The organism is Buttiauxella brennerae ATCC 51605 (assembly GCF_001654925.1).
Classification (GTDB): Bacteria; Pseudomonadota; Gammaproteobacteria; order Enterobacterales; family Enterobacteriaceae; genus Buttiauxella; species Buttiauxella brennerae.
Genome location: NZ_LXER01000015.1, coordinates 1 through 57,671, shown reverse-complemented (window position 1 = coordinate 57,671; position 57,671 = coordinate 1). Strand labels below are relative to the sequence as shown.

Below are 57,671 nucleotides of genomic sequence, written 5' to 3'. Positions count from 1 at the left end.
CCATCTTCACTCATCAGGTATTCCACTGCCGGAATTGCCTGCTGATTGGGTGCCGCACCGGTATAAAACACGTTTGGCGACATCTCTTCACCTTCGTACTGCACCGGGTAGAACAGCAGCCCGTTCAGCTCTTCAAATACCGGCAACACCGATTTGCGCGATACCGACGTCCAACAGCCGAACACCACCGCCGCTTTATCCTGGCTTAACAGTTGGCGCGCTTTTTCTGCAAACAGCGGCCAGTTTGACGCCGGATCGACCACCACCGGTTCAAGCTGTTTCCCGAGCACACCGCCTTTGGCGTTAATGTCAGCGATGGTCATCAGCGCCACATCTTTTAATGGCGTTTCAGAAATCGCCATGGTGCCGGAGAGCGAGTGCATGATGCCGACTTTGATGGTGTCGGCGGCCTGAGCACTAAAGGCCAAACCCATGCTGATAACGGACGCGGAGAGCGCAAAGGCTTTAATAAAGGTGCGACGCTGCATAATGTTTCACTCCAAAAGTATTAAGGTAAAACCCCATGCTTCGCCTGATGAAGCATATGGAGAGTAATTTGACGGACCTCTTTCTGACTTGCGGCTATATGGTCGTGTAAGCGGGTTTGCGCCTCCTGAAGTTGACGGTTCAAAATGGCGAGCAAAATCTGCCCATGCTCGAGATACGTGGCACTGACGCGGGGGCGTTTGGTGAAGTCGAGCCGCCGCACAATGCGAATTTTTTCGGTGATTTCGCGGTGTACCCGCGCCATTTCCGGGTTTCCAACCGCCTCCACCAATGTCATATGGAAAACTTCATCGTGGCTGGCCACTTCCGCACCATTGGGCAGTTGCGGTGCATCAATCCAGAACTGCTTTAGTGCCTGGAGCGGCATTGGGCGCACTTCTTCGGGTAAGGAGCACAACCGTTTTACCGCCTCGAGTTCCAGCACAATGCGCAGATCGTAGAGCGACTCGAGATGATCGAAATCTACCGCTTTGATCTGCCAGCCACTGCGCGGTTGCACATCGACATAGCCTTCCTGTTCCAGGGCATACAGTGCCTGGCGCACCGGTGTGCGGCTCGCCGCCATGCGCCGTGCAATATCGTTTTCACTAAAACGGTCGCCGGGCAGTAGCTGGAAATCGAAGATTTCCTGTTTCAGCTGGCGATAGATGCGTTCGGCAGCGCCTTCTGGTTTTTTCATGCCCTCACCAAACTTCACACCGCATCCAGCCACAACAACGCATCACCCGGCCCTACCTGGCGACCCTGCTGGCAACTGATACGAATAACGGTTCCATCACAAGGTGCGGCCACCATCAGCTCCATTTTCATCGCTTCCACCACAATCAGCGGCTCGCCCTGCTTCACCACCTGCCCCGGTTCGACGAGGATCTTCCAGATATTGCCGTTCAGATCCGCGCTCACCAGTTGGCCTGGCTGATCTTCAACCAGCTCTTCTTGCGCAAGCATCGCGCTCTCGACCGCAGCACTTTCTTGCTCTTTCCAGTGTGCGACTTCGCTGACAAAGGCCCGTTGCTGGCGGGTGCGGAAATCAGTAATGTCATCGGCGTTGTCGACAAGGAACGCGGTGTAAGCGGCAAAATCAAACTCAACCTGTTCAACACGAACCTCGGCACGACCTTCGCGGAATGCACTACGAAATTCGGTCAATTCGTCTTCTGAAACCGGATAGAAACGCACCTGGTCGAAGAACTTCAGCAGCCAGGGCTCGTCGCCAAACTGTTCGTTCTTAAGGAATTTGTTCCAGATGGGCAGCGTACGCCCCACCAACTGGTAGCCACCCGGCGAATCCATGCCGTAGATGCACATATACATGCCGCCAATACCAACGGTGCCTTCGGCAGTCCAGGTGCGGGCCGGGTTGTATTTCGAACTCAACAAGCGGTGGCGCGGGTCGAGAGGCACCGCGCAAGGGGCGCCGAGATACACATCCCCCAAACCCAGAATCAAATAACTGGCGTTAAAGATGATGTCCCGCACTTCGTCACGGTGCGCCAGGCCATTGGTGCGCTGAATGAAATCAACGTTATTGGGCAGCCACGGCGCATCAGCCCGCACGGTTTCTTGGTAGCGTTCAACGGCGGCAAGCGTCGCGCTGTCTTCAAAAGCCATCGGGAGATGGACAATGCGCGACGGGATTTTGAGCTTCGTGACATCGCCGAGCTGTTTCTCAAGCCCAAGCAATAACGTCAGCAGTTGCGACTGGGAAATATGCTGGCTGTCGTAACGCACCTGAAGCGAACGCACACCCGGAGAAAGCTCTTCAATGCCAGAAACTCCGGCCTGTTTAATGGCTTTCATCAGCAGATAAATACGCAGGCGCAGTGCCAGGTCCAGCACGTTATCGCCATATTCGATAAGCACGTAGTTATCACCCGCCTGGCGGTAAACCACAGCAGGCAGGCAATCTTGTGCCGCTAATTCTGCGAGGATTGCCGCACTTGAAGTGGTGGTCGGCGTAATCGACGGGTGCAAATCTGGCAGCGTGAGCACATGCAGTAAATTAGTCACCGCCACGTCCTGGGCGATTTCCAGCGACTGAGCGTGTTCAAAGGTGATCGCGTGGAAACGAATACGGTCGCCTGGTTTCACCTGCCCGACTTTCCACAGTTCTGCTTTGGCAATGGTGACCGGGCAGACAAACCCGCCCAGGCTTGGACCGTCACGCGTCAGGATCACCGGGAAGTCGCCGGTAAAGTTCACCGCGCCAATCGCATATTCACAGTCATGAACGTTGGAAGGATGCAGGCCCGCCTCGCCGCCATCAGCTCGCGTCCATTCAGGTTTAGGGCCGACTAAACGCACGCCGAGGCGGTTCGAGTTGTAGTGAACCTGCCACTCGGCTTCAAAGAACGTTTGCATGGATTCCGGCGTGAAGAAATCAGGCGCACCATGCGGCCCGTACAACACGCCAATTTCCCAGACATCGCTGTATTGCGGGATAACTGCCGGTTCCGGGGTTTGTGGCAATGAAATCGGTGCGGGCGTAGTGCACGCCGGTAAGCACGGTTGGGAAATCGCCAGCACATCTGCCACGCGCAAAGTACGCCCGGCATGACCGCCAAACTGTCCGAGAGCAAATGTCGAACGACTACCAAGATAAACCGGCACGTCGAAACCATTGCGTACCGCCAGATAAGTGCGACAACCCGAGGTTGCACGCCCCAGTTTTAACGTCTGCCCCGCCTTGACGATCACCGGCTGCCAGTATGGGATAGCTTCATCATCCAGTGTTGCCGGGCAATCAGCGCCAGTTAGCGCGATAGTGGCGGCGCTATGGAAACGCAGCGTTGGCCCTTGCAGGGTAAATTCAAGACCTGCGGCCGACGGATGATTACCCACAATGCGGTTTGCGAGGCGGAACGCAAAATCATCCATTGGGCCGGATGGCGGCACGCCAATGTCCCAGTAACCCAGGCGGCCAGGGCTATCCTGCACGCTGCTCCAGGTGCCGGGTTCCAGCACTTCAATGGCGTGAGCCTGGTAAACCACGTCATCCAGCAGGCGAGTCCACATCACTCCGGCTTTAAATTCTGCCAGTTGCACAATTTGACGCAGGTAATCGAGGTTGGTCGCAATACCGTGTAAACGCGTGGCGGCCAGCGCCGTGTTCAGTTTACTTAACGCCTGCTGGCGATCGTCGCCGTAAACGATCACTTTAGCGATCATCGGATCGTAAAACGCACTGACTTCACTGCCGGTACTGACCCAACCATCTACCCGCACATCCTGCGGGAAGTGAACGTCAGTCAATACGCCAGGACTTGGCTGGAAGTTTTTCAACGCATCTTCGGCGTAAATACGCACTTCTATGGCGGCCCCTTTCGGCGACTGCGCCATGCGTTGCCAGTCAAGCGTGACGCCTGCAGCGACGTTAATCATGCATTCAATCAGATCTAATCCGGTGACCATTTCCGTCACCGGATGCTCGACCTGCAAGCGGGTGTTCACCTCAAGGAAATAGAACGCATCACGGGCGGCGTCGTAGATAAATTCCACGGTGCCTGCGCTGCAGTAATTGACTGACTCACCGAGTGCTACGGCTGCGGCATGAATCGCTTCACGCGTGGCTTGCGGCAAGTTGGGTGCCGGGGTTTCTTCTACCACTTTCTGGTTGCGACGTTGCAGCGAACAATCACGTTCGCCCAGCGCCACTACTTTGCCTTTGCCGTCGCCAAAAATCTGCACTTCAAGGTGGCGCGCACGGTCGACAAAACGCTCGATAAACACACCATCGTCGCTGAAAAACTGCTGGCCCATGCGTTTCACGCTCGACCAGGCATCAATCAGGCTCGCTTCATCTTCGCAGCGCGTCAGGCCAATCCCCCCGCCGCCAGCGGTGGTTTTCAGCATTACCGGGTAACCAATTTCAGCCGCCGCCAGTTGCGCTTCTTTCAGGGTCAACAACAGGCCCGTTCCCGGCGTCATCGGCACATCAGCTTTAAATGCCAGTTCTCGAGCGCGGTGTTTCAGGCCGAAATCACGAATTTGTTCGGCGGTTGGGCCGATAAACACCAGCCCGTTATCATCGCAGGCCTGGGCAAATTCAGCGCGTTCCGACAAAAAACCGTAACCTGGGAAAATCGCCTGCGCACCGCTCGCTTTTGCGGCGGCAATGATTTTGTCGATATCAAGGTAACTGTCTGCCGCTTTTTCACCACCCAGCGCGATGGCTACGTCAGCATCCATCACATGCTGTGCGTTGGCATCAGGTTCGGAGTAAACCGCCACGCTGCCGATACCCATTTTCTTGAGCGTTTTAATCGCCCGAACGGCAATTTCGCCACGGTTGGCAATCAATACAGAGCTAAAAAGCATAGACCCTCCTCCTCAAGCGCTGTGGTGACGGGCAAGCCAGGCTTTCCAGCCGCCCCACGCGGTAATATCCGTGGCATCCGCCAGTGCTGCGGGCTCGCAAATAAACCCTTTCACGCTGCGGCCGTCTTCCAGCGTTAATGTGCCAATCCCCAGTGGTGCTGTGATCTCCGCCACAAACTCGCCAAACCGCGCCAGTGGGATATCCCACAGCTCAACCACAATCGGCAGCCCTTCCTGGCTGCGGGCCAGGCCTGGTTTTGGCGGCTGAGTGTTGGCCAGCGCGTAAAGGCGGTAATTGGCAGCGGTGTACGATTCTTCGATAAACACTGCATTGCGCGTGGTGAGCTGGTGGTTGAGCGGCATTCCGCGCAGATGTGCGCCCACCACAGCAACGCGAACGTGGTTTGCAGAAGTTTTTGCGGCCATGCTCGCAGGAAGTGCTTTTTCAGTTGCCCCCAGCGGCAGGTTCAGCGCCTGCTGCCAGTTTTTCCCGAAGTGGCTCAAGGCCTGGTCGTGCCATGCGGGCGCGATAATCGTGATGCCCGCAGGCAAACCGTCTTCACGGAAATCCCCAGGCAGCGCCAGCGCGCAGAGGTCGGCCAGATTAGTGAAGTTGGTGTAAGTGCCAAATTGCGAGTTGTAACGCACCGGCTCCTGCGCCATTTCAGCGAGGGTATGAATGGTCGGTGACGTTGGCACCACCAGCGCGTCAAACTCGCTGAGCTGTGCGTTAATTTTTTGCGCCAGTTCCGCGCGGGTATATTCCGCCTGCCAGGCGTCACATGCCGTGTAGTTCAGGCCGTTGGCCACAATCCCGCGCACGGTGGGGTCCATGGCTTCAGGCTTGTTTTTGAAAATATCGCCCACTGCAACGGTGCGCTCAGCTACCCATGCGCCGTAATAAAGTTGCTCGGCTAACTGGTTAAAGGCGCTGAAATTAATCGGCACCAGTTCCGCGCCCTGCTGCTGCAAACGCGCCAGGGTTTTGGCAAATGCGGTTTCGCTTAAGCGGTCGCCAAAAAATTCCAGCGTGTCGGGAATGGCGAAACGTAGCTTCTCGCTAAAACGTGCCGGTGCGGTCTGCGGGTTTGAACGAGAGTACGGATCTTGTGGATCGTAGCCGCCCGCCACGGCGGCGACAGTTTCAGCATCTTCAACCGTTAATGCGAACACCGAAACGCAGTCATTCAGGCGGCATGCGGGAACCACGCCTGCGGTAGAAATCCAGCCTTTGGTGGGTTTCAGGCCAACAATATTGTTAAACCCCGCCGGGACGCGCCCGGAGCCTGCGGTATCGGTTCCCAGCGAGAAGCACACCAGCCCGCGAGCCACCACGGATGCCGAGCCAGAGCTTGAGCCACCGCTGACATAGTCTGGATTAAAGGTATTTTTTACCGCACCAAATGGGGAGCGCGTACCGACTAACCCGGTAGCAAACTGGTCGAGGTTGGTTTTGCCAACAACAATCGCCCCTGCGCTTTTCAGGCGGGCAATCACCGTTGCGTCTTTTTCAGGAACGTAAGTAAACTCAGGACAAGCGGCAGTGGTCGGCATTCCGGCTACATCAATATTATCTTTCGCAGCAAAAGGAACCCCTAATAATGGGAAGTCACCTGTTTGTTTTTCGCCAGAATTAATTACCTGAAAAATTGTGGTTAATTGCGCATAGATTTCGTCATGCGATGCAATATATATCCAGGCATTATCATCGCGAGATAAATCTGCATCTAATTGTTGATATGCCGCCACAAGCTGTTGCGGGTGCTGGCGGTAACTCGCTACCCATTCAGACAAAGTCGCTACTGACATAAACTGGAATCCCATCTGGTATACAAGATGGAATGAATAAAGCATTTAGCGTGCCAAAGTTTTAATTATTATCACATTCAGTTAATTAGAGGCCATCAGAGGTGAAGTGGAATATTTCCCCGCACTCTTTTAGAGCGTGCAATGAAATTATTTATCCAGGAAGGTGCAGATATTCGCCGTCATACTATTTACTTATACTTTTTTAATTCCTAATAATTCATTAAAAATAAGGCGGGAAATTCCCGCCCATCGTTAAACAATAGTGCCGCCTTTCGTTAAGGCTTCGCGGCGCTCTTCAGACTCCGCTTTATGGTGATGGCCTTTCTGCGCAATGGCGATACGCAAGCGCTGTTGCTGCGCATAACGGTCTTCGCGGGTTAACTCAGCATCATCGCTCAGTTCAATCAGCAACTCATTCATATGCTCAATCACATTTTCAGTTACCGCTGCGTCTACGCGGGCAATTACGTCTTCAAGGTGCGCCATAACAATCTCCTTAATTTTTGTACCGACACCCTAACCTTTTCAGGTGAGGAATCAATAAATTTATCTCTATCGCTATGACTCGGCAGCAATTTTTCAAGCATAAGTATCACCGTCATGACCATTCACTCATGCATTTTGCAGAATGTATCCAGAGCATGGGACAACGCAGACGGATTTTCCCACGACATTGAATGCCCGCAGTCTGGTAATACTGTAGTCGTGATTTTCAGGGTTTGAACTTTAGTGAAATCGCTATCAGGCAAGGAGCTTTCACCGAATATTAGGCTTTTGGGTTTCTTCAGATGCGCGAACATCTCAAACCAGTTATTCCCGGTTATCAGACTATCGGCTCCTCGCCAAACAGCCCAAGGTGCGGCAACAGATAAACTTCCTGCCCAGGGGCCCGTTTCGTCGGCGACCAAAGATGTATGGATGCGTGCGACATAATTATCTTCTGTATAGCTGCATATTTGTTTGCTGAAAAACCCACCTCCTGGATGGAAGTTGGGTTCAGAAACAATCAACGCGCACAGACATTCAGCTAATCGTTGAGAAGCCTCAATACAAATACTGCCTCCCATACTGTGGCCATAGAGAAAGAACTTTTTCAAACAGAGATGGGAAATCAGTTCGGCAACGACTGCAGACTGCTCGGTAATTGTATAACTGAAATCTTTGGGTTTCTCGCTATATCCGTAACCCGGAAGGTCGATAAGAATCGCCCTTCGTCCAGCAAAATTTTTATCAGCAACGACGCGAGGATATTCATAAGATGAGGCGCAACCAAGGCCATGAACAAAAACTAATGGCGTCCCTGTTCCGGGTAAGTCCAGCCAGCGAACGCGGCATTTTGCTACAGCGGAGAAAAACGATTCCATACCATTAATCTTCAGAAGCAGGATGGGAAGAAACACCCAATATTTTGTTCATATTGATACCGGTGACAGCAAAACCGTTAGTTTCATAGACCTGTCTGGCTCTGCGGTTATCTCCAGCCACCCGAAGTTTGATCTGGTTATAGCCTTGCTGAATTAGCCGCTCTTCCAGACTTTTCATCGCCTCACTACCCAGCCCCAGGCCACGAAACTGAGGAAAGAGATAAAAGTCGTTGATGTAAACAGATTTTAGTTCTGAGTCCGGCTTATACCATAGATAGCCAATATGCTGTTCTTCACCCAAATGGGTTTGTGTAATGCATAACACGACCTGCCCGGCACTCTTTTCACCGTCCGGGAAACTTGCCTCTGTCTCACGTCGCGCCTGTAATAAAGCATCCGCTTCGGATAGTCGATAACTACTGGCTATCTCACTTGCATAATCCACAACGAAGTAATCAACAAAGGCGAGAAAATCATGGCGTAACATAGGTCTGAACGTAACCATTTTTCATCCTTGTTTGTGTATTTACCGAGTCCAAAATATGACGCTTCCCATATCAGGAAGCGTCCGTCGAGATTAATTCAATTTGGCTTTCGAGAAATCGCTACCGTTCAGGCTTACGCTGTAACCTGTCACATTGCTGCGGGTCGCGTAGAAGGTTTTACCGTTCGCGAGTGGGATCCACGGAGCTTGCTGGTAGAACACTTCCTGCGCCTGTTCGTACAATTTGGCACGAGCAGCCGGGTCGCTGGTCAGCTTCGCTTTCTTCGTCAACGCGTCGTAATCTTTATCGCACCAGCGCGCGACGTTAGAGCCGCTTTTAATGCTGCCGCAACCCAGCAGTGTGTCCGCGAAATTATCCGGGTCACCGTTGTCGCTCATCCAGCCAAACAGCGCGGAAGAGTGCTCGCCTTTACGCATGCCTGCAAGATATTCGCCCCACTCAAAGGTGACGATTTTCGCGTTCACACCGACTTTCGCCCAGTCATGCTGGATCATCTCAGCGATACGGCGTGAGTTCGGGTTGTACGGGCGTTGCACCGGCATTGACCACAAATCGGTATCGAAACCTTTCTCTAATCCCGCTTGCTTCAACAACGCTTTTGCTTTGGCTGGGTTGTAGGAACGATCGTTAAGTGTTTTATCATAACCTAACATCGCAGGTGGAATTGGCGATTTGGCAATAGTGCCTGAGCCCATAAACACCGCATTAATAATGGCTTGCTTATCGACGGCGTAGTTCAGTGCCTGGCGGACCAGCACGTTATCAAACGGTTTTTTAGTGGTATTGAACGCCAGATAACCCACGTTCAAACCATCGACGGTATGCAACTCGAGGTTCTTGTCAGATTTAATGGCTTCAAACTGAACCGGTGCCGGTGCGGGGATAATCTGGCACTCGTTCTTCTGCAATTTCGCCATACGTGTCTGCACATTTGGCGTGATTGAGAAGATCAGGTGTTTGGTCGGCACTTCGCCATTCCAGTAATTCGGGTTCGCGATATAACGAATCAACGAATCCACTTTGTATTCCTGTAACGCGTACGGGCCGGTGCCGATTGGCGCGGTATCCACTTTTTCTGGCGTGCCCGCTTTTAGCATGGCATCAGCATATTCAGCCGATAGAATCGAAGCAAAGTCCATGCCCCAGTCGGCAAGGAACGCCGCATTTGGCTCGCTCAACGTGAACTGGACGTGATTGTCATCAATCTTCTTCACGTCGGTAATCAGCTTATCGAGCCCGACATCATTAAAGTATTCGTAAGTCGCCTGCGATACATTGTGGTACGGGTTTTTCGGGTCTTTCTGGCGCATCACCGAGAAAACCACGTCGTCGGCGTTAAAGTCACGCGTCGGCTTAAATTCTTTATTGCTGTTTAATTTCACGCCCTTACGCAAGGTAAAGGTATAGGTTTTACCGTCCGGGCTGATTTCCCACGCGGTCGCCAGTGATGGCACCGGCAGGTTATCGCTGGTACGGAACTCGACCAGGCGGTTATACAGCGTTTGCGAGCTGGCAACGAAAGTTGGGCCGGAGCTGGCGATTTGTGGGTTGAAGGATTCTGGAGAGGCTTCGGAACAGTAAACCAGCGTACTGTTATTTGCGGCGGCGAACGCCGCAGATGCCGGTAACAGACTGCTTAACAGCAGCGCGAGTAGTGTTTTCCCTGTCGACATATTTTTGCCTTTTAGATGCTTGCCAAAGTGATGTGTGAACTTATTATTTTAAGTATTAATCACACCATAACCCTGCGTCGCTGACAAATAACAAAAGGCTCTCACGTTATTCAATAACAGCGATATTCGTGCATTTTTACGTCAGACGCAGCACAAAATACCGCTAATGGTTTTTACAATGATGCAACAAACCGTTGCAGGATCGCTCGCGAGAACGGCGTGTCATTCACCGCAGCCAATAATGCATCACGGTCTTTGCCTTTCATCGCCACCCTTTCACTGCGACTTGTGATGATTTTATTCATCACAGGGGCGCTAAATTCTGGATGGAATTGCACTGAAAAAGCGCTGGGTGAATAACGGATTATCTGGTGCGGATCATGATGTGATGCGCCCAGAACCACGGCACCTGGAGGCAGTTCAAGGACGCTCTGCTCATGGCTTAAAAACGTATCGAATGTCTTCGGCAATCCGTTAAGCAACGGATCATCAGGTGCCACATCATTCAGCGTGACGGCAATTTGCCCGACTTCGCTGCCCTTAGGGTGATAATCCACCACGCCACCTAGCGCATAGGCCATCAACTGGTGCCCATAACAGACGCCCAACACGGGTATGCCTGTCTGAATAATCTCCCGCAGCCACTCGGCGGTGCGCTCGCTCCACGCTTCGTGTTCCGTCACCATCGCCCACGAACCAGAAATCACCGCACCACTAAACGTTCCCACTGCGGGCAACGGCTCCCCTTCAAATGGGCACACCACGCTGATCGGGCCAACATCACCCAACGCAGCGCTAAACCAGGCCGGTTGCTCACCAACGGCTTTACGAATATCTAACGGCGGATGGCCCATTTGAACCAATAATAGCGGCAAGTTTTGTGTCATGGATTGAAGGCCCTTTTAGCTTTTGGGGAAGAATAATCAGTAGCACAAAAACGCAGGGTCACCCAATGACTTAAGTGCAATCGCCCGAGAATTAGAAAAAAGTGCCGCCTATTGGGCCGTTTGCCTGCGCCGGAAATCCGTAAAATGGAAAGTGTGAAGATGGCTCAAGTTGAGCTGAAAACAGCGGGATTGATGACGTGGCAAAAACATTATTGCGCAGCGGATGCCTTGATGACTTTCTTTCGCTTGGCGAAAACGGGCAGACGGTGTTTGACTCAGCGCTACAAATTCGCGAGACATTGCGCTTACGCAAACAGCAAGCGGTGGTCGATAGCCTGGCGATCCCTCAGCCAAATGATGAAGGCGACCGGGTGGACTGGTACGCACCCTGCGAGGGGTCTGTCATCAGTTGGGCGGCGGCCAGTGACGAGCAACGCAAGAAAGCCCTGCGTTACCTGGATAACTGCCAGACCAATGTCGCCTCGCTCATTCAACGCTGCCAGCAAGCTGAAAAAACCGCCATCCAGCTGTTTGGTTCATTGCTGGCAAATGCAATGCAGTTTCCGGGCAGCCAGCATGTGTACTTGATAGACGGCAAACCGGTACTGACATTCTGGGGTTTTGTGAACCTCAACAGCAGCGCCCGCACCGACGCACTGGATTGCCTGCGCGTGAGCGAAGAACAAGAGCCTGTTATCGAGTTCCTTCCTGAGCCACCACCAGCCGCGCCACCGGTTATCGTCATCAGCGAACCTGATGAACCGCTCTATTCCATGGCCGCGCAAGCCTACACCGCGCCGCACGTCGAAACAGCACCGGAGCAAACCGCCGCTCCAGAAGCAATACCAGAAGTGATTGCCGCGAAGAAACCAAAACGCTGGTTACTGCCCGTTGCCGCCGCCATTGTTGCCAGCATTGCCGCCCCGCTCTCTTATTATCTGGTATCGGCGCCCCATGCCGAACCTTTAGCCAAAGTTGCTGTTGAAGTTAAACCAAAGGCCATTGCCCCGGCACAAATTCAGGCCGAACCGGTTGCCCATGTTTCCACGCTGCCGGTTGCGCAAGCGGCAGTTGTTGAGCCTGCGGCACCGGAACCTGCGCCGCAAACTGAACCCGATGCTGTTGCCTCAACCGCCCCTGTCGATATCCCCAAAGGCGCGTTAGTTTTACCGCCTGATTCATTAAAAATCGGCTCCACCAAGTTCCTGAATGGCAACTGGCGTGTGGCTATCAATGTCAAAGATTCGATAACCGGCAAGCCGCCCACGCTGCGTTACCAAATCACCAATAACAAAGGCACTGTGCGCCTGGTGCACGGCGACAACATTGTCTGCAAAGCGGAAACGTTCTCCGGCCTGATGCAGTCCGGCACGTTAATGATCAAAACCCGTGGCAATGCACGTTGCAGCGATGGTTCGCGCTATCCGCTGCCGGAAATATCCTGCAAGCCTGGTGAGAACGATGTGGCCGAATGCAGTGGCAAATACGCGGGTGACACCGTGGTTCCCGTGACGTTTAAAAAAGTGGGTGATTAATCGATGTTTGCCACTCTGTATCCCTATAAGCCGAGCGTGACGCTCATCAAAGACAGCGGTATTCAGTTTCTGGACTTCGGCCTTGCGCCGCAGCCAAATGCCCCGCATACCGGGCGCTTTGTGCGTAAAACGGCAAACGGTCCGCTGCTGCGCCTGGATTATGATGTCATTCCGGGAAAATTTACCCTGCCGGGTACGTCGGGTTCCGCGCCTGAAGTCGTGAAACCAGAAAGCACCATTACACTTGGCCATTCGTTAAAACTGCTGGATAAAACCTGGCTGCCGCTGCCGTTCCTGCGCTTTAACCCGCCGCGCACGTTTGTTGGTGGCCCGGAAAACTGGGCGCGGGTGCAGATCCGCTGCCTTGAAACGCCTGACTCCGCCGGGAATACCGTGCGCATCACTATTGCTCTGGACACCAAAATCCTCGCCGACGACAACCCGGCGGCGCATCTGGCCCCGACGCAAAATGATGTGCGAAACGGTGCGCGCTTCGCGCTTGCCTGGCACAACGAAGAAATTAACGATTTTATCGACCAGACCTGGGTCGATGGCTGGCTGCGTGAAGTGTTCACGCAGTTTGTCTCGCGCCATGAAACACGCACCGAGCGTGAAATCAGCAACGCGCTGAAAACCTTCGAGTATCAGGCGCATTACCTCAATATTATTGAAATGCTTGGCGCACAGCTTGCCGTGCCGGAAGTGAAAATCGTCACCGCCACGCTGCAATCGCCAGCGATCCCGGTCGATCTGGTGCTCGATGTCGGCAACACCCACACCTGCGGCGTGTTGATTGAAGACCATGGCGAAGCAAACGATGGCCTACGCCAGACCGCCGAGCTGCAAATTCGCTCGCTCAGCGAGCCGCAAACCATCAACGAAGCGATGTTCACCAGCCGCCTCGAGTTCTCGGAAGCGAAATTCGGCAAACAGCATTTCTCGGTAGAAAGTGGCCGCGACGATGCGTTTATCTGGCCATCGATTGCCCGTGTCGGCGATGAGGCCCGCAGTATGGCCTCTGCCCGTTTAGGCACCGACGGTGCAAGCGGCATCTCCAGCCCGCGCCGCTACCTGTGGGATGAAACCCCAGCCAACCAGGACTGGCGCTTTAGCCAGATGGGGGTGAAAACCCAACGCGAACCGCTGGCAACCGCTTATCCCTTAATGAACCTGATGAACGATGACGGGCAACCGCTCTATTCCCTGCCGTTAGAAGACCGCCTCCCGGTGTTCTCACCGCAATACAGCCGCAGTTCGTTGATGACATTAATGCTGTGCGAATTACTGGCGCAGGCGCTGATGCAAATCAACAGCGTTGGTTCGCGCCAGAGCATGGGCCACCTTAATGCACCTCGCCAGTTACGCCACCTGATCCTGACCTTACCCTCGGCGATGCCAAAACAAGAGCGTGAAATCTTCCGCCAGCGGATGCAGGAAGCGGTTGGCCTGGTGTGGAAAGCGATGGAGTGGCACCCGACTGACGAAGGTTTCACCAGCGAGCGCGATTTTCAGAAAAGTGTGGTGCCGGTACCGGATGTGCAGATGGAGTGGGATGAAGCCACTTGCGGGCAACTGGTGTGGTTATATAACGAAGCACTGGTTAACTATGCCGGGCAGACGGGCAATTTCTTCCAGAGCCTTGCCCGCCCGGACCGCAAATTAGCCGCCGATGAACTGCCGGGTAAAACCCTGCGCGTGGCCTCGATTGATATTGGTGGTGGCACGACCGACATGGCTATCACGCAGTATCAGCTCGATGACGGCGTGGGCAGCAATGTGAAAATCGCCCCGCGTCTGCTGTTCCGCGAAGGCTTCAAAGTCGCGGGCGATGACATTCTGCTGGATGTTATCCAGCGCTGCGTGCTCCCGGCACTTCAGGCACAAATTCACCATGCGGGTGTGGTCGACACCACCGGATTGATGACCACGCTGTTTGGTGAGTCCGGGCGCATGGACACCCGTGGCACACTGCGCCAACAAACCGCGCTACAACTGTTTATTCCGCTCGGCCACGCGGTGCTGTCGTGCTGGGAAAATAGTGACCCTGACGACAGCCATGCCACACTTGAAGCCACCTTTGGCGAGCTGTTAACCCAGCGCCCGACCGATAATGTGATCAACTATGTTCAACAAGCGGTGCAGCACGCACTGCCAGCCGATGCGCCGCCGTTTGATCTGTTCAGCGTGCCATTACACGTTGAACTGGCATCGCTGCAAGAGGCGTTGCTTGCCGGGCAATTTACGCTCACCGCCCCATTACAGGCGCTGTGTGAAGTGATAAGCCACTACTGCTGTGATGTGCTGCTGGTCACCGGTCGCCCCGGCTGTTTGCCTGGCGTGCAGGCACTGCTGCGCTACCAACAACCGGTGCCGGTGAACCGCATCGTCTGGCTGGATAACTATCAGACTCATGAATGGTATCCGTTCAGTCAGCAAGGGCGTATTGGCAACCCGAAATCGACCGCCGCCGTGGGGGCGATGTTGTGCAGTCTGGCGATGGACTTGCGCTTGCCCGGATTTAACTTCAAAGCGTCGGACATTCAGGCTTACTCCACCGTGCGTTATCTCGGCATGCTCGACGGTAACAACACCCTGGTGGATAAAAACGTCTGGTATCGCGATATCGATCTCGATGACCCCCGATCGACACTCGATACCCGCCTGCATTTCCCACTGCGCGGCAACGCTTGTCTCGGGTTCCGCCAGCTTGATGACGCCCGCTGGCCTGCAACGCCGCTGTATACCCTCGCGATTAACTCGCCGCAGTTGGCGAAATCCATTGCGGGCGAAGGTGTGCTGAACGTGCGTTTACAACAAACCCGCGAAGCTGACGCCTTTGTGCTGGCAGAAGCCTGGTTGCAGGACGGCAGCAAAGTGCCGCTCAACCAGCTGAGTTTTAAATTGAATACCCTGGCAGGAAGCTACAGCGGTGCCAGCCATTACTGGATTGACAGCGGGAGCGTGTATCAAAAATGAAACCAACAAACTCAACGCTTCACCCTTTAGTGAACTGGATCCAACAGACGCGTGAATCTGTGCCGTTGGTAGAAAACGAAGCCGATAGCTTGCTGCAAAAGCTGGCTGTTTTACAGCAGCGCCAGCAACAACTCGACTTACAGGCGGAGCAACCACTAACAATTGGTTTATATGGCCACTCCGTTGCGGGTAAACATCACCTGTTGACGACGCTGCTGGGTGATAACCTGGATCGCATCGAAATTTCGCTCGGCGGGAAAGTGCTGGATTACCTGACGCACATTAACCCAGGGCATGCGCCCAGCGTTGCCGTGCGTTTTACGCGCCGTGAGTTGCCGGTAGCGGAACATTACCCGCTGCTGCTGACGCTGTTCCATACCCTCACCCTGGCCCAACGCATGATTCGCCAGTATCACGCCCAGGATGCGACACGCTTCGCACAGCCAGAAGTGATTGCTGCAAAACTTAAAGAACTTCAGGCGAAGCGCCAGGCACAAAGCATGCAGGGACTTACGCCAGCACAGGTGTCTGATATCGCGCAGACTTACCATCAGGTTGTGCGCCGCCAGCACCATCTGGATAGTGCTTTGTGGCAGCAAATGGCGGAACTGCTGCCGTGGCTGAGCTGTGCAGATCAGGCATCCCTGCTGGCCCCGCTATGGGGCGATAACGCGGCTATCACTTCACACTGGCAGCAGCTTGCCGAAACGCTGAATCATTTGGGTAACGCTCACCAGGTTTTGGCTCCAGCCAGTTTGCTGGTGGATACCTTCCTGCTGCCGGTCGAAGGCTTCCTGATCCCGACCACCCCTGACGAGCCTGAAATCAGTGCCGACGTGATGGTTTGCCCTCTGTTCGGCGTTGATGTCGGCACTCAAGTCAGCCTTGCCCAGCAGGATTTACAGCAACTTTGCGCTGAAATTACCTTAACACTCAACCACTCGCCAAAACTTACACAGGTGGATGTGGTCGATATCCCGCTGCAACAACTCGACGATTACGCGCACTATTTGCAGCCCGACAAACTGGTGGTGTGCAACGCGGCAGCCGAGCGCAGAGAAGTTAACGCCGCAGGTAAAATGCTGGCTCGTTGGGTCGATAAAACTCAGGCCAGCAACGCCACCACGCCGGGGCTGATTTGGGCAATTACGCCGCGCGATGCCCGTTTCAGCGGTGTCAATCTCGATGAGGGCGTGCAGCGTGTCATTGGACTGCCGGGTAAACGCTGGGGAACGCTGCAAGCGCTGGACAGCCGTAACATGCACCGCCTGCTGGAATGGCTGGCCGATGCGCTGGTTCCGGCACAACGCACGTTGCGCATGGAGATGTTACAGGCGGCGCTGAGTGACGAGATCAACGCCCTTTTCAGCCATATTCTTGAAGACCAAAACCTCGCGCCGGAACGCGCCCGCGCTCAGGCCGAAGAGCTGGTCCGTGCGCTGCAATCCCATGCCACTCAGCATGGTGAACTGCTTGCCAGCCTGCTTCCGGCACGCCATGTGTTGCAGCAACGCTGGTTGAGTCACCAACAAATGCGTAACCAGCAACCCGCTGGCTTTAGTCTGGATATCGACCTGTTTGCCGACACCGACCATAACGAAACGCTGACGCGCGGCCCGGACAGTTTTGCAAACGTGGTCCATTTACTCTGGGTGAACCATTTGCGTGAGCTTGCCACTCGCCGGGACATCGCCCACCTTTCGGGGATGGACAATACCCAACTACAGGCTCTGTGTCAGTTACTGGTCGTCGCCAGTTACCGGCTGAAATTACCGGAACAGCTTGAAGCGGCGCTGCGCCACGGCGACGGCAGCATGGCGCAGGAAATCACCTGTGTGAGCGCGGTGCTGGGGGATTTTGTCAGCTGGTTGGGATACGCCCATGTTGAACCGTCTTTGCGCCCGGCAAGCCGTGTGAATAAAGGCTCGCCTGTTTTCGCGCCGCTTAAGCAAGCCACTGCCAGCACACGTCTGGTGCGTTTAGGCGATCAGCCGGCACGAGGCAACACACTGTATGTTTACGACTGGCTGGTGGCGTTATATTCGCGTGCCGTGGAAAACATCGGTTATCGCCATCCGCTGGAAGTGAGCGAGCAACAACGCCAGCAGTTGCGCGAGCTACTGGTGTAGCCCGGCGTTATGGCGGATGTCGCTGGTGCCAGCGACATCCATTCTTCTCACTTAAAGCCCGAAAGAGTGCCCCTCGCCCTGCCAGCCCGTGGTGTGTAAGAACTGCTCCCACGTTAATGCATTCGGGTTTATCTGGCGGCTCCACTGTAAATCGCGCTCTTGCTGATAATAACCGTACTCAACGGCGTATTCGGCCATCCCGATGACTTCTTCCACTAACCCGCCCATTTGTGCAAACGCCGGGAAATGGTTCAGCAATTCTTCACGCGTCACCGCCGAGCTATAAACCGCCTTTTTACCCGTCACGCGGTTAAAGGTTTCGACCATTTCAGCAGGTGTGAGCATCTCGCCTATTACCGGCAATGTGCGGCCTGTGTATTTATTCTGGTTATCAAAAATCTCCAGCACAGCTGGGCCTGTTGCCGTGAGCGGGTCAACAAACGGCGCGCGAAAATCTTCAGGTAAATAGATTGGGAAAATTAATGCGTCGTCGGCCTGACGCGGCTGGTAATACTCAAGCAGGTTGGTATAGAAAAACGCCATCATAATAAATGAGCTGGCGATGGGCAGCGTACGGATGTACTCCTCAATCTGGCCTTTATCAGTAAAGTGCGGCACCCATTTTTTGCCCTCGGTGATGTGCCCAACGTTTTCCAGGCTGCTGAAAACCAGGTGCTGTACGCCTGCTTCAACCGCCGCATCAGCAATTTCTTTGCCTAACGCGGCTTCATGGGTCTGCGCGTTAACCGCTTCAGGGGTGATGCCGGGCGTCAGCATAAACACACCATGTGCGCCATTAAAAGCCTGAATTAATTCTTCTTTGTGCCCTAACTCCAGCGGCACATTAATGAGCTCAGCCCCTAAATGTGCGAGCTCCTGCGCTTGCGGGGAATCCACTCGCCGGGTTAATGCCCGCACCTGGTAACGCTGACTTTCCAGCAGCGAACGCACAACGCTGCGCCCTTGTTTACTCAATGCGCCGACAACGGTGATCAGTGGTTTGTGATTTGCTGACATAGTTCTGCTCCTGATGATTTTTACGTTTCTGGCTTGAATTATCGGGAGCGCTGAGGGATAAGAGAAATCGTATATTTTATATTAAGGAATCCACCAGATGGATACCACACGCATTGACTTAAACTTGCTGCTGACACTCGAAGCATTACTTGCCGAACAGAATGTGACCAAAGCGGCGGTACGACTCCATCTCAGCCAGCCTGCGGTCAGCGCACAACTTAACCGCCTGCGCGATTTATTCGATGACCCATTACTGATCCCCGCCAGGCGAGGAATGACGCCAACGGTAAAGGCGCTTGAGTTGATTATTCCGGTGCGCGAATCCCTGGAAAAATTGCGGCACACGCTGCAATCCCACAAAGATTTTCACCCTGAGCGTGCGAAACTGACCGTCGCCATTAGCTGCACCGACTACACCCAGGCCGCCATCGTAATGCCGCTGGTGTTAGCGCTGCGGAAACAAGCGCCAGGCGTGCGTATTGCCGTGCGCCCCTACCATCCGGTGCTGTTTGAACAGCAACTGGCGAGCGGCGAAGTTGATATCGCCATTGCGTCACAAGATGCTTCAAAAGCACACCTGCGCAGCCGCCATTTGTTTGATGAAACTTACGTGTTGATTGGGCGGCGTGACCATCCGGCACTCAAAGAAAACCTCACCATCGAAGAGTTTGTTCAGCTCGAGCATGTGATTGTTTCACCCACTGGCGGCAGCTTTACCACCCCCATTGACGACGCGCTGGCCACCTTCGGACACAAGCGAAATGTGGTGATGTCGGCGGCAACTTTTATGTTCGTGCCACAAATCGTCTCGGTGAGCGACATGGTCGCGTTGGTTCCGCGCCGCTTATTACTGGCACAACCGCAGCAACTGACGGTCACGGAATTACCCTGGCTTGCAGAGCAGTTTGACGTCAGCCTGGTCTGGCACGAACGCAGCCACGGGCACGCCGGGCATCGTTGGGTTAGAGAGTTGATTGCACAGGTAATGTCGGGCACGTAACCACATTAAATTGCTGGGAAAATCGGCTTATTCTCACTACACTCGATGGCACTTTAACATTTAAATAACAAAAGAGGTGTCAGATGCACAACACATCCCCTGTCTCTATTTCCATGCTTATTGGCGGCCAGTCTGTAAGTGCGCAGAATGAAGCGACGTTTGAGCGCCGCAATCCACTTGATGAACACGTTGCCACCATCGCGCCTGCCGCCACGGCTGATGACGCGTGCGCCGCGGTTGAAGCCGCAAGCCAGGCTTTTGTCAGCTGGTCACAAACCGGGCCAAACCAACGCCGTGCCCTGCTGCTGAAAGCCGCCGATGCACTTGAGGCAAAACAGGCTGCATTTGTTGCCGCAATGGCCGCTGAAACCGGCGCAACCGCACAGTGGGCAGAATTTAATGTGCATTTGGCTGCCGGAATTTTGCGTGAAGCCGCCGCACTCACCACCCAAATCAACGGCGAAGTTATCCCGTCTGATGTGCCAGGAAACCTCGCAATGGCCATTCGCCAGCCTGCAGGCGTCGTGCTGGGCATGGCGCCGTGGAATGCGCCCGTGATCCTTGGCGTTCGCGCCATCGCCACCCCACTTGCCTGCGGCAACTGTGTGGTGCTGAAAGGTTCTGAAATATCCCCGGCAACCCATGGCTTGATCATCGATGCGCTCAATGAAGCGGGCTTCCCGGCAGGCGTGGTCAATTTCGTGACCAATGCCCCGCAAGATGCAGCAACCGTGGTGGAAACCATGATTGCGCACCCGGCTGTTCGCCGGGTTAATTTTACCGGCTCGACGCACGTCGGGCGCATCATCGCGCAAACCTGTGCACGCTATCTCAAACCTGTCATTTTAGAGCTGGGAGGCAAAGCGCCATTGCTGGTTCTGCACGATGCCGATATTGAACTGGCCGTTAACTGCGCAGCCTTCGGGGCTTTTGCAAACTCGGGGCAAATTTGTATGTCGACCGAGCGAGTTGTGGTGGACGAACGTATCGCTGATGAGTTTGTGGCAAAATTTGCCGCTAAAGCTGCCAGTTTACCCTGCGGTGACCCGCGCCTCGGCCCGACTGTTCTGGGCTCGGTTGTGGATGTGCAGACGGTTTCCCGCTGCAATGATTTGATTGATGATGCACTGGCAAAAGGGGCGAAAATTGTCTGCGGTGGTAAAGCCGACTCAACATTAATGCCTGCCACGGTGCTGGATTTTGTCACCAACGAAATGCGGATTTACCACGAAGAATCCTTCGGGCCGGTAAAAGGCGTGATCCGTGCAAAAAGCGACGACGAGGCGGTGGCAATCGCCAACGACAACGATCTGGGCCTTTCAGCAGCAGTCTTCAGCCGTGACACGGCGCGGGCGTGGAATATTGCCAGCCGTATTCAAAGCGGCATTTGCCATATCAATAGCCCAACGGTGCACGACGAAGCGCAGATGCCATTTGGCGGGGTTAAAGATTCGGGATATGGGCGTTTCGGCGGGCTTGCAGGGGTCAGAGAGTTTACTGAGTTACGCTGGATAACGATGCAAATGCAGCCACGCTCACTACCGTTTTGAGTCACAAATAGAGTATGCCAGCGCCTGGCCCGCTGGCATTTATTGATGATTTCTGCCAGGATTTGCTCATCCATCAACCAACTGAATATAAGGAGGATCCCATGCTGTTTTGTGAAATGTTGTTTATTTCGCAGACTTTTGGCGATCGTCATAGCTCAAGCGTTATCGATATCGCACTGCGATAATCCGGCTTGAGCGAAGCACACCACTGAAAATCCTTCCCTCGGGCTTACCGGGTTATCGTCAGAAATATTTGACGAGGCGTTTTATCGCCTGACTCTTGAGTAAGCAAAATGAGCACATTATTAACCGCACAATCTCTTAGCCTAGATACCGCATTCGGCCCGCTGTTGGCTGAAGTCACTTTTACGTTAAAAAAAGGCGACCGCCTCGGCTTAATCGGCCACAACGGCTGCGGAAAAAGTACCCTTCTCAAACTCCTCGACGGCACTCTATTACCCAATAGTGGCAGCGTGACGCGTGCGCATCACTGCCTGCTGGCGCGTGTGGAACAGCATTTGCCGGAAGATTTGCATTCACTGACGCTGCTGGATGCCGTGATGGCGCGACTAAGCCCTGCACAACAGCACACCGACGGCTGGCGAGCACAAGCACTTTTAGCCAGCATGGGGTTTGATGAAACGGCCTGGCAACTGACCGCCGGAACACTCAGCGGTGGGCAGCACACGCGGTTACTACTGGCGCGCGCGTTGATCACTGAGCCGGATTTGCTGCTGCTGGACGAACCGAGTAACCACCTTGATCTGCCGACGCTGCTGTGGCTTGAGCAGTTTTTACGGACCTGGAACGGCAGCTTTGTGTTGGTTTCTCACGACCAGCACCTGCTGGATAATGTCACCAACGGTACGTGGATCCTGCGCGACCAGCAGCTGAGTTTCTTCCAGTTACCCTGCTCGGCGGCACGTGCCGCACTGGTTGAGCGCGATAAAACCGATGCTCATCGTCACCAGGCCGAGCAAAAGGAAATTGACCGTATTGCCGCCAGTGCAAAGCGCCTGGCTATTTGGGGCAAAGTCTACGACAACGAAGATCTCGCCCGCAAAGCCAAGCAGATGGAAAAGCGCGTCGACAAGTTAAAGGACAGCCAGACTGAACTCAGCGCCGCAAACCAATGGCAATTGATACTCAAAGGTGAAGCGTTACCGGCAGACAGATTGCTGGAAATGGAAAACCTGGCCGTCAGCCCGGCGCCAGATTGCCCGCCGTTGTTTAAGCTTGCGATACAACGTATGAAAAGTGGTGATCGGGTGGCAATAATCGGGCGTAACGGCTGTGGTAAATCATCACTGCTGCGCCTGCTGTGGCAGCATTATCAGCAGCCGCACGAAGATGGCGGGATTCGCCTGCATCCTCGTGTCGATATGGGCTATTACGACCAGACGCTGCACCAGTTGCGTGACAACGATACGCTGCTGGAAGCGCTGGAGCCGTTCGCGGCGTTAACCGAACGTGACCGTAAAATGGCGTTAATCAGCGCCGGTTTTGCCTGGCTGCGCCACGGGCAAACGGTCAGCACCCTCAGCGGTGGCGAGCGTTCACGCCTGCTTTTCGTTGGGCTGACGCTTGCGCGTTATTCACTGCTTTTGCTTGATGAGCCAACCAACCACCTGGATATGCAAGGTAAAGAGGCGCTGGCTGAAACGCTGCAAAGTTACGAGGGTGGCGTGTTGCTGGTGACGCACGACCGGACGTTAATCGCCAAAAGCTGTAATCGCTTCTGGCTGATGGATAACGGCGAGCTAAGCGAGTGGCACTCTCTCGATGGACTGTACGAGCAGTTGACGGGTGACCATGGCGAAGTCGTGACAACGTCACAAAATAATGTGACGCCAACGGTTGTTCAGGTTCATTCGGAAACCGAAAGCTGGCTGGAACGCCTGGTCGAACTGGAGGAGAAACTTGCACAGGATTTAGCGCGCAAGCAAAGCCACCAGAAACCGGCGCTACAGCAGCAATGACAAGCGGAGATAGCCGCGCTTAATCTGCGGCTGGAAATGGAGTAAGGGTTGGTGCCGGATAGCGTTTGCTAATCCGGCCTACGGAGGTCTGTGCAATCGTTGTGTCGGATGTCGCTGCGCTAATCCGACCTACGAACGGCCTTTTTTGAGGGTTTGTAGGGTGGATTAGCGCAAGCGACATCCACCGATTCACATCATCTAAAATGTTGCCCAGTTATCGTCTTCGTCTATAACAGTTTTAGCAGCCTTAGCGGTAGATTTTGGCTTTTCAGGCTGAGTTTTTACAACGTTGGGCTGATGGCTTAAACGAAATATTCCTACAGCGGTAGTCAGGCGTGCCGCCTGCTCTTCCAGCGACACCGCCGCCGCAGAGGCTTCCTCTACCAGTGCAGCGTTCTGCTGCGTCACGTTATCCATCTCGTTTATCGCAATACCGACCTGCTGAATGCCACGGCTCTGCTCGTCAGAAGCCGCCGCAATCTCCTGCATAATATCGGTGACGCGCCGCACTGCGCCGACAATCCCCGTCATCGTTTCACCCGCATGTGCGACCTGGCTCGAACCATTATTAATCAGCGATACCGACTCATTGATAAGGCCTTCAATCTCTTTAGCGGCCTGCGCACTGCGCTGGGCCAGAGTGCGAACCTCGGTTGCGACAACCGCAAACCCGCGCCCCTGCTCGCCAGCACGCGCCGCTTCTACAGCCGCATTCAACGCCAGAATATTGGTCTGGAAAGCAATGCTGTTAATCACAGCGGTTATTTCAGAGATTTTCTTCGAGCTGCTGGAAATATTATTCATGGTGCTGACGACACCAGAAACGATACGCCCGCCGTCGCTGGCTTTATGCGAGGCTTCTTCGGCAAGTTTTGTCGCGTGATGTGCGTTATCGGAGTTCTGTTTCACGGTAGCCGTTAACTGCTCCATGCTGGCGGCCGTTTCTTCGAGTGCTGCGACCTGTTGCTCGGTGCGTGCAGACAAATCCGTGTTCCCGGCAGAAATTTCGCTGGTGCCCTGATAAATGGCTTCGGCCCCCATGCGAACTTCACTGACAGTACTGACCAGCGCGGTCTGCATTTCCTGCAAGCTGTGGTTAAGTTTGCCAATTTCGCTGCTGCCGAACGCCTGCGGTGCAAAGGTTAAATCCCCTTTTGCGATATGATCAATGCGTGTTGCCGCCTGTTGCAAGGGTTGAATCACCACCCGCCGTAACACCACAAACGTGAAGATCGTCAGCAATAACGCCGCCGCAAATGCCCCTGCCATCACCATCACACTGAGATGTGAACGACTCTGCGCCTGCTCATGCAGTGCCTGTGCGCGTTCAGTGCGGATCTGCGCGGCCTGCACCAGCAGTTTGTCGTAATCGGCATCCAGCTTGCGTGCCTCTTCGTTTTCATGGTTGATGATGGCTTCAAACATGCCGTTTTTGGCATATTTCATCATCGGTAACATACCCTTGTTCAGGTAGTCGTCGAAACGCGCCCGCAGTTGGCTATCCAGCGCCTCACCCGCTTCTGTTTTATCCGCCCGCGTCATATATATGTCGAAACTGCTCTGCGCTTGTTTCATCAGCTTTTCGGCTTCAGCGATATTGAATTTCATATCGTCCATATCCGCCACACGCCCTGCGGCACCAGCATGAATGATATTCAGCCGTGCGCTGCGCAAATCGGTGGAGCTTTCAGAAAGCCCAATGCGCACCTGAATTTCGTTAGTGACATCTTGCAGAGCTTTGTCGCTTTGAATCAAAAAGTAGCTCGCCAGCCCCACACACAAGGCAAACAGAACTAAGATCCCAACCAGAATTGAGGTAAACAGCGGTACCAGCCGAATGTGATGCCAGAAGCGAACAACCCCTTGCGGGGCGATTTTTGTTTTAGCCATGTCCTTGGTTTCTCTTTTTGTAAAAAGGTGTTTCTGTAAAAGGGACATCGGCCCTGAGAAACCAAAGGTTGAACAAAAAGTTGGCGTTTTGTGGTGGGGTTAACAAAATATCGGCGATTAGTTATACAGATCACAGTTTAGCCATGTAATTAGTAAGGCTTACATACAGGTTAAACCGGAGTAAACTGACTGTAACAGTAAATGGCGCAACCGCATGCGGTCGCCCAAAGGACAATTATCAGGCGTTATGAAATTTAAATCAGCGATCAAACCCTATCATGCTGCAGCCGGTGGCTGGGGCTCACTTGAAGCCACCACCCGCTTTGTTATCGACAGCAAACATGCCTTAAAAAACCTGCGCAATTTGTTGCGGATGAATAAAGCCAAAGGGTTTGATTGCCCGGGTTGTGCCTGGGGTGACGATAACAAAAGCACTTTTAGCTTCTGCGAAAACGGCGCAAAAGCTGTGACATGGGAAGCGACACGTCGCTTCATCGACCACGAATTTTTTGCCCAACACAGCGTCAGTAAATTGTACCAGCAGAGTGATTATTTCCTTGAATACCAGGGGCGACTCACTGAACCGCTGCGCTACAACCCGCAGACTGACCACTACGAAGCGATTGGCTGGGACGATGCACTGGCGCTCATCGCCCGGCATATTAAAGCACTGGATAACCCGAACCAGATGGAGCTGTACACATCTGGGCGCGCCAGTAACGAAGCGTCTTATTTGTATCAGCTTTTCGGGCGCATGGTGGGCACCAACAACTTCCCTGACTGCTCGAATATGTGCCACGAAGCCAGCGGCAGCGGCCTGAAACGCAGCATTGGCGTTGGCAAAGGCACGATTCACCTGAATGATTTTGATAAAGCCAACGCGATATTCGTGTTTGGCCAAAACCCAGGCACTAACCACCCTCGCATGCTGCACAGCCTGCGCCACGCGGCAGAGAACGGGGCGCAAATTGTCACCTTTAACACATTGCGTGAACGTGGCCTTGAGCGTTTTGCCGATCCGCAAAAACCGCTGGAAGTCGTTACGCCGCTTGCGGGAAAAATCAGCACCTATTATTACCAGCCGAATCTGGGTGGTGATATGGCGGCCATTCGCGGCATGGCGAAAGCGTTGCTGGAAACGCATCGTCAGCAACTGGCGCAAGGTGGCGGGGGTATTTTTGATAAAGCCTTTATTGCTGAGCACACGCACGGCGTGGACGACTGGTTTGCTGAAATCGACAACACCACCTGGGAACACATTACCCACCAGTCGGGCTTAAGCGAACCGCAGTTGCGTGATGCGGCAAGCGTCTGGCAGCAGGCCGATCGCGTGATTTTCACCTGGGCGATGGGTATCACACAGCATAAGCATTCGCTTAATACAGTGCGTGAAATCGTTAACCTGCAACTGTTGGGCGGCCACCTTGGCAAGCCAGGTGCGGGGCTGTGCCCGGTGCGTGGCCACAGTAATGTGCAGGGCAACCGCACCATGGGGATTGATGAAAAACCATCGGCGGCGTTGCTCGATAGCCTTGCCGCGCATTTCGGTTTTGAACCGCCACGCGCTCAAGGGCACAACACCGTTGAAGCGATTGCAGCCATGCTGCGCGATGAAGTCAAAGTGTTGATAACGCTCGGTGGTAACCTGGCTGCTGCTGCGCCAGACAGCCCACGCACGGAAGAAGCCTTAACACGCTGCGGCCTGACCGTGCACATCAGCACCAAGCTGAATCGCACTCATCTGGTGCCGGGAAAAGTGGCATTAATTCTGCCAACGCTTGGGCGCACCGAAGAAGATATGCAGGCCAGCGGTCGCCAGTTCATCACGGTTGAAGACTCATTCAGCATGGTGCATGCCTCCGAAGGTATTGGCAAACCGATTGCCAGTACGCAACGTTCAGAAACCGCGATTGTCTGCGGAATGGCTAATGCGGTGCTTGGGCATGAAAAACTAGACTGGCTGCGGCTTGCCGATGATTACAACCTGATTCGTGAACACATCGCCGCCACCCTGCCCGGTTTTAAAGACTTTAACCAGCAGTGTGAAAAACCCGGCGGTTTCTACCTGGGCAATGCTGCTGCGGAGTTACGCTTTAATACGCCAACCGGCAAAGCCGAGTTTAGTGCAGCCCCCCTGCCTGAATCATTATTCGGTGAGCTTAATGCGCCGTTTACTCTGCAAACGCTGCGCTCCCATGACCAGTACAACACCACGATTTACGGCCTCGACGACCGCTACCGTGGCGTGTACGGGCAGCGTGAAGTGCTGTTTATCAACCCGGAGGATCTCGCGGCACTGGAATTGCAGGACGGCGATTTAGTGGATATCGAAACGGTCTGGAATGACGGTATTTCGCGTAAAGTCAGCGGGTTTAAAGTCGTGCCGTACAATATTCCGCGCGGCAACCTTGCAGCCTATTACCCGGAAACGAACCCATTGGTTCCCCTGAGCAGCGTCGGCGACGGCACCGGGACACCAACGTCGAAATCCGTACCGGTAAAAATTTGCCGTACTGAGATAACAGAAACGCAGCGTATCGCGTAACCCGCCGGCCGGATGGCACTGCGCCCATCCGGCCAAAACACCCTTTCCCGTTACCAGTTCGCAATAAATGCGAGATTTCTCATTAACAACTTTGCAATGTCATAGCGGGAGATTATGATAACCACCAATTAACCAATTGGTTCGTTATGGTGCTTATTACAATTGCTGATATGCACTAAAAACCAACCAATGGCTTAATCATTACACCAGGTGGTACAAATCAAACGATCTCCTGCTACTACAAGGAGTCGTTGCTGCATATGAAGCGTACGGAATACGTTTCGACAGGAGAATGTTATGGCAATTTATACTCCCCCACGCGGTCTGGCTCTCGGGCTGCTGTGGGTTCTCGGCGGGTTGATGGCACTTATCGGCCTCGCCATTAGTATCGGTGGGGCTTATTTAGTTGCACTGGGCGGGAGCTTCTACTTCTTGCTGATGGGCATGGTGATGCTCATTTCCGCCGTTCTGATTTTCAAAAAGAAAACTGCCGGGCTGGTGTTGTATGGCGCGGCATTCATCTGCTCAATATTCTGGGCGATTAGCGACGCGGGGATGGATTTCTGGCCGCTCTTCTCACGCCTGTTTACTTTTGCCGTGCTGGCATTTCTGGCTGCGATTGCCTGGCCGATTTTGCGCGCCGCCCGTAGCTCTGCCCCGGTAAAAAAAGCTCCGGCGTATAGTCTCGCCGCCCTGCTCGCCGTTTGTATGCTGGTGAGTGCAGGCTGGATGTTTGTGCCGCAGGTTCAGGTTGCCGCAAATGAAGAGGTGCCGGTAAAACCCGTCACGCCTGATGAAGTGCAAAAAGACTGGAAGCACTGGGGTAACACCACTCATGGTGACCGCTTTGCAGCACTCGACCAAATCAACAAAGGCAACGTAGCCGGGCTTGAAGTTGCGTGGACTGCACATACCGGCGATATCCCGCAAAGCAACGGCTCTGGCGCGGAAGATCAGAACACGCCATTGCAGGTTGGCGACACGCTGTTTGTCTGCACGCCTTACAGCAAGGTACTGGCGCTGGATGTGGATTCCGGTAAAGAAAAATGGCGCTTCGATAGCCACGCGACGGCACCTAACTGGCAGCGCTGCCGTGGTTTAGGCTATTTCGAAGAAACCACTCAGAAAGTCGCGGCAACACTTGCCGAACCGGCACAGCCTGCTGCTTGCCCTCGCCGCCTGTTCCTGCCAACAACCGATGCACGTTTGCTGGCAATTAATGCCGACAACGGCAAGCTGTGCGAAGACTTTGGCGATCACGGCACCGTTGACCTGAAAGCAGGCATGGGTGAAGTGAAACCGGGTTATTACCAGCAAACATCTACGCCACTGGTAGCAGGAAATGTGGTGGTGGTCGGTGGCCGCGTGGCGGATAACTTCTCCACCGGCGAGCCTCCGGGTGTGGTGCGTGCTTATGATGTTCACACCGGTAAACTGGCGTGGGCATGGGATCCGGGTAACCCGGCAATTACCGGTTTACCACCAGAAGGACAGACCTACACACGTGGCACGCCAAACGTCTGGTCAGCCATGTCTTATGACGCAAAACTGGGGCTGATTTATTTGCCAACCGGTAACGCCACGCCTGATTTCTTTGGCGGCACGCGTACTGCGCAAGACGACAAATACAGCTCATCCATCGTTGCGGTAGATGCGGCAACGGGCCAGGTGCGCTGGCATTTCCAGACCACTCACCACGATTTGTGGGACTTCGATTTACCGTCGCAACCGCTGCTTTATGATTTGCCAGATGGCAAAGGCAGCACCACGCCGGTGATTGTGCAGACCTCTAAACAGGGCATGATTTTCATGCTTAACCGCGAAACCGGTGAACCGGTTGCGAAAGTCGAAGAGCGTCCGGTTCCGCAGGGCAATATTGAAGGCGAACGCTATTCAAAAACCCAGCCGTATTCTGTCGGGATGCCAATGATTGGCAACGGAACCCTGAAAGAGTCGGACATGTGGGGTGCTACGCCAATCGACCTGCTTATCTGCCGTATTGAGTTTAAGGGAATGCGCCACGAAGGTGTTTATACACCACCGGGACTTGACCGTTCGCTGCAATACCCAGGTTCGCTCGGCGGTATGAACTGGGGCAGCGTTTCCGTTGACCCAAACAACAGCCTGATGTTCGTGAACGATATGCGTCTGGGGCTGGCGAACTATATGGTTCCACGCGCCAACGTGGCGAAAAACGCCAGCGGTATTGAGATGGGTATTGTTCCAATGGACGGCACACCGTTCGGCGCAATGCGTGAGCGTTTCCTCTCGCCGCTGGGTATTCCGTGCCAGAAGCCACCGTTTGGAACGATGTCGGCAATTGACCTGAAATCCGGAAAAGTCGTCTGGCAGGTTCCGGTGGGTACAGTGCAAGACACCGGCCCGCTCGGTATTCGTATGCATTTACCTATCCCAATCGGGATGCCGACGCTGGGTGCATCGCTTTCTACACAGTCTGGCCTGCTGTTCTTCGCGGGTACGCAAGATTTCTATCTGCGCGCGTTTGATACCGCAAACGGCAAGGAAATCTGGAAATCACGCCTGCCAGTGGGCAGTCAGTCCGGACCGATGACCTATGTGTCGCCGAAAACAGGCAAACAGTACATTGTGATTAACGCAGGCGGGGCACGTCAGTCTCCTGACCGTGGCGATTACATTATTGCGTACGCGTTACCAGACGCGAAATAAGCCAATAAAAACGGGTGCATTTGGCACCCGTTTTTACATTAGATCATTACTTTACATCCACCTGGTAGAAAATGTGTTTACCAAACGGATCAACTTCATAGCCTGTCACTTCTTTGCGCACCGGCTCGAAAATCGTCGAGTGCGCAATCATCACCGCCGGCATTTGGTCGTGCATCATCTGCTGTGCTTCTTTGTATAACGCCACGCGCTTGTCATGGTCGCTCGAAGTACGTGCATCCAGAATCAGCTTGTCGAATGGCTGGTAACACCATTTCGCGGAGTTAGAACCGCCATCCGCCGCACGGCAGGTAAACAGCGGGCCAAAGAAGTTATCCGGGTCACCGGTTGCAGTAGTCCAGCCCATTAACGCCGCCTGGTGTTCCCCACTTTTCACACGCTTTAAATATTCACCCCATTCATAGGTCACCACTTTTGCCGTGACGCCAATTTTCGCCCAATCAGCCTGAATCATTTCGGCCATACGTTTGGCGTTAGGGTTGTACGGACGCTGTACCGGCATCGCCCACAGGTCGATGGTCATACCGTTAGCAAAGCCCGCCTCTTTCAGTAACGCTTTGGCTTTTTCCGGATCATATTCGTAATCTTTAAGCGTATCGTCCGCACTCCACACGCCCGGTGGCAGTAAGTTTTTAGCCACGGTTCCGGTGCCGCGGAAAACCGCATCAATGATGGCGGGCTTGTTGATAGCCATCGCCAGTGCCTGGCGCACTTTCACGTTATCCAACGGCGCTTTTTGAGTGTTAAACGCAAGGAAACCGGTATTCAGCCCGGCTTTTTGCATCAGGTTGATATCGGCGTTTTCTTTCATGCGCGGCAAGTCTGCTGGGTTCGGGAATGGCATTACCTGGCATTCATTTTTCTCAAGTTTGGCGTAGCGCACCGAAGCATCTGGCGTAATGGAGAACACCAGCTTGTCGATTTTTGCTTTCCCCTGCCAGTATTCCGGGAAGGCGGTAAACAGGATGCGCGAATCTTTCTGATACTGCGCCAGGCGGAATGGCCCAGTGCCGATTGGGTCCATATCGACGCGTTCAGGGGTGCCCGCTTTTAGCATCGTATCGGCATATTCAGCGGAAAGAATAGAGGCGAAATACCAGCCCAGGTCAGCAATAAATGGAGCTTCCGGGTGAGTCAGGGTAAAGCGCACGGTATTATCGTCAACTTTATCGATGGCAGTTATTAATTTGCCAAATTCGAGACTTTCAAAATTGGAATAGTTTCCACTGGAAACATTATGGTATGGATGCTTTGGATCTTTCTGGCGCATAAACGAGAAAATGACATCGTCAGCGTTAAAATCACGACTCGGTTTAAAATATTTGTTGCTCTGGAATTTCACCCCTTTGCGCAGATGGAAAGTATAAACTTTGCCATCTTCACTGACATCCCAGCTTTCCGCGAGGCTTGGCTGCAACTCGGTAGTACCGACTTTAAAATCCACTAAGCGGTTATAAACCGGTACAGCGCTGGCATCAACGCTGGTCCCGGACGTATATAACTGCGGGTTAAAGTTTTCCGGTGAACCCTCGGAACAATAAACTAATGTTTTAGCTGCAACAGTAGAACTGACTGTTAACGCGGCTATTATCAATGCTAGTTTTGTGGTTGTTGTTGTGATGTTGGTTTTCATGCCTGCCCTATTATTTATAATTTTCACCCAGGATAGTGCTTGTACAAAGCGACTTAATAAATAACATTAAAAGTCGATTTCAAACAAATGAATATATTCAGTAAAGAGGAAGTCATGGCATCACAACTCTCAGAACAATTAACACAACGTTTCTTCCGCTACCTGGCGATCACCAGCCAAAGCCAGGCTGGTGCCAGCACCCTACCAAGCACTCCAGGCCAACATGAAATGGCACAATTACTGGCAAGTGAACTCCGCGAACTCGGTCTAGACGATGTGGTTATCGACGAACATGCCACTGTCACTGCGGTCAAAAAAGGCACGATTGAAGGCGCGCCACGCGTTGGGTTTATCACACACATCGACACCGTCGATGTCGGGCTGTCGCCGGATATTCACCCGCAAGTGCTGCGCTTTAACGGCGAGGATCTTTGCCTAAACCCGCAACAAGATATCTGGCTGCGCACCGCTGAACACCCGGAAATTTTGGCCTATCCAAACGAAGAGATCATTTTTAGCGATGGCACCAGTGTGCTCGGCGCAGATAATAAATCAGCCGTAACCGTGGTGATGACGCTACTGGAAAACCTGACGCCTGAGATGAAGCACGGTGATATTGTCGTCGCCTTTGTGCCTGATGAAGAAATTGGTTTATGTGGTGCTAAAGCGCTGGACCTGGCGCGTTTTGACGTTGATTTCGCCTGGACTATCGACTGCTGTGAATTAGGTGAAGTGGTGTTTGAAAACTTTAACGCCGCCCATGCTGAGATTCGTTTTACCGGTGTGACCGCCCACCCAATGTCAGCAAAAGGCGTCTTAGTGAACCCACTATTAATGGCGCATGATTTCATCAGCCATTTTGACCGCCAACAAACGCCGGAAAATACAGAAGGCCGCAAAGGGTATATTTGGTTTAACGGCATGAACACCACGCAAAATGACGCCATACTGAAAGCCAATATTCGTGATTTTGATACGCAGAATTTTGCAGCGCGTAAACAACAAATTCGTGATGTTGCGGCGAAAATTGCCGCGCAGCACCCTAGCGCGAAAGTTGAAGTGACCATCAGTGATACTTACAGCAATATCAGTAATGCCATCAAAGAGGATCGTCGGGCGATCGATTTAATTTTTGACGCCATGAAAGAGTTGAATATTGAACCTAAGATCATTCCTATGCGTGGCGGCACCGACGGCGCTGCACTTTCTGCAAAAGGGTTATTAACGCCAAACTTCTTTACGGGCGCGCATAATTTCCACTCTAAGTTTGAATTCTTACCGCTGAGAGCATTTGAAGCATCTTATAACGTGGCGCTGAAGTTGTGTTTGTTAGCGGCTAAATAAGTCCGGTCTTTGGCAAAACGGTGGATGAATCCGCATTCATCCACCTTACGAAAAGAATAATGGCTATACGCCGTTAATCGATGCCCCGCCGTCCACTAACGATGCCGTGCCCGTCACAAATGACGATTCATCAGACGCCAGCCATAATACCGCTCGTGCTATTTCTTCTGGTTTCCCTACACGTTTGAGTGCGTGCAACCCGGTAATGAATGCCTGAGATTCCGCCGTATCATTCATATCGCGATACATATCGGTATCCACCGCGCCCGGTAAAACAGAATTAACGCGAATATTTTGCGGGCCATATTCGGAAGCTAATGCCTGAGTCAGGCCAATCAGCCCGGCTTTGCTGGCAGCATATGAAGCCACTTGTGGGAATGCGAAGGAATAGCCGACGAACGTCGAAGTAAAGATGACCGAGCCGCCGCCGTGTTTGAGCATTTCGGCAATTTGATGTTTAGCTCCGAGGAAAGATCCGGTCAGATTGATGGCAACCGCATTGGCAAACCCTTCCGCTGAGACTTCAGTGCTCGGGCCATTTTCACCCAATGTGCCCGCATTGTTGAAGGCAATATCCAGCCGTCCCCAGGTTTCCACTGCTTTTGCAACCAGCGCTTTGGCATAGGCTTCTTCGCGCACATCGCCCGTTACGGCAACGGCCTCGCCCCCGGCAGCTTTAATTTCATCAACCAATTGAGCAAGTTCGGCTTCACGCCTGGCGCCCACGACCACTTTTGCGCCTTCGGCGGCGAACAGTTTGGCGGTGACATACCCGATGCCTGAACTGGCCCCGGTAACAATGGCAACTTTATCGGCTAAACGTTTCATAAGAGAACCCCGGTGGAGCGGTCAGAATTTGACCGCTCATGGAGTATGGTTCCGGAAGGGGATTATTGCATTATTGGCCATATGGCGCCCTCACCCCGGCCCTCTCCCCCAGGAGAGGGAGAACACCAGACTGCCCCTTCTCCCTCAGGACAGCGAGAACTCCAGACAGTCCCTTCTCCCTCAGGGAGAAGGTTAGGATGAGGGTTGTTTTAAACAGTAATCGCTTCCATCGCCTGCAAAATACGCTTATCAGAAATCGGATAAGGCGTACCCAATTGCTGGGCAAAGAAACTCACACGCAACTCTTCGATCATCCAGCGGATCTCCTGCACATCGTCGTCCACCCGGCGGGCTGGCGGCAGTTTATTCAGCCACTGCTGCCAGGTTTGCTGCACATGCTCCACTTTCAGCATTTGTACCCGGTCACGATGCGGATCGACCGCCATTTTTTCGAGGCGTTTCTCAATAGCATTCAGATAACGCAGCGTATCGCTTAAGCGTTTGTAGCCATTTCCGGTAACAAAACCGCGATAAACCAGCCCGCTCATCTGCGCTTTCACATCCGAAAGCCCCAGCGCCATGGTCATATCTACGCGCCCTTTCAGCCGCTTATTGATATTGAAAACAGCCGTCAGGATTTGTTCGACCTGTTTGGCAATTTCCACCACGGTTTCGTTGAGTTCTGCACGCACTTGCTCATGCAAAGCCGCAAAGCCCTCTTCGCTCCAGACCGGGCCGCCCGCTTTCGCAATCAGCTTGTCCACACCGCAAGAAATACAGTCGTCGATCAAATCCATGACTTTGCCGTACGGGTTGAAGTACAGGCCGAGTTTGGCTTTGTTCGGCAGTTTTTCATGCAGGTATTTGATCGGCGAGGGAATGTTCAGCAGCAGCAAACGGCGCAAACCACGCCACATCGCCTGCTGCTGTTCGATCGGGTTATCAAACAACTTGATTGCCACGCTCTCTTTTTCATCCACCAGCGCCGGGAATGCCTTCATGCGGTAATTGCCGCGTTTCTGCTCGTAGCTTTCCGGAAGCTTACCAAAGCTCCAGATATGCAGGCCGCTTTGTTCAATACCGTCATCGGCAACCGCCGAGAGCGTTTGCTGGACTTTATCTTTCAGGCCACCTTTCAACTCGGTGAGGTCTTTGCCCTCTTTGAGTTTCTTATTGTTTTCATCGACGATACGGAACGTCATTTTCAGGTGATCGGGCACCTGCTCCCAATGCCAGTCTTCGCGGTCAATGGTAATACCCGACATGCGGCGGAATTCACGCTCTAAACTTTCCAGCAGCGGCAATTCCAGCGGTGTGGCGCGGCCTAAAAAGGCTTCGGCGTAATTTGGCGCAGGCACAAAGTTGCGGCGCACCGGTTTTGGCAATGATTTGATCAACGCAATCACCAGTTCACGGCGCACACCTGGAATTTGCCACTCAAAACCGGCCTCTTCGACCTGGTTTAACAACGGCAGCGGGATATGCACGGTCACACCATCGGCGTCAGCACCTGGTTCAAACTGGTATGTCAGGCGTAGCTTGAGATTGCCCTGATGCCAGAAGTTTGGATAGTCGAGTTTGCTGACTTGCTCCGCACCCTCTTTGATCAACATGCTCTTTTCGAAATTGAGCAGATCCGGCGTTTCTTTGCTGGCCTGTTTCCACCAGTTATCGAAATGGCGTGCGGAAATGACGTCATGCGAAATGCGTTGATCGTAAAACTCAAACATCGTGTCGTCGTCGACCAGAATGTCGCGGCGACGGGATTTATGCTCAAGCTCTTCAATTTCATTGCGCAGCTTAAGATTGTCGCGGAAGAACGCGTGGCGCGTCTGCCAGTCGCCTTCCACCAGTGCATGGCGAATGAACAGCTCACGGCACAGTGCCGGGTCAATCTGGCTGTAATTCACGCCACGGGCGGCCACAATCGGCAAGCCGTACAGCGTGACTTTTTCGGTTGCCATCACCGCACCCTGAGATTTCTCCCAGTGCGGTTCGCTGTATGAACGTTTTAATAAGTGCTGCGCCAGCGGCTCTACCCATTCCGGGTCGATACGGGCCGCGATGCGCCCCCACAGGCGGCTGGTTTCCACCAGTTCGGCAACCATCGTCCATTTTGGCGGTTTCTTAAATAAACCGGAGCCTGGGAAGATAGAGAAACGGGCGTTGCGCGCGCCGGTGTATTCCTGTTTATCGGCATCTTTTTGGCCGATATGGGAAAGCAAACCGGTCAGCAAGGCGCAGTGAACGGAACGGAAATCCGCCGGTTCGCTGTTAATCGGCAAGCCCAGCTCTTTCACCACCTGGCGCAATTGGGTGTAAATATCCTGCCATTCACGCACACGCAGGTAGTTCAGGTAATCGAGTTTGCACTGGCGGCGGAACTGGTTCGACGACAGCTCTTTTTGCTGCTCGCCAAGATAATTCCACAGGTTCACAAAGCTAAGGAAATCAGACTCTTTGTCCTGGAAGCGGCGGTGTTTTTCATCCGACGCCTGCTGTTTGTCCATCGGCCGTTCACGCGGGTCCTGAATCGACAGGCCAGCGGTGATAATCATCACTTCACGCACGCAGCCAAATTTCTGCGCTTCCAGCACCATACGCGCAAGACGCGGGTCGACCGGCAGTTGTGCAAGCTGACGGCCAGAAGGCGTCAACTTGTAGACGCTGAGATCGGCTTCGCTGGTAATCGCGCCAAGTTCTTCAAGCAGGCGCACACCGTCCTGAATATTGCGTTTGTCCGGTGCTTCGACGAACGGGAATGCGGCAATATCGCCCAGCCCAAGCGATGTCATCTGCAAGATAACGGACGCCAGGTTAGTACGCAGAATTTCCGGGTCGGTAAATTCCGGGCGTGACAGGAAATCATCTTCCGAATAAAGACGAATACAGATCCCGTCAGAAACACGACCACAACGGCCTTTACGCTGGTTGGCCGACGCCTGCGAAACCGGTTCAATTGGCAGGCGCTGTACTTTGGTGCGGTAGCTGTAACGACTGATACGCGCGGTACCTGGGTCGATAACGTATTTAATGCCAGGCACCGTCAGCGAGGTTTCCGCAACGTTGGTCGCCAGTACAATACGCCGCCCGACGTGCGACTGGAATACGCGGTTTTGCTCGCTGTTCGACAAACGTGCATACAACGGCAGCACTTCGGTGTGCGGCAAATTCAGCTTGTTTAATGCATCAGCGGTGTCACGGATTTCGCGCTCGCCGCTCATGAAAATCAGAATATCTCCGGCACTTTCGTGGCCGAGTTCATCTACCGCATCGAAAATAGCCTGCAACTGGTCGCGATCGGTATCGTCAGCATCTTCAACTATCGGGCGATAACGCACTTCCACCGGGTAAGTACGGCCAGACACTTCGATGATCGGCGCGTTGTTGAAATGGCGCGAGAAGCGCTGCGGGTCGATGGTCGCAGACGTAATAATGATTTTCAGATCCGGGCGACGCGGCAGAAGTTCACGCAGGTAGCCCAGCAGGAAATCGATGTTCAGGCTGCGTTCGTGCGCTTCATCGATGATGATGGTGTCGTACTGCATCAGCAGGCGATCTTGCTGAATTTCAGCCAGCAGGATGCCGTCGGTCATCAGTTTGACCATGGTATTTTCACTGACGTGGTCAGTAAAACGTACCTTATAACCTACGCACCCGCCCGGTTCAGTTTGCAACTCTTCGGCAATACGGTTGGCAACGGTTCGCGCTGCAAGGCGACGAGGCTGTGTATGGCCGATCAGCCCTTTAACGCCACGCCCCAGTTCCATGCAGATTTTTGGCAGCTGCGTGGTTTTACCCGAGCCGGTTTCACCCGCCACGATAACCACCTGGTGGTCACGGATAGCATCGAAAATGTCCTGTTTCTTCTGGCTGACAGGCAGGTTTTCTGGATAGGTGATTTTCGGGCGCGAGGCTTCACGCAGCAGAACCTTACCGGCTGCTGTGTCGATTTCCTGGGCGAGTGAATCAAGCACTGCCTGCTGCGATTCAGGATTTTTCACCTTCTTCGCGCCATGTAAGCGGCGGGAGAAGCGTTGTCTGTCGCGTAGCATTAAGCCATCAAGGCGAGAGAATAATGAGGACAGTGAAGGTTTTATGTTTTCCATTATCTAATCATCGCGGCAGCGCACTGCCTGGTAAGTCTGTATCATCAATTAGCGCTAGATTAGCACATCACACCTTTTGACGCCTTGTTCAATAGAATTGAACATTGAGTTCGATATATTGCGCTATCACTGCAATCGGATTGTGAATAAAGTACACCACAGCAACGGGCAATCAGTCCCGAATGAACACAACAAAGGAATCACCCATGAGCAAAGTATTAGTTCTGAAGTCCAGCATCCTGGCAGGTTACTCTCAGTCAAATCAGCTGTCTGACTATTTTGTTGAACAATGGCGTGAAGAGCATAGCGCAGATGAAATCACCGTGCGTGATTTAGCTGCAAACCCAATCCCAGTATTGGATGGCGAGTTGGTTGGCGCGCTGCGTCCAAGTGATGCTCCATTGTCACCACGTCAGCAAGAAGCTCTGGCGTTGTCTGACGAACTGATTGCTGAGCTGAAAGCTCACGACGTGATTGTTATCAACGCACCAATGTACAACTTCAACATTCCAACACAGTTGAAGAACTATTTCGACCTGGTAGCGCGTGCTGGCGTAACCTTCCGTTACACCGAAAAAGGCCCAGAAGGCCTGGTGACCGGTAAACGCGCAGTGATTCTGACCAGCCGTGGCGGTATTCACAAAGATACCCCAACCGATCTGCTGGTTCCGTATCTGAACCTGTTCCTGGGCTTCATCGGTATTACTGATGTGAACTACGTGTTCGCTGAAGGTATCGCTTACGGCCCGGAAGTGGCGACCAAAGCACAATCTGACGCGAAAGCGGCGATTGATAGCATCGTTACTGCTTAATCGTTCGAGTTAAATTTTTAAAAACGGCAAACTTTATGTTTGCCGTTTTTATTTCTACAACAACATAAAAATTAATAAGAACGACGAGGCTAAAAAAGAAAGCCCAAACCATTCTGTATACACTAATGCAAAGGCAAACAGGCAGTTCATTGCCCACCAAAAGAAAATACGCTTGCGTAGGCCAGCCCAGTCGTATTGTGGGTAGCACAACTTCAAAATAAAAATAGTTAATGTTGTAAGAATAATCATAACGTCATCATCCATGATACGCAGACATACAGAAAGAATGAACCGGGTTCATTCTCATGCTATTCATTAAAATCCAACGCAATATTAACCGTTAGAAAATTGCATTTCAATATGGCTTACAATTAATGGAAAATAAATATAAACGTTATATATCAATCTATTGCTGTGGTTTTGCGGTTAATGATAATGTGAGTGAATATATTTCTAGATTTATATATGAAAAACGAATTGTATTATAAGAAGAGGGGTATAAACAAATGGGCGGTATTAAACCGCCCATTTTTATATTACTTATTTTGCCAGTAATGGCTGTGCTGTCTTCTCAACCAGCGCCAGCAGGATTTTAATATCCTCAAGCGTCACAATTGGGTTCAGCAATGTCATTTTCAGGCAGGTCACGCCGTTATGCTCGGTTACACCCAGGTTAGCGCGGCCAGAATCCAGCAATGCATCACCAATTTTCTGGTTCAACAGGGCAATGTCGGCATCAGTGGCGCAAGCCATTTGCTCAGGACGGAAACGGAACAGAACGCTCGCCAGTTGTGGTTTCATCACCAGTTCCAGAGAAGGCTGTTCAGTCACGTATTGCGCAACTTCCTGTGCAAGCGTCACACCGTGATCGATAATCGCGGCATACTGCTTCTGACCTAAGGCTTCAAGACCCATCCACAGTTTCAGTGCGTCGAAACGGCGCGTCGTCTGCAAAGATTTAGACACCAGGTTTGGCACGCCAGCTGCTTCATCGAACTCAGAGTTCAGATAAGCCGCCTGATAACGCATCAATTCATAGTGACGAGATTCTTTGAGCAAGAAAGCACCGCAGCTGATGGTCTGGAAGTATTGTTTGTGGAAGTCCAGGGTGATGGAGTCCACTAACTCAATGCCATCCAGATAGTCGCGATACTTCTCAGACATCAGAAGCGCCCCGCCCCACGCTGCATCAACATGCACCCAAATCTGGTGCTGTGCTGCAAGCGTTGCGATTTCGCGCAGTGGGTCGATAGCACCGGCATCGGTGGTACCAGCTGTCGCAACAATCGCCAGGATTTGCTCGTCGTTCGCCTGAGCCTGAGCCACTTTTTCGCGAAGATCGTTAAGATCCATGCGCGCAAACTCATCGGTTTTCACCAGCGTGACAGATTGATAGCCAAGGCCCATCAACGCCATATTCTTCTGCACCGAGAAATGGGCATTTTCAGAACACAGCACTTTAATCTTACGCAGGTTACCAACCAGCCCATCCTGCTGAATGGAATGGCCCTGACGCGCGAAGAACGCATCACGAGCCAGCATCAGGCCCATCAGGTTGCTCTGGGTGCCGCCGCTGGTGAATACACCTGCGTCGCCAGCCTGATAACCGACCTGAGTACGCAACCACTCAATCAACTTCATCTCGATGATGGTCGCAGACGGGCTTTGGTCCCAGGAGTCCATGCTCTGGTTGGTGGCGTTGATCAACACTTCAGCCGCCTGGCTAATCACCAGGCTCGGACAGTGCAGATGCGCAACACACTGTGGGTGGTGAACAGACAAGCTGTCTTTTAAAAAGAACTCGATAGCGCGTTCAATAGCAGCCTGGTTGCCCAGGCCCTGTGGATTAAAATCCAGTTGAATGCGTTCACGCAGCTCGGCAACAGATTTGCCCTGATACATCTCAGGTTGCTGCAGCCATTGCACAACAGCCGCGCTGGTCTGTGCAATCGCCTGCTGGTAGGCTTCAGTACTTTCCGCTGAGCCTGCCAGAATTGGGTTTAGTTCGGACATCAGGTCACTCACTCGACTCAGACAGGTTTGATGCCAGACGCCAACAGCGCTTGCTCAAACTTATCGAGGAAAATAGCCAGCTCATCGTTAGTGATAAGCAGGGATGGCAGCAGACGCAGTACACAACCGTTACGGCCACCGCGCTCCAGAATCAGGCCAGCTTTGAAGCAGTTTTTCTGCAGCAATGCGGACAGCTCTGGATCTGACGGGTAGCAACCCATGTGATCTTGCGCTTCGTTTGGTTTAACGATCTCAATACCGATCATTAAGCCCAGGCCACGAACCTGACCAATCACTGGATAACGTTTCTGCATGCTGGCCAGTTGACCTTTCAGCCACTCGCCCTGTGCCGCAACTTTGTCAGCAATCTTGTTTTCAGTCAGATGCTTCAGAGTCGTCAGGCCCGTTGCCATCGCCAGTTGGTTACCACGGAAAGTACCGGTGTGGTGACCAGGTGACCATGCGTCGAACTCTTTCTTAATGCCCAGAACCGCCAGTGGCAAGCCGCCGCCCACTGCTTTAGACATAACGATGATGTCAGGCTCAATACCTGCGTGCTCGTAAGCAAACAGTTTGCCGGTACGGCAGAAGCCAGCCTGGACTTCATCAATAATCAACAGAATGCCGTGCTCTTTAGTCACTTTACGGATGCGCTGCAACCATTCAGCAGGAGCCGGGTTCACACCGCCTTCACCCTGAACGGCTTCCAGAATGACTGCCGCAGGTTTGCGCACACCACTCTCAACGTCGTTGATCAGGTTTTCGAAGTAGTAAGTTAATGCTTTAACGCCAGCTTCGCCGCCAATGCCCAGCGGGCAACGGTACTGATGCGGGTAAGGCATGAACTGCACTTCAGGCATCATGCCGTCTACCGCTTCTTTCGGAGACAGGTTACCCGTCACGGAAAGTGCGCCATGGGTCATACCGTGGTAGCCACCAGAGAAGCTGATGACACCTGCACGGCCAGTCACTTTCTTAGCCAGTTTCAGAGCCGCTTCAACGGCATCTGCACCGGATGGGCCGGTGAATTGCAGGCAATACTCTTTACCCTGTCCTGGCAGTAAAGAGAGAAGATATTCAGAGAACTGATCTTTCAACGGAGTTGTCAGATCCAATGTATGTAACGGCAAGCCGCTGGTAATGACGTTTTGGATGCTTTGCAGCACATCAGGGTGGTTATGACCAAGAGCAAGCGTACCTGCACCAGCCAGGCAATCAAGATATTGATTATTCTCAACATCAGTGATCCAAACACCCTTCGCCTGAGCAATGGCTAAAGGCAATTTGCGCGGATAACTCCTGACATTTGACTCAAACTCAGCCTGTCTGGCCAAGTAGGTTTCATTGTTACCATTTAATGAATTAGCACCGAAACTATCAATACGGACTTTATCCGTCATCATATCTCTCCCACAACTGTCGAACCTTTAAATTCAGCAGTTGAATAAATGAATGTAGAAAAACTGACCACTATGTAAAAAACGCCGTCAATATAGGTTCTTTTGACTCTCTACTCAATATTTTATTTTGTGAATCTCTCTATGTTGTCTGAATGTTTTTATCTTGTACTTATTTTATGAAAATCAGTACGTTACTTACTCAATAGTCATTTATGCTGAAAACAAAGTTTATATCAGACATTAAATTCACTAGTTTGACATTTATCAGGCGAATGATTCAGTTTTCTCACGTTCGATGTAAGAGACAAACGGGCACTTCCTGACACATTAGACCAGCACGAGATGTCTGTTGTTGAGAGTGGATCTTTCTCAATGGAGAAAAGACTCAAAGAATATAAGGTGAATGTTTCAAATAGAATAAAATCCCAGCACTGCTATTAAATTAAGCTGCTGAGAAATTAAGCTTTTATTTTAGGCGCAGTCAAAATGGTATAAATAAAAGCTCAACGAAAGAGAAATTTAAAACAATGGCGGTCGTGATTTTATCGCCTTAATGGCGGATTGAACCCGGCTGCCGAAGATTCCCTGTGTGACCAAAGGCTGGCATTGGGGAGGAGCTGGATGTTGGGTTAATCGTCTGCGAGTCAGTTCCGCTAAGCCCCGCGACCGTGTCGCTGGTCCCAAGACCTGCCACCGCATCACTCCCGAGCAAGTCACTGGTGCCCTGGGCGGTTATCGTTTGCTGGCTGGTCGACGAACTGTTTGATGTGGAGCTGGTGGTTGGATTCATGGTTAATTGTGCGAACACAGCTGTGCTTACCAACGACAACACCACGGTCAGAATAATTTTTTTCATCAATGGATCCTCATTGCGTACCGGCGCCAATTCAGTGTAGCCCACGGCCTTATGAGGAGTGCTACTTTTTCATCCACTGCCCGTTGATGCCACGCACGTACTCGCCCGGTTGCGCTCGTGCCACCAGTTTCTGCCCGGCAAGTTCGGCAACCTGATTGGCTGAGATATTATTGCTATCTGCCAGCTTCTGGTAATTTTCCGAGCGCGCTTCGTTAATACGCTTTACCAGTTCCAGTGTCTCTTTATCTTGTTTAACGGGTGCAATAAAACCGCTCAACGTCTCCCCCACCAGCCCTTGTTGCCGGGCTTCAGTCAAGGTTAATGCCAGAACCGGCTGGCTAAACACCATGCTCGCCAGTAACAGACCCTTTAGGATATTTTTCATTAGGCTCACTCCGCGCCAAACAAATCGCTGCGATTTTTAAGCAGCGTTTCAACGTCTTTATCCACTTTAATATGAATTTCATGTTCAATTTTTACGTTCATATTAATGGTGATTGGCTCTTTTGGCGCCGCGACTTCAATACGCGGTGTGCATCCTGTTAAACCTGAAATCCCTGTAACCAGGAGCATAGCGATGACGATTTTCATTGTGTTTCCTCACAAGCTTTACCGCGTGTCTGACAACGCACATCCGGCAGTTCGGTATGTTGCTCAAGCCAGGTTTGCAAATTATCCCCAAAACGCAGGCTGCGCCAGAGCGTAAAAAGGTTTTCCTGATGGCTATAGTTCAGCCGAACCGCATTCCTTTTCCCTTCAACCTGGCTTGTGCCCTGCACATTCGCCCGCAAGGTTAACATGCCAAGATTATCTAAATTGATCGTGGTCCAGGAATGAGAAATTTCCATATAACGTAACCAGTTAACAGCAACACCTGCGGCAATGTTGTTCTCAACAATCGCATCAGCCATGTCTTTATCCAGCCGTAATGTCAGAGGGCCAGGATTGGACAGCCAGCCATCTTTGATTATCCATTGCGGATGGTTCAGCCACAGCGGCAACGCGCCGTTCACCCGCCCGGACATCGTGAACTGCTTAGGGTTAACCGCCGTAATCAATTCACTCGACGAGATATTCTCTAAGCGTAGCAAGGCGGCATCGCGTTGTGGCAGGCGTAATTGTTGCACGCGCATTTTGCCGCCCAGAATATCGACATTCACATTACTGAGCGTCAACGGCTGCCTGTCACTCCACGGATACCAGCCTTCGAGGTCAGCAGTGATATTCGACGAGGTCACCTGGTTTTTAACTTCCGCGATACGCAAGGTCACCGGGCCGTCTGTTCCCAGTTGCCAGGTGCTGTTGCCAAAGCGGAATGGCAGCACAAAGTCGACACCGTTAATTTGGTTATCCGGCATCCAGACGCTGCCACTTTTCACCACTCCATGCCCGCCGGCTTCAAACCCTTGCCCTGCGGCGGCAGAGAACGCCACTTGTGCGTACAGCGAACCGTCTTTTAGGGTCATTTTCCAGTCGGCCGGGATCAGCGGCTGGAAAACGGTCAACACTTGTTGTGGCCACCAGGCGTTACCCCGCAGGCGTTCACCATCCCAGCGGCCATTCACCCGCACCGGGCCAATATCCCCCGCATGCAGGTCGCCCTGGTACTGGAAAGATGCAGGATCTTCACCCGTGACACTGAATGATAACGTAGAAGGAGGCAGCGTACTGCCGCCGCTGAAAGTGGTTTTCCCGGCGTTTAGCGTAAACGCGCCATCAAAAGTGGGGGCTGACTGCGCGCGTTGCCAGTGCAGCGGCTTCTCGAGTTTTAAGCGCGGCTCGGTTACCAACATTGAACCGTACTCAAGCTTATCAAAGCCCGTGGAAAGCGAACTCAGTTCGATTGCACTGTCGCGCCACTCCCCTTGCCCGCGCACATCCCACTTAGCCTGCATTGGGGTGAACTCACCTTTGCCCCAGTATTTCCAGCGCCACAAGCCCGCATCCGGTAAAAAGTTGTCCGCATTCCCGTCGAGGTGCAGAACAAAATTACCCATCTGATTCTCATGAGCACGCACAATTGCCTGTAAGCGGCCATCAACACCGCGCTGCGTCACGCTAACACCTGCCAGCGGCCAGCGAATCTCATCGATATCCAGCGAGTCGATAATGCGCCCACGCGAGCGTAACAGTGCGCCCGGGCGGAATAACAATTGTGGGTCAGCGATCGGCCCACTAATTTCACCCGGCAAAACGGCGTAGAACACCATGCCATCTTGTTTGGCTTCTCCCGTTAACTGCACAGGCAACGCGCTGTTGAGCAGGCTGAGTTTGCCAGGGCCAATATTAAGCACCGCATTGGCTTTACCCGCACTTCCCTGGGTGATGACATTCATACGGCCACTGATAACCGCTTTTTCTATACCGAGTTTCCAGTCATCAACCCGCAGAGCAAGACCTCCGCGCATAGGGAAACCTGCATAAGGCCAGAACCATTGCCCGCCATTGACTTCGAAAATATTGTCACTCAGCGTCCAGGGCAACGACACCAGGGCTTCAGGTGCATCTGGCTTCGCCATCGTGAATGTGCCCTGCTCTTGATCCCAGTCAAGCTCTACATCGAGCAGTTCAGGCTCCTGCGGAATACGCAGTTTCGTCGCAAAATGGCCCTGTTCTGGCAGCTTGTCGGTTAACGGTGGCAAGGTAATGGTGCCTGCCATTTCCAGCGGGTCCATGCCCACCAGAGCCTGAACCTTTAACTTTTGCAACTCTAGCATCTGGCCGTTTAACTGCGCGTCGACACTCAACGACGGGCCTTCAAAGTGCAACGTTTGTTGCTGTGGCGTGAGGGCCAGACGCAAAGCCCCGGAGAACTGTTGAAACGGGGTGATATTGACCCTATCTATAGTTAAGAGACTTTCAGGCAGTAGTGATTGCCACTCGGCAAGCGTGCGCGGTGCGGCTGGCCCCGACTGATTCAAAGGAATTTTGCTGAGGCAATCGACATTAAGATTCAGCGTATCAACATGGATACGCCAGCGTTTTGGGTGGCTGAGGGTAGCGTCTGTAATATTCGCCAGTTCACAGTCACCGGCCAGGTAACGCAGGTCAGGAACAATGACCGCTCCCCGCGTGAAGCGAGGGCTGGATTCCATGGCAATTCGCGTGCCTTGTGGCAGCCAGATTCCGGCAAGCGTAGGCAGCCAATGCGCTATAGTCATCAGTAGCGCCAGAGGAAACAGAATGAGTATCAGCGCCAGCGCAATAATGGCTTTAAATTTACCCTTCATGGGCGGTTAATATCCTGATTCAGCGACAAAATTGTACCCAACGAGACAGCATATGCGATGATTCTTGCATTATTAAGTCCGGGCGTGAAGGTCGTGCCTGGTTTTAAGCGTAGCCAACGTTGAGTTACCAGCAGAATTTCATGCCTAAAAATAAATTTTAATATTTGTAAGAATTTTTTAAGCGTGATAATTTTACACCAATATCATTCTGGAGATAAGTCTCATGAAACTGGCAGTGTATAGCACAAAACAGTACGACAAAAAGTATCTGGAGCAGGTTAACAATGAATATGGCTTTGATCTTGAATTTTTCGACTTCCTGCTAAACGAAAAAACAGCTAAAACTGCGCATGGCTGCGAAGGTGTTTGTATCTTCGTTAATGACGATGGTAGCCGCCCGGTACTCGAGGAGCTTAAAAAGCACGGTGTGAAATTTATCGCGCTGCGCTGCGCAGGCTTTAACAACGTCGATCTCGACGCTGCCAAAGAGTTAGGTTTACCGGTGGTGCGAGTCCCAGCCTACTCTCCGGAAGCGGTCGCAGAACATGCTGTTGGTATGATGATGTGCCTTAACCGTCGTATTCACCGTGCTTATCAGCGCACTCGTGATGCGAACTTCTCACTTGAAGGGCTGACGGGTTTCACCATGTTCGGTAAAACGGCGGGTGTGATTGGTACCGGTAAAATTGGTATCGCGGCGCTGAAAATACTGAAAGGTTTCGGTATGCGTTTACTGGCGTTCGACCCATACCCAAGTGCAGCGGCACTCGAACTTGGCGTGGAGTACGTTGATTTACCCACGCTGTTTGCGCAGTCTGACGTGATTTCCCTGCACTGCCCGCTGACGCCAGAAAACTACCATCTGCTAAACCGCACGGCTTTTGAGCAGATGAAAGACGGCGTGATGATCATTAACACCAGCCGTGGTGCATTGATCGATTCCCAGGCCGCTATTGATGCGCTGAAGAACCAAAAAATTGGTGCACTGGGAATGGACGTTTACGAGAACGAACGCGATCTGTTCTTTGAAGATAAATCTAACGATGTGATTCAGGATGACGTGTTCCGTCGCCTGTCGGCCTGCCACAACGTGCTGTTTACCGGCCACCAGGCGTTCCTGACCGCGGAAGCGTTAACCAGTATTTCCGAGACAACGCTGGAAAACCTGCGTCAGTTAGAGAATGGCGAGCCTTGCGTTAATCAGGTGAACTGAGTTTCAGTATTAATGCCCTCACCCTGGCCCTCTCCCTCAGGAGAGGGCATAAACTGTTTTCCCCTTCTCCCTCAGGGAGATGGCAGGGATGAGGGTGCTTTAAGAATATCCTTATAATAATCAGATGTAATTTTGATATAGTCCCCCCTCATTACTCATTGATGAACTGAATAACTTAGGGAAAAGAAGATGAAAAAATTAGCTTCTGTAGCGCTGGCTGCAATGGTACTGGCCGGTTGTGCGCAATCAGGCGATAAATCGGCAGTTACCGCACAAGACCTGCAACACCACCGCTATGTTCTGCAAACTGTTGATGGCAAGCCGCTTACCGGTATTGATCGCACACCAGAACTGAGCTTCGGTGAGAATATGCACATTGCAGGCAGCATGTGTAACCGCTTCATGGGCCAGGCGACGCTTGAAGACAACACTCTGAAAGCGAAAGGGTTAGGAATGACAATGATGATGTGTGCAGAACCACAGCTTAACGGGCTCGACCACATGATTAACGACATGCTGACGACCGGCGCGAAAGTTGATTTGGCTCCGCAGCAACTGACATTGAAAACCAGCCAGCACACCTTAGTTTATAAACTGGCCGAACTGGTTAACTAATTCGACTAGTACGCCCCACAGGTTCCGGCGGCAAGCGCGTTTTCACTACAGCGTTTGCCGTTCGGCATCGCGCACATACCGATTGCCGAGCCATCAAGCTGACGAGCAACACTCAACGTCCCACCAATCATTGCACAACTCGCCTGCCCTTGATTAGACATTGCCGCACGCATACCAAGCGGTACGTGAGCTGCGGTGGCTTGTTGAGGTGGTTCATTACTACATGCCGACAATAACAGTGCGGCAAATCCCGCTAAAAACGCAGCGCGCATTACTTTTCTCCCCCTGAATGTTGCAAAACCCAAGAATCATAAGCGCTCGCGCGGTGTTCCGTCGAGGCCGCAAGACCATAAAATGTGTCTGATTTTGTAATGCAGATCACTTTATTGTGCAAAACTTATCCAATCTCCCTTTTCATAACCTCAATCAAAGCCAAACGCAGGACACAAAAGCGAAAATCACCTTCTGTGGGCTTTGCTAGAATTAAAAGATTATTCTTCGATTCGCGTAGGTATGCGGGTCTATTCGTTTTCATTTATACCTGAGCTACTTCAAGTTGCAGGTAGGCGGCAATCGAATGAATCCCGATGAGCTTACTCATGTAAGTGATTCGGGTGAATGAGAGCAGCCAACAACCCTGCAACTTGAAGGGTGACTGGTATATTGCGCAATGTAAGGGTGTCTCCATGATCACAACCGACGGCAATGGTGCAGTCGCGTCAGTCGCGTTTCGTGCCAGCGAAGTAATTGCCATCTACCCGATAACTCCCAGCTCCACCATGGCGGAACTTGCCGATGCGTGGTCCGGGGACGGGCGCAAGAACATCTGGGGCGATACGCCTCGCGTGGTAGAAATGCAGTCCGAAGCCGGCGCCATCGCCGCCGTTCACGGTGCTCTGCAAACCGGCGCGCTTTCCACCTCGTTTACTTCATCGCAGGGTTTACTGCTGATGATCCCGACACTCTACAAACTGGCCGGGCAACTAACGCCGTTTGTATTGCATGTGGCCGCGCGTACTGTCGCCACTCACGCGCTCTCGATTTTTGGTGACCATTCAGATGTGATGGCGATTCGCCAGACCGGTTGTGCGATGCTGTGCGCCAGCAGCGTTCAGGAAGCACAAGACTTCGCGCTGATTTCGCATATCGCCACCCTGAAGAGTCGCGTGCCGTTTATTCATTTCTTTGATGGTTTCCGCACCTCACATGAAATCAATAAAATTGTGCCCATTGCTGACAGCACCATTCTGGAATTGCTGCCGCAAAAAGAGATTGATGAACACCGTGCCCGTGCGCTAAACCCTGAACACCCGGTGATCCGTGGCACCTCTGCCAACCCGGATACCTATTTCCAGTCCCGCGAAGCCAGCAACCTGTGGTACGACGCGGTGTATGAGCACGTTGAGCAGGCAATGAATAGCTTTGCCGCCACTACTGGCCGCCAATATCGCCCATTTGAATATTACGGGCACCCGCAAGCCGAACGCGTGATTATCCTGATGGGTTCTGCCATCGGCACCTGTGAAGAAGTCGTCGACGAATTACTGACGCGCGGCGAAAAGGTGGGCGTGCTAAAAGTTCGCCTGTTCCGCCCTTTCTCTGCCGATCATTTATTAGAAGTATTGCCAGAAACTGCGCGCCAGATTGCTGTGCTCGACCGTACCAAAGAACCCGGTGCGCTGGCAGAACCGCTGTATCTCGACGTGATGACCTCTCTTGCCGAAGCGTTCAACCGTGGCGAACGCGAAACGTTGCCGCGCGTGATTGGCGGGCGTTATGGCCTCTCTTCCAAAGAGTTTGGCCCGGACTGCGTGCTGGCGGTGTTTAACGAACTGACTCAGGCCAAACCGCGCCCGCGCTTCACCGTGGGGATTTACGACGACGTCACCAATTTATCTCTGCCATTGCCAGAAAACACTCTGCCGAACCGCGCCAAACTCGAAGCGCTGTTCTACGGTCTGGGCAGTGACGGCAGCGTATCAGCCACCAAAAACAACATCAAAATCATCGGTAACTCGACGCCGTTCTTCACGCAGGGTTATTTTGTCTATGACTCGAAAAAGGCAGGTGGCCTGACGGTTTCCCACCTGCGCGTCAGCGAGCAGCCGATTAACTCAACCTATCTAATTGATAAGGCAGATTTTGTTGGCTGCCACCAGTTGCAGTTTATCGATAAATATCAGATGACCGAGCGCCTGAAACCGGGCGGTATTTTCTTGCTGAACACGCCTTATGGCGCAGATGAAGTGTGGCACCGCCTGCCGCAAGAAGTTCAGGCGGTTCTGAACCAGCGTAAAGCCCGTTTCTTCGTGGTCAACGCGGCGAAAATCGCCCGTGAATGCCAGCTTGGCGCGCGCATCAACACCGTTATGCAGATGGCGTTCTTCCATCTCACCAACATTCTGCCGGGCGACAGCGCACTGGCGGAACTGCAAGGAGCGATTGCTAAAAGTTACAGCAGCAAAGGTCAGGAACTGGTCGAGCGCAACTGGCAGGCTTTAGCCTTAGCCCGTGAGTCGCTTGCCGAAGTGACCTTGCAGGAAGTGAATGAAAGCAGCCCGATGCGCCCGCCGGTGGTTTCCGATGCAGCACCGGATTTCGTCAAAACCGTCACCGCCGCGATGCTCGCAGGCCTTGGCGACGCGCTGCCTGTTTCTGCACTCCCACCAGACGGCACCTGGCCGATGGGCACCACGCAGTGGGAAAAACGCAACATTGCCGAAGAAATTCCTATCTGGAAGCCGGACATTTGTACCCAGTGTAACCATTGCGTTGCCGCCTGCCCGCACTCGGCGATTCGCGCCAAAGTCGTACAGCCTGAAGCGATGGAAAACGCCCCTGCCGCACTGCAATCACTGGATGTGAAATCCCGCGATATGCGCGGGCAGAAATACGTGCTGCAGGTGGCACCGGAAGATTGCACCGGCTGTAATTTATGTGTCGAAGTTTGCCCGGCAAAAGATCGCCAGAACCCGGAAATCAAGGCCATCAATATGATGTCGCGCCTTGAGCACGTTGAAGAAGAGAAAGAGAATTACGACTTCTTCCTTAAACTACCGGAAATGGACCGCACCAGCCTCGAGCGCATTGATATTCGTACTTCGCAGCTGCTTCAACCGCTGTTTGAATATTCAGGCGCGTGTTCCGGCTGTGGCGAAACGCCGTACATTAAATTGCTGACTCAGCTGTATGGCGACCGCATGTTAATTGCCAACGCCACGGGTTGCTCGTCAATTTATGGCGGTAACTTGCCGTCAACGCCATACACCACCGATGCCAACGGGCGCGGTCCGGCGTGGGCAAACTCACTGTTTGAAGACAACGCCGAATTTGGCCTCGGTTTCCGCCTGACCGTCGATCAACATCGCGCCCGCGTGATGCGTCTGATCGGTAAGTTTGCTGACCAACTGCCTGCTGAACTGAACGAACAGCTTCATGCTGAGGCCACACCAGAAGTGCGCCGCGAACAGGTTATCGAACTGCGCAAACATCTGGCAAATATCGACGACTCGGACGCGCGCCAGCTCATCACCGACGCCGACGCGATGGTTGATAAATCTATCTGGCTGATTGGTGGCGACGGCTGGGCGTATGACATCGGCTTTGGCGGCCTGGATCACGTGCTTAGCCTGACCGAAAACGTCAATATTCTGGTGCTGGATACGCAATGTTATTCCAACACGGGCGGCCAGGCATCAAAAGCCACGCCACTTGGCGCGGTGACGAAATTTGGCGAACACGGCAAGCGTAAAGCGCGTAAAGATCTCGGCGTCAGCATGATGATGTACGGGCATGTTTATGTGGCGCAGATTTCACTCGGCGCACAGCTTAACCAGACGGTGAAAGCCATTCAGGAAGCAGAAGCCTATCCAGGCCCATCGCTGATTATCGCCTACAGCCCATGTGAAGAGCACGGTTACGATTTGGCGCTCAGTCACGACCAAATGCGTCAGTTGACCGCGACCGGCTTCTGGCCGCTGTATCGCTTCGACCCACGTCGTGCCGATGAAGGCAAACTGCCGCTGGCGCTGGACTCCCGTCCACCTTCTGATGCACTGGCTGATACCTTGATGAAAGAGCAACGTTTCCGTCGCCTGAATGCGCAACAACCGGAAGTCGCCGAGCAGTTATGGAAAGATGCTGCCGTCGATTTGCAAAAACGCTACGACTTCCTGGCTCAGATGGCAGGTAAAGCAGAAAAGGCTGATAGCGAGTAGTTGGGTAATGTCGGATGTCGCTGCGCTAATCCGACCTACGGAAGGCATTTCCAGGGTGGATTAGCGCAAGCGACATCCACCCCTCGAATCAGTTCTTAAAGCTAATCCGCACGATATCATCCGGGCTGGTCGGCTCTTTTTCGCGGCTACCCGGTTGTTTCACGCTGACAAACAGCTGCTGCCCATCTGGTGACAACGCGAGGCTATTTGGCAATGCAGGTGTGTCGATAGTCTCCAGCACTTTGTAGCTCTTCGCATCAATCACGCTGACTTTACCGGCTTTGCGATGCGTCACGTAGACTTCGTTGCGCGTCGGGTTAAACAGCACATCCAGCCCCAGCGGCACATCCACTTTGTTCAGCACTTTGCTGGTTTGGGTATCCACAACCAATAGCTGCGGTGACTTCGAATCGCTGACAAACGCACGGTTGTTTGCAGTATCAAGCGCAATATTCAGGTAGAAATGCTCGCCTTCGGTGTCCAGTTTGGTGCGCGAGATAACCTTATTGGTTTTGCTGTCGATAACGATAAATTCGTTGTCGGCATTGGTCATGTAAATGCGTGATGCTTGCGCATCAATCGCCAGCCCCGTCGCCATTTTGCCAAGATCTTTAATGGTATCGCGCAATTCAAGCGTTGCTCCATCAATCACCCACAGCACGCTGGACTCACCCAACCCGCCCATATACAACGTGTTGGTGGCCTCGTTAACCACTAACTGGCGCGGCATCAGCGGGCGCGCCGTTTCGGTACGTTTGGTTTCATCCACCACAAGCGTTTTAATCACATCGCCTGTTTTGCTGTTAATCGCCGTCACCGCACTGCTGGTGGTGTTGCCAAGGAACAATGTACCGGTGGTTTTGTTGAGCGCCACGCCGAACGGCTTCAGGTTGTTATGAATAGCCTGAGTCACTTCGAGCGTTGCCGGGTCAAGGCGATAAACCACCCCGCCTTTATCCAGTTTGCGGCTTTGGGAAGTGGCAACATACAGTGCGGACTGATCCGCGCTATAGGCCATTTCGTACGCGCCTTTGCCAACGGGTTTTCTTTCGACCATGAATGAGGTATCGGCAAACAGTGAACTGGAAAACAGCAGGCTGGAGAGCATTAAAGCAGGCAATGCACGCAGGCGGGTTTGTGGTAAAGCAGACATAAATATCCTTATCAACAGTAAGTAAAAAGCTATAACTAACAGGATATTAGCTATAGCTCAAAGCACTGTTGATAATTATTATCATTTCCGCCAACAAAAGCAAATGATTCTCATTTAAATGGCATAACACAAGGGTTAATCAACTTAATTAACCACCATCACAAGGCAACCTTTGCCAGGAACGACAAACCAAAGAATCGGCAAAATCATTAAATACTGCTGCCCCACGGGTTCAGTTCTGCCCGCCAGTCAGTGCCGTCCTAAGCATTTATCAGTACGACTTACCTGCGATCATGACCATATTTCGATCCATTTCTTTTAATTATTGAAAGCTATGATCCATAAGTATTTACAATAATAAACCCGATCAAAAAAAATATCATAAACGAGGTGAGGACTCCGTAAGCAACACTACAAATAAAACCTTCCTTTTTTATTGTGTATAAAATGCAATAGACCCCCCTCCACCACCAATAATACTCAATGCAAAAAATAATTTAACATAGAAAAAATAACACCCCTTACCATACAAGCTAATGAATTCCGTATAGATAATAACAGAAACCATGCTAACACCAGCGGCGATTAACAAACTCAAAAATATATTTTTCATAATCAATATGAATACCCATATATACCTGGTTTCGGTGGAAACGGTGACGCTCCCCAACGGCCATTAGTAAAAATAGACATTGCTTCCAATAATAATTTATTTGTTTCTTGCTTACAATTCCTTGCAATGAATAAATTTATATGTTCATTTCCTTTCTTATTTAATTCATTATATGCCTGTTCCACACAATAATTTTCGGCCAGTGTTGGCTTGGACAAATCATTATCCAATGCTTCTCTGGCTGTTTTTATATCGATGGTTGATCTAAATTCCACCCTTTTAAATTTTCATCATTCCCCCAACTATACGTATGCAATATATTCCCTGACCATCTGTCGTTACTGTAAACGTATGTGTAAGTGGATTCCAACGAGATCTAGCCTCATCACCAAGAGCTGCTAGATCTCTACTAACGATATACGACTGAGCGGTTTTAGTTAATCCCAATGGATCTATATACTTAGTAGGATTCAGTGGATCTGTATACCAATTCCACCCACCCGCCAGCCCAATCGGATCCTGGATAATATATCGCCCCTGTTGCGGGTCATAATAACGATGGCGGTTGTAATATAACCCCGTCTCCTCATCAGCCTGTTGGTCCGGCAGACGGATCAACTCGGGTTCTCCTCCGCCAGCTGATTGCCCCATTCATCGTATTCTGCCTGCCAGGCTATCGCTCCGGTTTCATCAATCAGCGCCAGCGGCAGTCCCCGGTGGTCGCAGTGGTAAAGATGGATTTTTCTTTCCGGCGTGTGTTCCAGCTCCAGCTGCTTTTCCATCTGCTCCACGCTCAGCCCGCACTGCGTCAGCCACTGGCGGCTCTGGTCACTGAGCTGTCCACTGCATCAGCACCCAGCCCCGCGTCCTGCTGCAGTTTCTCCGCCAGCGTACGGCTTTTTCCAGCGCGGCTGTTGCCGTCATGTCGCCCACCGTGCCGCGGGTTTACCGGTCATACATAAATCCTTTTGTTTACATGAACTGAAAAATACTCTCTGCAGCGGGCCGTATTTTCTGATTCAGCTTATATCTATTTGTCATCAGTTAAACATTGTCAATTGATCATGTATTTTCATTAGAACATGGTAAATTCACATATGTTATCAATGCTATGAAATCTATTTACCACTCCTCACTTGAGTATTAGAATATTCTACTTTAATTATTTTATAACTATCATTTTCTTTTTTCAGAACAAATAATTCATTTACGGTATATTTTTTATAGTTAGAATAATAAAATAATTCTATTTTTTCACCACCAATAAACCCTGTGATTACGTTAGTTTTTTTAATTCACTATTCTGATAACCCCCAAATATATCATACACATTGCTCATAAATGGAACACCATTATCCCTATTCATAGATTCTTTAAACTCTTTAGACAAAATCGTATCATAAATAACATCAAATTCTTTTTCATTATATTTAACATGAAATTCTTGCACTTTCTCTTTAGCAATATTCACATTAGTATCATTACACCCTACTAAAGGCAGAAAAAAACAAAGCAATACAATATCTTTCTATTAATCATAATATTTATCTCAATTAACTATACAGCGAGTATATTGTTGGCAAGTTATACCACCTGAGAATGTTCCCCCTCCCACCCCAGCAGCAAGGGTAGCAGAAAGATTTATAGGACCATTACTGCCATTTATTTCAACCAAGCCAGTCGTAGAACCATTAATAATAAAGCCAACATCGGTCGTTGCCCCGGAAAGAATAGTCATGCCACTGCTGGGAGGTGCATTACTGATAGTACCTGATAGAGAAATAGCACCCGCAGCACCGCCCCCAACTCCCTGACATGCCATAAGATACGAACATAAATCCAATCCTTTATCGCCATTTCCGGTAAGAACTCCACCAGAAAAACTTCCACCAAATACTCCATAACCAGATACGCCGGCATCAGCACTAACTGAAAATAGTAATGGTGAATATGTTGGTCCATTTGCCGCATCTATTGTTGCCGATGCTTCTTCGTATGACATATAGCCTTCGGAAGCAGCATTCACTGCTGAACCAGCCTCCTTACCAAATGCACCACTAAATGTAATCAGCCCTAATGGATCTACTCCCTTAACTGGATCCAGCGGATATGTATACAAATTCCACCCACCCCTCAACCCAACATATCCTTCCGTACAAAATACTCTCCAGACCTTTTAAGTTACACTAACACCTCTGCATTGATGGTTATTTATTATGTTGCGTTGGGAACACACATCCTTTCCCTTCGGCCCAAAAACTGATACCGATCATAATTATCCCGAGCAAAGCACCTCCGTACATGCAAATTAGCATCAAGAAAGAAAACATCTTATCTTCAAATTTAAATACCCGAGCATACATTTCAAACATACCAGTGATTGTATTAAAATCTATGTTTTTCCTCTTGCAAAAATTCATTCCTGAAAAGACGGCAATTAAAGCCAATGAAAATATAATAAAGAACACAATAATTCTGGCAATTCTAATTTCTTCACACATATTTACCCTACCTAGAAAAATGGTACAGATACATTAGGATTGTATGGGATTTTAAGTTCTGGGCCAGCCCCAGGCCCAGCACCAATGTATACTTCTGGCCATGTTGATGTCTGCATTATCTCAATACTTGCAATTCCGAATCCAATAGAAAAGCCAGCAGCTGCTTTTAAATCCTTAGCTTTAGGGTCTCTAAATTTCAGCCCACATGTCGCACTTGCGCGTGCGCCAACAGCAGCAACTGGAATGCTGCCAAGCCCACTAACACCTGTATTTTCATTAGCTGAAACAGATCCTGATACACCAGTACCTAACGCAGCTGTTCCAGATGCCCGACACTCTCTTGACATAGGATTTGGTGGTAAAAATGGCGCCATATCTTTACTTATTTCCTCCGGAGAATCCCCATGCCCAGTCATCCATTCACCCAGAGAAGCTCGTTCATTGATCCCTGCCCCCATATCAATACCAGTAAATGGTTCTAATCCTAAAGGATCAATATTCTTGTTTGGATTCAGTGGATAAACATACAAATTCATCCCACCCGCCAACCCAATAGGATCCTGGGTAATATACCGCCCCTGTTGCGGGTCATAATAACGGTGGCGGTTGTAATACAATCCCGTCTCTTCATCAGCCTGCTGGCCCGGCAGACGAATGAGTTGTTGCAGATGATGCGGATTTTCTTCTGTCAGCTGATTGCCCCATTCATCGTATTCTGCCTGCCAGGCTATCGCTCCTGCTTCA

40 protein-coding genes and 1 pseudogene (1 of these 41 running past the window's edge) are annotated in these 57,671 nt (G+C 52.0%); 14 read left to right on the top strand and 27 right to left on the bottom strand.

What is annotated here, in order from left to right:
- From urtA to M975_RS07370, 9 genes are all read right to left on the bottom strand, one after another.
- On the bottom strand, positions 1 to 488 hold the beginning of the coding sequence (gene urtA, locus M975_RS07410; protein WP_064558407.1) for an urea ABC transporter substrate-binding protein. 784 nt of this gene lie to the left of the window's left edge; 488 of the gene's 1,272 nt are visible here — the first part of the coding sequence; the start codon lies at positions 486 to 488; its stop codon lies off the left edge, out of view.
- 20 nt (positions 489 to 508) lie between these two features.
- Positions 509 to 1,186 carry a GntR family transcriptional regulator gene (locus M975_RS07405; protein WP_064558649.1) on the bottom strand — a complete coding sequence of 226 codons (678 nt, stop codon included), beginning with the start codon at positions 1,184 to 1,186 and terminating at the stop codon, positions 509 to 511.
- A gap of 14 nt (positions 1,187 to 1,200) precedes the next feature.
- Entirely contained in the window at positions 1,201 to 4,824 is a 3,624-nt protein-coding gene (uca, locus tag M975_RS07400; protein ID WP_064558406.1) for an urea carboxylase, read from the bottom strand.
- A 12-nt stretch (positions 4,825 to 4,836) separates the two neighbouring features.
- Positions 4,837 to 6,633 carry an allophanate hydrolase gene (atzF, locus tag M975_RS07395; RefSeq protein WP_064558404.1) on the bottom strand — a complete coding sequence of 599 codons (1,797 nt, stop codon included), beginning with the start codon at positions 6,631 to 6,633 and terminating at the stop codon, positions 4,837 to 4,839.
- Between the two features lie 252 nt (positions 6,634 to 6,885).
- Positions 6,886 to 7,119: a DUF2526 family protein gene (locus M975_RS07390; RefSeq protein WP_064558401.1), complete on the bottom strand. Its 234-nt coding sequence runs from the start codon at positions 7,117 to 7,119 to the stop codon at positions 6,886 to 6,888.
- A 122-nt stretch (positions 7,120 to 7,241) separates the two neighbouring features.
- Positions 7,242 to 7,997, bottom strand: coding sequence for an alpha/beta fold hydrolase (locus M975_RS07385; RefSeq protein ID WP_064558400.1), 756 nt, complete (start codon positions 7,995 to 7,997; stop codon positions 7,242 to 7,244).
- Between the two features lie 4 nt (positions 7,998 to 8,001).
- Positions 8,002 to 8,502 (bottom strand): GNAT family N-acetyltransferase, encoded by a 501-nt coding sequence (locus tag M975_RS07380; protein WP_064558398.1) that lies wholly within the window; start codon positions 8,500 to 8,502, stop codon positions 8,002 to 8,004.
- A 72-nt stretch (positions 8,503 to 8,574) separates the two neighbouring features.
- Complete coding sequence (locus tag M975_RS07375) at positions 8,575 to 10,176, bottom strand: ABC transporter substrate-binding protein (RefSeq protein WP_064558395.1); 1,602 nt, start codon at positions 10,174 to 10,176, stop codon at positions 8,575 to 8,577.
- Positions 10,177 to 10,349: 173 nt separating this feature from the next.
- Complete coding sequence (locus M975_RS07370; RefSeq protein ID WP_064558392.1) at positions 10,350 to 11,063, bottom strand: glutamine amidotransferase; 714 nt, start codon at positions 11,061 to 11,063, stop codon at positions 10,350 to 10,352.
- A gap of 197 nt (positions 11,064 to 11,260) precedes the next feature.
- Between M975_RS07370 and M975_RS07365 the strand changes: the two genes are divergently transcribed.
- From M975_RS07365 to M975_RS07355, 3 genes are read left to right on the top strand one after another with little or no spacing between them, the layout of a single operon-like run.
- Positions 11,261 to 12,598, top strand: coding sequence for an SrfA family protein (locus M975_RS07365; RefSeq protein ID WP_064558389.1), 1,338 nt, complete (start codon positions 11,261 to 11,263; stop codon positions 12,596 to 12,598).
- A 3-nt stretch (positions 12,599 to 12,601) separates the two neighbouring features.
- Entirely contained in the window at positions 12,602 to 15,574 is a 2,973-nt protein-coding gene (locus M975_RS07360) for a virulence factor SrfB (protein WP_064558386.1), read from the top strand.
- Positions 15,571 to 17,703, top strand: coding sequence for a virulence factor SrfC family protein (locus tag M975_RS07355; protein ID WP_064558383.1), 2,133 nt, complete (start codon positions 15,571 to 15,573; stop codon positions 17,701 to 17,703). Before M975_RS07360 ends, M975_RS07355 begins: the two co-directional genes overlap by 4 nt.
- A 51-nt stretch (positions 17,704 to 17,754) precedes the next feature.
- Here the strand turns inward: M975_RS07355 and M975_RS07350 are convergent, their stop codons facing one another.
- On the bottom strand, positions 17,755 to 18,720 hold the full coding sequence (locus tag M975_RS07350; RefSeq protein ID WP_064558380.1) for an NmrA/HSCARG family protein: 966 nt from the start codon (positions 18,718 to 18,720) through the stop codon (positions 17,755 to 17,757).
- A 97-nt stretch (positions 18,721 to 18,817) separates the two neighbouring features.
- Between M975_RS07350 and M975_RS07345 the strand changes: the two genes are divergently transcribed.
- The 4 genes from M975_RS07345 to M975_RS07335 all read left to right on the top strand — a co-directional run bounded on the left by M975_RS07345 (position 18,818) and on the right by M975_RS07335 (position 23,249).
- The gene (locus tag M975_RS07345) at positions 18,818 to 19,720 is read left to right on the top strand and encodes a LysR family transcriptional regulator (protein WP_064558376.1); all 903 of its coding nucleotides are present in this window, start codon (positions 18,818 to 18,820) and stop codon (positions 19,718 to 19,720) included.
- 83 nt (positions 19,721 to 19,803) lie between these two features.
- Positions 19,804 to 21,270, top strand: a complete 1,467-nt coding sequence (locus M975_RS07340; protein WP_064558373.1) for an aldehyde dehydrogenase — start codon at positions 19,804 to 19,806, stop codon at positions 21,268 to 21,270.
- A 14-nt stretch (positions 21,271 to 21,284) separates the two neighbouring features.
- Positions 21,285 to 21,455, top strand: coding sequence for a hypothetical protein (locus tag M975_RS22900; protein WP_157093347.1), 171 nt, complete (start codon positions 21,285 to 21,287; stop codon positions 21,453 to 21,455).
- A gap of 108 nt (positions 21,456 to 21,563) precedes the next feature.
- Complete coding sequence (locus M975_RS07335; RefSeq protein WP_064558369.1) at positions 21,564 to 23,249, top strand: ABC-F family ATP-binding cassette domain-containing protein; 1,686 nt, start codon at positions 21,564 to 21,566, stop codon at positions 23,247 to 23,249.
- A gap of 198 nt (positions 23,250 to 23,447) precedes the next feature.
- Here the strand turns inward: M975_RS07335 and M975_RS07330 are convergent, their stop codons facing one another.
- A complete protein-coding gene (locus M975_RS07330; RefSeq protein WP_064558366.1) occupies positions 23,448 to 25,139 on the bottom strand; it encodes a methyl-accepting chemotaxis protein in 1,692 nt (563 codons plus the stop codon).
- 247 nt (positions 25,140 to 25,386) lie between these two features.
- Here M975_RS07330 and M975_RS07325 point away from each other — a divergent pair, with 247 nt between their 5' ends.
- Positions 25,387 to 27,684, top strand: coding sequence for an FdhF/YdeP family oxidoreductase (locus tag M975_RS07325; RefSeq protein WP_064558363.1), 2,298 nt, complete (start codon positions 25,387 to 25,389; stop codon positions 27,682 to 27,684).
- 297 nt (positions 27,685 to 27,981) lie between these two features.
- Positions 27,982 to 30,372: a glucose/quinate/shikimate family membrane-bound PQQ-dependent dehydrogenase gene (locus M975_RS07320; RefSeq protein WP_064558360.1), complete on the top strand. Its 2,391-nt coding sequence runs from the start codon at positions 27,982 to 27,984 to the stop codon at positions 30,370 to 30,372.
- Between the two features lie 46 nt (positions 30,373 to 30,418).
- Here M975_RS07320 and M975_RS07315 read toward each other — a convergent pair whose 3' ends face one another.
- Positions 30,419 to 32,023: an ABC transporter substrate-binding protein gene (locus tag M975_RS07315; protein WP_157093346.1), complete on the bottom strand. Its 1,605-nt coding sequence runs from the start codon at positions 32,021 to 32,023 to the stop codon at positions 30,419 to 30,421.
- A gap of 114 nt (positions 32,024 to 32,137) precedes the next feature.
- On the opposite strand from M975_RS07315, the gene pepT reads away from it, so the two are divergent.
- Positions 32,138 to 33,367, top strand: a complete 1,230-nt coding sequence (gene pepT / locus M975_RS07310; RefSeq protein WP_064558357.1) for a peptidase T — start codon at positions 32,138 to 32,140, stop codon at positions 33,365 to 33,367.
- Positions 33,368 to 33,430: 63 nt separating this feature from the next.
- Here pepT and M975_RS07305 read toward each other — a convergent pair whose 3' ends face one another.
- A complete protein-coding gene (locus tag M975_RS07305) occupies positions 33,431 to 34,195 on the bottom strand; it encodes an SDR family oxidoreductase (protein ID WP_064558354.1) in 765 nt (254 codons plus the stop codon).
- Between the two features lie 209 nt (positions 34,196 to 34,404).
- Positions 34,405 to 38,304, bottom strand: coding sequence for an ATP-dependent RNA helicase HrpA (hrpA, locus tag M975_RS07300; protein WP_064558351.1), 3,900 nt, complete (start codon positions 38,302 to 38,304; stop codon positions 34,405 to 34,407).
- 206 nt (positions 38,305 to 38,510) lie between these two features.
- Here hrpA and azoR point away from each other — a divergent pair, with 206 nt between their 5' ends.
- Positions 38,511 to 39,116, top strand: a complete 606-nt coding sequence (gene azoR, locus M975_RS07295; protein WP_064558348.1) for an FMN-dependent NADH-azoreductase — start codon at positions 38,511 to 38,513, stop codon at positions 39,114 to 39,116.
- Positions 39,117 to 39,656: 540 nt separating this feature from the next.
- Here the strand turns inward: azoR and M975_RS07285 are convergent.
- From M975_RS07285 to M975_RS07260, 6 genes are all read right to left on the bottom strand, one after another.
- A complete protein-coding gene (locus M975_RS07285) occupies positions 39,657 to 41,129 on the bottom strand; it encodes a pyridoxal phosphate-dependent decarboxylase family protein (protein WP_064558343.1) in 1,473 nt (490 codons plus the stop codon).
- A 17-nt stretch (positions 41,130 to 41,146) separates the two neighbouring features.
- Complete coding sequence (locus tag M975_RS07280) at positions 41,147 to 42,532, bottom strand: diaminobutyrate--2-oxoglutarate transaminase (protein WP_064558340.1); 1,386 nt, start codon at positions 42,530 to 42,532, stop codon at positions 41,147 to 41,149.
- Between the two features lie 547 nt (positions 42,533 to 43,079).
- Positions 43,080 to 43,385 (bottom strand): hypothetical protein, encoded by a 306-nt coding sequence (locus tag M975_RS07275; protein WP_064558337.1) that lies wholly within the window; start codon positions 43,383 to 43,385, stop codon positions 43,080 to 43,082.
- A 61-nt stretch (positions 43,386 to 43,446) separates the two neighbouring features.
- Positions 43,447 to 43,770: a YdbL family probable chaperone protein gene (locus M975_RS07270; protein ID WP_064558334.1), complete on the bottom strand. Its 324-nt coding sequence runs from the start codon at positions 43,768 to 43,770 to the stop codon at positions 43,447 to 43,449.
- A 5-nt stretch (positions 43,771 to 43,775) separates the two neighbouring features.
- A complete protein-coding gene (locus M975_RS07265; RefSeq protein WP_064558331.1) occupies positions 43,776 to 43,976 on the bottom strand; it encodes a YnbE family lipoprotein in 201 nt (66 codons plus the stop codon).
- Positions 43,973 to 46,615 carry a YdbH family protein gene (locus M975_RS07260; protein WP_064558328.1) on the bottom strand — a complete coding sequence of 881 codons (2,643 nt, stop codon included), beginning with the start codon at positions 46,613 to 46,615 and terminating at the stop codon, positions 43,973 to 43,975. Before M975_RS07260 ends, M975_RS07265 begins: the two co-directional genes overlap by 4 nt.
- A 223-nt stretch (positions 46,616 to 46,838) precedes the next feature.
- Here M975_RS07260 and M975_RS07255 point away from each other — a divergent pair, with 223 nt between their 5' ends.
- Together M975_RS07255 and hslJ are read left to right on the top strand one after the other, a co-directional pair.
- Entirely contained in the window at positions 46,839 to 47,828 is a 990-nt protein-coding gene (locus M975_RS07255; RefSeq protein ID WP_064558326.1) for a 2-hydroxyacid dehydrogenase, read from the top strand.
- A gap of 189 nt (positions 47,829 to 48,017) precedes the next feature.
- Positions 48,018 to 48,443 (top strand): heat shock protein HslJ, encoded by a 426-nt coding sequence (hslJ, locus tag M975_RS07250; RefSeq protein WP_064558324.1) that lies wholly within the window; start codon positions 48,018 to 48,020, stop codon positions 48,441 to 48,443.
- A gap of 5 nt (positions 48,444 to 48,448) precedes the next feature.
- Here the strand turns inward: hslJ and M975_RS07245 are convergent, their stop codons facing one another.
- Positions 48,449 to 48,715 (bottom strand): putative hemolysin, encoded by a 267-nt coding sequence (locus M975_RS07245; protein WP_064558321.1) that lies wholly within the window; start codon positions 48,713 to 48,715, stop codon positions 48,449 to 48,451.
- Positions 48,716 to 49,129: 414 nt separating this feature from the next.
- On the opposite strand from M975_RS07245, the gene nifJ reads away from it, so the two are divergent.
- Positions 49,130 to 52,660: a pyruvate:ferredoxin (flavodoxin) oxidoreductase gene (nifJ, locus tag M975_RS07240; protein WP_064558319.1), complete on the top strand. Its 3,531-nt coding sequence runs from the start codon at positions 49,130 to 49,132 to the stop codon at positions 52,658 to 52,660.
- A gap of 88 nt (positions 52,661 to 52,748) precedes the next feature.
- Here nifJ and yncE read toward each other — a convergent pair whose 3' ends face one another.
- From yncE to M975_RS23340, 6 genes and pseudogenes are all read right to left on the bottom strand, one after another.
- A complete protein-coding gene (yncE, locus tag M975_RS07235) occupies positions 52,749 to 53,813 on the bottom strand; it encodes a 7-bladed beta-propeller protein YncE (protein WP_064558317.1) in 1,065 nt (354 codons plus the stop codon).
- Positions 53,814 to 54,428: 615 nt separating this feature from the next.
- A complete protein-coding gene (locus tag M975_RS22895; RefSeq protein WP_133521411.1) occupies positions 54,429 to 54,701 on the bottom strand; it encodes a hypothetical protein in 273 nt (90 codons plus the stop codon).
- Between the two features lie 4 nt (positions 54,702 to 54,705).
- Positions 54,706 to 55,265: pseudogene (locus M975_RS07225) on the bottom strand (RHS repeat-associated core domain-containing protein); the annotation flags it as partial.
- Positions 55,266 to 55,702: 437 nt separating this feature from the next.
- A complete protein-coding gene (locus M975_RS07220; RefSeq protein ID WP_064558312.1) occupies positions 55,703 to 55,897 on the bottom strand; it encodes a hypothetical protein in 195 nt (64 codons plus the stop codon).
- 78 nt (positions 55,898 to 55,975) lie between these two features.
- On the bottom strand, positions 55,976 to 56,545 hold the full coding sequence (locus M975_RS22890; protein WP_157093344.1) for a hypothetical protein: 570 nt from the start codon (positions 56,543 to 56,545) through the stop codon (positions 55,976 to 55,978).
- A 393-nt stretch (positions 56,546 to 56,938) separates the two neighbouring features.
- On the bottom strand, positions 56,939 to 57,671 hold a 733-nt coding region (locus tag M975_RS23340; RefSeq protein ID WP_245164340.1), incomplete at its 5' end, for an RHS repeat-associated core domain-containing protein.

Excerpts from the sequence above, each read along its gene's own strand:
- M975_RS07405 (WP_064558649.1), bottom strand. The coding sequence starts at position 1,186 with ATGAAAAAACCAGAAGGCGCTGCCGAACGCATCTATCGCCAGCTGAAA.
- uca (WP_064558406.1), bottom strand. The coding sequence starts at position 4,824 with ATGCTTTTTAGCTCTGTATTGATTGCCAACCGTGGCGAAATTGCCGTT.
- atzF (WP_064558404.1), bottom strand. The coding sequence starts at position 6,633 with ATGTCAGTAGCGACTTTGTCTGAATGGGTAGCGAGTTACCGCCAGCAC.
- M975_RS07390 (WP_064558401.1), bottom strand. The coding sequence starts at position 7,119 with ATGGCGCACCTTGAAGACGTAATTGCCCGCGTAGACGCAGCGGTAACT.
- M975_RS07385 (WP_064558400.1), bottom strand. The coding sequence starts at position 7,997 with ATGGAATCGTTTTTCTCCGCTGTAGCAAAATGCCGCGTTCGCTGGCTG.
- M975_RS07380 (WP_064558398.1), bottom strand. The coding sequence starts at position 8,502 with ATGGTTACGTTCAGACCTATGTTACGCCATGATTTTCTCGCCTTTGTT.
- M975_RS07375 (WP_064558395.1), bottom strand. The coding sequence starts at position 10,176 with ATGTCGACAGGGAAAACACTACTCGCGCTGCTGTTAAGCAGTCTGTTA.
- M975_RS07370 (WP_064558392.1), bottom strand. The coding sequence starts at position 11,063 with ATGACACAAAACTTGCCGCTATTATTGGTTCAAATGGGCCATCCGCCG.
- M975_RS07360 (WP_064558386.1), top strand. The coding sequence starts at position 12,602 with ATGTTTGCCACTCTGTATCCCTATAAGCCGAGCGTGACGCTCATCAAA.
- M975_RS07355 (WP_064558383.1), top strand. The coding sequence starts at position 15,571 with ATGAAACCAACAAACTCAACGCTTCACCCTTTAGTGAACTGGATCCAA.
- M975_RS07350 (WP_064558380.1), bottom strand. The coding sequence starts at position 18,720 with ATGTCAGCAAATCACAAACCACTGATCACCGTTGTCGGCGCATTGAGT.
- M975_RS07345 (WP_064558376.1), top strand. The coding sequence starts at position 18,818 with ATGGATACCACACGCATTGACTTAAACTTGCTGCTGACACTCGAAGCA.
- M975_RS07340 (WP_064558373.1), top strand. The coding sequence starts at position 19,804 with ATGCACAACACATCCCCTGTCTCTATTTCCATGCTTATTGGCGGCCAG.
- M975_RS22900 (WP_157093347.1), top strand. The coding sequence starts at position 21,285 with ATGCCAGCGCCTGGCCCGCTGGCATTTATTGATGATTTCTGCCAGGAT.
- M975_RS07335 (WP_064558369.1), top strand. The coding sequence starts at position 21,564 with ATGAGCACATTATTAACCGCACAATCTCTTAGCCTAGATACCGCATTC.
- M975_RS07330 (WP_064558366.1), bottom strand. The coding sequence starts at position 25,139 with ATGGCTAAAACAAAAATCGCCCCGCAAGGGGTTGTTCGCTTCTGGCAT.
- M975_RS07325 (WP_064558363.1), top strand. The coding sequence starts at position 25,387 with ATGAAATTTAAATCAGCGATCAAACCCTATCATGCTGCAGCCGGTGGC.
- M975_RS07320 (WP_064558360.1), top strand. The coding sequence starts at position 27,982 with ATGGCAATTTATACTCCCCCACGCGGTCTGGCTCTCGGGCTGCTGTGG.
- M975_RS07315 (WP_157093346.1), bottom strand. The coding sequence starts at position 32,023 with ATGAAAACCAACATCACAACAACAACCACAAAACTAGCATTGATAATA.
- pepT (WP_064558357.1), top strand. The coding sequence starts at position 32,138 with ATGGCATCACAACTCTCAGAACAATTAACACAACGTTTCTTCCGCTAC.
- M975_RS07305 (WP_064558354.1), bottom strand. The coding sequence starts at position 34,195 with ATGAAACGTTTAGCCGATAAAGTTGCCATTGTTACCGGGGCCAGTTCA.
- hrpA (WP_064558351.1), bottom strand. The coding sequence starts at position 38,304 with ATGGAAAACATAAAACCTTCACTGTCCTCATTATTCTCTCGCCTTGAT.
- azoR (WP_064558348.1), top strand. The coding sequence starts at position 38,511 with ATGAGCAAAGTATTAGTTCTGAAGTCCAGCATCCTGGCAGGTTACTCT.
- M975_RS07285 (WP_064558343.1), bottom strand. The coding sequence starts at position 41,129 with ATGTCCGAACTAAACCCAATTCTGGCAGGCTCAGCGGAAAGTACTGAA.
- M975_RS07280 (WP_064558340.1), bottom strand. The coding sequence starts at position 42,532 with ATGATGACGGATAAAGTCCGTATTGATAGTTTCGGTGCTAATTCATTA.
- M975_RS07275 (WP_064558337.1), bottom strand. The coding sequence starts at position 43,385 with ATGAAAAAAATTATTCTGACCGTGGTGTTGTCGTTGGTAAGCACAGCT.
- M975_RS07270 (WP_064558334.1), bottom strand. The coding sequence starts at position 43,770 with ATGAAAAATATCCTAAAGGGTCTGTTACTGGCGAGCATGGTGTTTAGC.
- M975_RS07265 (WP_064558331.1), bottom strand. The coding sequence starts at position 43,976 with ATGAAAATCGTCATCGCTATGCTCCTGGTTACAGGGATTTCAGGTTTA.
- M975_RS07260 (WP_064558328.1), bottom strand. The coding sequence starts at position 46,615 with ATGAAGGGTAAATTTAAAGCCATTATTGCGCTGGCGCTGATACTCATT.
- M975_RS07255 (WP_064558326.1), top strand. The coding sequence starts at position 46,839 with ATGAAACTGGCAGTGTATAGCACAAAACAGTACGACAAAAAGTATCTG.
- hslJ (WP_064558324.1), top strand. The coding sequence starts at position 48,018 with ATGAAAAAATTAGCTTCTGTAGCGCTGGCTGCAATGGTACTGGCCGGT.
- M975_RS07245 (WP_064558321.1), bottom strand. The coding sequence starts at position 48,715 with ATGCGCGCTGCGTTTTTAGCGGGATTTGCCGCACTGTTATTGTCGGCA.
- nifJ (WP_064558319.1), top strand. The coding sequence starts at position 49,130 with ATGATCACAACCGACGGCAATGGTGCAGTCGCGTCAGTCGCGTTTCGT.
- yncE (WP_064558317.1), bottom strand. The coding sequence starts at position 53,813 with ATGTCTGCTTTACCACAAACCCGCCTGCGTGCATTGCCTGCTTTAATG.